Source organism: Prosthecobacter sp. (assembly GCF_020439865.1).
GTDB lineage: Bacteria > Verrucomicrobiota > Verrucomicrobiia > Verrucomicrobiales > Verrucomicrobiaceae > Prosthecobacter.
In genome coordinates this window covers 1-55,942 of sequence record NZ_JAGRPF010000028.1, presented here as the reverse complement: position 1 = coordinate 55,942, position 55,942 = coordinate 1, and the positions used below count along the sequence as shown (strand labels likewise).

At 60.2% G+C, this 55,942-nt stretch carries 56 protein-coding genes (1 of these 56 cut by a window edge); 27 read left to right on the top strand and 29 right to left on the bottom strand.

What is annotated here, in order from left to right; translation table 11 throughout:
* Positions 1-222, bottom strand: the start of a protein-coding gene (locus tag KDL09_RS02625; protein WP_294381012.1) for a folylpolyglutamate synthase/dihydrofolate synthase family protein. Its footprint begins 1,017 nt before the window's first position; the window shows 222 of its 1,239 coding nt (coding positions 1-222); it begins with the start codon at positions 220-222; its stop codon lies beyond the left edge, outside the window.
* Between the two features lie 71 nt (positions 223-293).
* On the opposite strand from KDL09_RS02625, the gene KDL09_RS02620 reads away from it, so the two are divergent.
* Positions 294-1,829 carry a glycosyltransferase family 39 protein gene (locus KDL09_RS02620; protein WP_294381010.1) on the top strand — a complete coding sequence of 512 codons (1,536 nt, stop codon included), beginning with the start codon at positions 294-296 and terminating at the stop codon, positions 1,827-1,829.
* Positions 1,826-2,458: a phosphatase PAP2 family protein gene (locus tag KDL09_RS02615; protein WP_294381009.1), complete on the top strand. Its 633-nt coding sequence runs from the start codon at positions 1,826-1,828 to the stop codon at positions 2,456-2,458. Before KDL09_RS02620 ends, KDL09_RS02615 begins: the two co-directional genes overlap by 4 nt.
* On the opposite strand, the gene KDL09_RS02610 is transcribed toward KDL09_RS02615, so the two are convergent.
* The 6 genes from KDL09_RS02610 to cdaA all read right to left on the bottom strand — a co-directional run bounded on the left by KDL09_RS02610 (position 2,431) and on the right by cdaA (position 6,559).
* Positions 2,431-2,676, bottom strand: coding sequence for a hypothetical protein (locus KDL09_RS02610; RefSeq protein WP_294381006.1), 246 nt, complete (start codon positions 2,674-2,676; stop codon positions 2,431-2,433). The two genes, KDL09_RS02615 and KDL09_RS02610, sit on opposite strands and share 28 nt — an antisense overlap.
* A gap of 108 nt (positions 2,677-2,784) precedes the next feature.
* A complete protein-coding gene (locus KDL09_RS02605; RefSeq protein WP_294381005.1) occupies positions 2,785-3,273 on the bottom strand; it encodes a hypothetical protein in 489 nt (162 codons plus the stop codon).
* A gap of 108 nt (positions 3,274-3,381) precedes the next feature.
* Positions 3,382-4,005, bottom strand: a complete 624-nt coding sequence (bioD, locus tag KDL09_RS02600) for a dethiobiotin synthase (protein ID WP_294381003.1) — start codon at positions 4,003-4,005, stop codon at positions 3,382-3,384.
* Complete coding sequence (glmM, locus tag KDL09_RS02595; RefSeq protein ID WP_294381001.1) at positions 4,005-5,366, bottom strand: phosphoglucosamine mutase; 1,362 nt, start codon at positions 5,364-5,366, stop codon at positions 4,005-4,007. The genes bioD and glmM overlap by 1 nt, the downstream gene beginning before the upstream one ends.
* 34 nt (positions 5,367-5,400) lie before the next feature.
* On the bottom strand, positions 5,401-5,718 hold the full coding sequence (locus KDL09_RS02590; protein ID WP_294380999.1) for a hypothetical protein: 318 nt from the start codon (positions 5,716-5,718) through the stop codon (positions 5,401-5,403).
* Positions 5,696-6,559 (bottom strand): diadenylate cyclase CdaA, encoded by an 864-nt coding sequence (gene cdaA, locus KDL09_RS02585; RefSeq protein WP_294380997.1) that lies wholly within the window; start codon positions 6,557-6,559, stop codon positions 5,696-5,698. Before cdaA ends, KDL09_RS02590 begins: the two co-directional genes overlap by 23 nt.
* A 47-nt stretch (positions 6,560-6,606) precedes the next feature.
* Between cdaA and priA the strand changes: the two genes are divergently transcribed.
* The 9 genes from priA (at position 6,607) to KDL09_RS02540 (ending at position 15,434) form a co-directional block, all read left to right on the top strand.
* Positions 6,607-8,940, top strand: coding sequence for a primosomal protein N' (gene priA, locus KDL09_RS02580; protein WP_294380995.1), 2,334 nt, complete (start codon positions 6,607-6,609; stop codon positions 8,938-8,940).
* A gap of 73 nt (positions 8,941-9,013) precedes the next feature.
* The gene (locus tag KDL09_RS02575; protein WP_294380994.1) at positions 9,014-9,508 is read left to right on the top strand and encodes a hypothetical protein; all 495 of its coding nucleotides are present in this window, start codon (positions 9,014-9,016) and stop codon (positions 9,506-9,508) included.
* An 11-nt stretch (positions 9,509-9,519) separates the two neighbouring features.
* The gene (locus KDL09_RS02570) at positions 9,520-10,056 is read left to right on the top strand and encodes an STAS domain-containing protein (RefSeq protein ID WP_294380991.1); all 537 of its coding nucleotides are present in this window, start codon (positions 9,520-9,522) and stop codon (positions 10,054-10,056) included.
* Between the two features lie 39 nt (positions 10,057-10,095).
* Positions 10,096-11,544 carry a GAF domain-containing SpoIIE family protein phosphatase gene (locus tag KDL09_RS02565; protein WP_294380989.1) on the top strand — a complete coding sequence of 483 codons (1,449 nt, stop codon included), beginning with the start codon at positions 10,096-10,098 and terminating at the stop codon, positions 11,542-11,544.
* A gap of 30 nt (positions 11,545-11,574) precedes the next feature.
* Complete coding sequence (grpE, locus tag KDL09_RS02560; protein WP_294380987.1) at positions 11,575-12,141, top strand: nucleotide exchange factor GrpE; 567 nt, start codon at positions 11,575-11,577, stop codon at positions 12,139-12,141.
* A gap of 19 nt (positions 12,142-12,160) precedes the next feature.
* Complete coding sequence (dnaJ, locus tag KDL09_RS02555; protein ID WP_294380986.1) at positions 12,161-13,312, top strand: molecular chaperone DnaJ; 1,152 nt, start codon at positions 12,161-12,163, stop codon at positions 13,310-13,312.
* A gap of 6 nt (positions 13,313-13,318) precedes the next feature.
* The gene (gene cyoE / locus KDL09_RS02550; RefSeq protein ID WP_294380984.1) at positions 13,319-14,221 is read left to right on the top strand and encodes a heme o synthase; all 903 of its coding nucleotides are present in this window, start codon (positions 13,319-13,321) and stop codon (positions 14,219-14,221) included.
* A gap of 13 nt (positions 14,222-14,234) precedes the next feature.
* Complete coding sequence (locus KDL09_RS02545; protein WP_294380982.1) at positions 14,235-14,945, top strand: SCO family protein; 711 nt, start codon at positions 14,235-14,237, stop codon at positions 14,943-14,945.
* 3 nt (positions 14,946-14,948) lie between these two features.
* On the top strand, positions 14,949-15,434 hold the full coding sequence (locus KDL09_RS02540; RefSeq protein ID WP_294380981.1) for a DUF420 domain-containing protein: 486 nt from the start codon (positions 14,949-14,951) through the stop codon (positions 15,432-15,434).
* Between the two features lie 6 nt (positions 15,435-15,440).
* Here the strand turns inward: KDL09_RS02540 and KDL09_RS02535 are convergent, their stop codons facing one another.
* The 7 genes from KDL09_RS02535 to KDL09_RS02505 all read right to left on the bottom strand — a co-directional run bounded on the left by KDL09_RS02535 (position 15,441) and on the right by KDL09_RS02505 (position 21,762).
* Positions 15,441-15,749: a DUF3820 family protein gene (locus tag KDL09_RS02535; protein ID WP_294380980.1), complete on the bottom strand. Its 309-nt coding sequence runs from the start codon at positions 15,747-15,749 to the stop codon at positions 15,441-15,443.
* Positions 15,750-15,756: 7 nt separating this feature from the next.
* Complete coding sequence (locus tag KDL09_RS02530; protein WP_294380978.1) at positions 15,757-16,800, bottom strand: 3-deoxy-7-phosphoheptulonate synthase; 1,044 nt, start codon at positions 16,798-16,800, stop codon at positions 15,757-15,759.
* 61 nt (positions 16,801-16,861) lie between these two features.
* Positions 16,862-18,214, bottom strand: a complete 1,353-nt coding sequence (locus tag KDL09_RS02525) for a dicarboxylate/amino acid:cation symporter (RefSeq protein ID WP_294380976.1) — start codon at positions 18,212-18,214, stop codon at positions 16,862-16,864.
* A 105-nt stretch (positions 18,215-18,319) separates the two neighbouring features.
* The gene (locus tag KDL09_RS02520) at positions 18,320-18,700 is read right to left on the bottom strand and encodes an Hsp20/alpha crystallin family protein (RefSeq protein ID WP_294380975.1); all 381 of its coding nucleotides are present in this window, start codon (positions 18,698-18,700) and stop codon (positions 18,320-18,322) included.
* A gap of 87 nt (positions 18,701-18,787) precedes the next feature.
* Positions 18,788-19,225, bottom strand: a complete 438-nt coding sequence (locus KDL09_RS02515; RefSeq protein WP_294380972.1) for an Hsp20/alpha crystallin family protein — start codon at positions 19,223-19,225, stop codon at positions 18,788-18,790.
* 213 nt (positions 19,226-19,438) lie between these two features.
* Entirely contained in the window at positions 19,439-20,218 is a 780-nt protein-coding gene (locus KDL09_RS02510) for a TerC family protein (RefSeq protein WP_294380970.1), read from the bottom strand.
* A 77-nt stretch (positions 20,219-20,295) separates the two neighbouring features.
* Complete coding sequence (locus tag KDL09_RS02505) at positions 20,296-21,762, bottom strand: PQQ-binding-like beta-propeller repeat protein (RefSeq protein ID WP_294380969.1); 1,467 nt, start codon at positions 21,760-21,762, stop codon at positions 20,296-20,298.
* Between the two features lie 95 nt (positions 21,763-21,857).
* Here KDL09_RS02505 and KDL09_RS02500 point away from each other — a divergent pair, with 95 nt between their 5' ends.
* Positions 21,858-22,823: an amidohydrolase family protein gene (locus tag KDL09_RS02500; protein ID WP_294380967.1), complete on the top strand. Its 966-nt coding sequence runs from the start codon at positions 21,858-21,860 to the stop codon at positions 22,821-22,823.
* Positions 22,824-22,825: 2 nt separating this feature from the next.
* Here the strand turns inward: KDL09_RS02500 and KDL09_RS02495 are convergent, their stop codons facing one another.
* The 3 genes from KDL09_RS02495 to KDL09_RS02485 are packed head-to-tail and all read right to left on the bottom strand — an operon-like array spanning position 22,826 to position 25,859.
* Positions 22,826-23,962 carry an ABC transporter permease gene (locus tag KDL09_RS02495; RefSeq protein WP_294380965.1) on the bottom strand — a complete coding sequence of 379 codons (1,137 nt, stop codon included), beginning with the start codon at positions 23,960-23,962 and terminating at the stop codon, positions 22,826-22,828.
* A complete protein-coding gene (locus KDL09_RS02490; RefSeq protein ID WP_294380963.1) occupies positions 23,959-24,882 on the bottom strand; it encodes an ABC transporter ATP-binding protein in 924 nt (307 codons plus the stop codon). The genes KDL09_RS02495 and KDL09_RS02490 overlap by 4 nt, the downstream gene beginning before the upstream one ends.
* Entirely contained in the window at positions 24,879-25,859 is a 981-nt protein-coding gene (locus KDL09_RS02485) for an HlyD family efflux transporter periplasmic adaptor subunit (RefSeq protein WP_294380961.1), read from the bottom strand. Before KDL09_RS02485 ends, KDL09_RS02490 begins: the two co-directional genes overlap by 4 nt.
* A gap of 317 nt (positions 25,860-26,176) precedes the next feature.
* Between KDL09_RS02485 and KDL09_RS02480 the strand changes: the two genes are divergently transcribed.
* The gene (locus KDL09_RS02480; protein WP_294380958.1) at positions 26,177-26,716 is read left to right on the top strand and encodes a hypothetical protein; all 540 of its coding nucleotides are present in this window, start codon (positions 26,177-26,179) and stop codon (positions 26,714-26,716) included.
* 12 nt (positions 26,717-26,728) lie between these two features.
* Here KDL09_RS02480 and KDL09_RS02475 read toward each other — a convergent pair whose 3' ends face one another.
* Positions 26,729-29,284: a discoidin domain-containing protein gene (locus tag KDL09_RS02475; protein WP_294380955.1), complete on the bottom strand. Its 2,556-nt coding sequence runs from the start codon at positions 29,282-29,284 to the stop codon at positions 26,729-26,731.
* A gap of 89 nt (positions 29,285-29,373) precedes the next feature.
* Between KDL09_RS02475 and KDL09_RS02470 the strand changes: the two genes are divergently transcribed.
* A complete protein-coding gene (locus KDL09_RS02470) occupies positions 29,374-30,114 on the top strand; it encodes a helix-turn-helix domain-containing protein (protein ID WP_294380952.1) in 741 nt (246 codons plus the stop codon).
* On the opposite strand, the gene KDL09_RS02465 is transcribed toward KDL09_RS02470, so the two are convergent.
* Entirely contained in the window at positions 30,105-30,701 is a 597-nt protein-coding gene (locus tag KDL09_RS02465; RefSeq protein ID WP_294380950.1) for a GNAT family N-acetyltransferase, read from the bottom strand. The two genes, KDL09_RS02470 and KDL09_RS02465, sit on opposite strands and share 10 nt — an antisense overlap.
* Before the next feature lie 135 nt (positions 30,702-30,836).
* Here KDL09_RS02465 and KDL09_RS02460 point away from each other — a divergent pair, with 135 nt between their 5' ends.
* The 4 genes from KDL09_RS02460 to KDL09_RS02445 all read left to right on the top strand — a co-directional run bounded on the left by KDL09_RS02460 (position 30,837) and on the right by KDL09_RS02445 (position 35,773).
* The gene (locus KDL09_RS02460) at positions 30,837-32,996 is read left to right on the top strand and encodes an ATP-dependent RecD-like DNA helicase (RefSeq protein ID WP_294380947.1); all 2,160 of its coding nucleotides are present in this window, start codon (positions 30,837-30,839) and stop codon (positions 32,994-32,996) included.
* Between the two features lie 52 nt (positions 32,997-33,048).
* The gene (locus KDL09_RS02455; protein WP_294380945.1) at positions 33,049-33,666 is read left to right on the top strand and encodes a hypothetical protein; all 618 of its coding nucleotides are present in this window, start codon (positions 33,049-33,051) and stop codon (positions 33,664-33,666) included.
* A gap of 67 nt (positions 33,667-33,733) precedes the next feature.
* A complete protein-coding gene (locus KDL09_RS02450) occupies positions 33,734-35,095 on the top strand; it encodes a Gfo/Idh/MocA family oxidoreductase (RefSeq protein WP_294380943.1) in 1,362 nt (453 codons plus the stop codon).
* Positions 35,096-35,224: 129 nt separating this feature from the next.
* Positions 35,225-35,773: a YqgE/AlgH family protein gene (locus tag KDL09_RS02445; protein ID WP_294380941.1), complete on the top strand. Its 549-nt coding sequence runs from the start codon at positions 35,225-35,227 to the stop codon at positions 35,771-35,773.
* Positions 35,774-35,827: 54 nt separating this feature from the next.
* Here the strand turns inward: KDL09_RS02445 and KDL09_RS02440 are convergent, their stop codons facing one another.
* Genes KDL09_RS02440 through KDL09_RS02430 form a run of 3 tightly spaced genes read right to left on the bottom strand, consistent with a single transcriptional unit; the run spans position 35,828 to position 39,275 of the window.
* The gene (locus KDL09_RS02440) at positions 35,828-38,350 is read right to left on the bottom strand and encodes a hypothetical protein (protein ID WP_294380938.1); all 2,523 of its coding nucleotides are present in this window, start codon (positions 38,348-38,350) and stop codon (positions 35,828-35,830) included.
* A complete protein-coding gene (locus KDL09_RS02435) occupies positions 38,347-38,919 on the bottom strand; it encodes a hypothetical protein (RefSeq protein WP_294380936.1) in 573 nt (190 codons plus the stop codon). Before KDL09_RS02435 ends, KDL09_RS02440 begins: the two co-directional genes overlap by 4 nt.
* Before the next feature lie 29 nt (positions 38,920-38,948).
* On the bottom strand, positions 38,949-39,275 hold the full coding sequence (locus KDL09_RS02430) for an FmdB family zinc ribbon protein (RefSeq protein WP_294380935.1): 327 nt from the start codon (positions 39,273-39,275) through the stop codon (positions 38,949-38,951).
* 160 nt (positions 39,276-39,435) lie between these two features.
* Between KDL09_RS02430 and KDL09_RS02425 the strand changes: the two genes are divergently transcribed.
* Complete coding sequence (locus KDL09_RS02425) at positions 39,436-40,296, top strand: AraC family transcriptional regulator (RefSeq protein ID WP_294380933.1); 861 nt, start codon at positions 39,436-39,438, stop codon at positions 40,294-40,296.
* 3 nt (positions 40,297-40,299) lie between these two features.
* On the opposite strand, the gene KDL09_RS02420 is transcribed toward KDL09_RS02425, so the two are convergent.
* Positions 40,300-40,668 (bottom strand): hypothetical protein, encoded by a 369-nt coding sequence (locus KDL09_RS02420; protein ID WP_294380931.1) that lies wholly within the window; start codon positions 40,666-40,668, stop codon positions 40,300-40,302.
* A gap of 96 nt (positions 40,669-40,764) precedes the next feature.
* Here KDL09_RS02420 and rlmN point away from each other — a divergent pair, with 96 nt between their 5' ends.
* Positions 40,765-41,892 (top strand): 23S rRNA (adenine(2503)-C(2))-methyltransferase RlmN, encoded by a 1,128-nt coding sequence (gene rlmN / locus KDL09_RS02415; protein ID WP_294380929.1) that lies wholly within the window; start codon positions 40,765-40,767, stop codon positions 41,890-41,892.
* 9 nt (positions 41,893-41,901) lie between these two features.
* Here the strand turns inward: rlmN and KDL09_RS02410 are convergent, their stop codons facing one another.
* Together KDL09_RS02410 and KDL09_RS02405 are read right to left on the bottom strand one after the other, a co-directional pair.
* Complete coding sequence (locus tag KDL09_RS02410; RefSeq protein WP_294380926.1) at positions 41,902-42,495, bottom strand: cyclic nucleotide-binding domain-containing protein; 594 nt, start codon at positions 42,493-42,495, stop codon at positions 41,902-41,904.
* Positions 42,496-42,556: 61 nt separating this feature from the next.
* On the bottom strand, positions 42,557-43,492 hold the full coding sequence (locus KDL09_RS02405; protein ID WP_294380924.1) for a hypothetical protein: 936 nt from the start codon (positions 43,490-43,492) through the stop codon (positions 42,557-42,559).
* 93 nt (positions 43,493-43,585) lie between these two features.
* Here KDL09_RS02405 and KDL09_RS02400 point away from each other — a divergent pair, with 93 nt between their 5' ends.
* The 5 genes from KDL09_RS02400 to KDL09_RS02380 are packed head-to-tail and all read left to right on the top strand — an operon-like array spanning position 43,586 to position 49,625.
* On the top strand, positions 43,586-44,941 hold the full coding sequence (locus tag KDL09_RS02400) for a sulfatase (protein WP_294380922.1): 1,356 nt from the start codon (positions 43,586-43,588) through the stop codon (positions 44,939-44,941).
* Positions 44,942-44,978: 37 nt separating this feature from the next.
* Positions 44,979-47,231, top strand: a complete 2,253-nt coding sequence (locus KDL09_RS02395; RefSeq protein WP_294380921.1) for an exo-beta-N-acetylmuramidase NamZ domain-containing protein — start codon at positions 44,979-44,981, stop codon at positions 47,229-47,231.
* A gap of 42 nt (positions 47,232-47,273) precedes the next feature.
* A complete protein-coding gene (locus KDL09_RS02390; protein ID WP_294380919.1) occupies positions 47,274-48,215 on the top strand; it encodes a substrate-binding domain-containing protein in 942 nt (313 codons plus the stop codon).
* A 14-nt stretch (positions 48,216-48,229) separates the two neighbouring features.
* Positions 48,230-48,760 (top strand): hypothetical protein, encoded by a 531-nt coding sequence (locus KDL09_RS02385; RefSeq protein WP_294380917.1) that lies wholly within the window; start codon positions 48,230-48,232, stop codon positions 48,758-48,760.
* 22 nt (positions 48,761-48,782) lie between these two features.
* Positions 48,783-49,625 (top strand): hypothetical protein, encoded by an 843-nt coding sequence (locus tag KDL09_RS02380; protein ID WP_294380916.1) that lies wholly within the window; start codon positions 48,783-48,785, stop codon positions 49,623-49,625.
* A gap of 9 nt (positions 49,626-49,634) precedes the next feature.
* On the opposite strand, the gene KDL09_RS02375 is transcribed toward KDL09_RS02380, so the two are convergent.
* Positions 49,635-50,252 carry a prepilin-type N-terminal cleavage/methylation domain-containing protein gene (locus KDL09_RS02375; protein WP_294380915.1) on the bottom strand — a complete coding sequence of 206 codons (618 nt, stop codon included), beginning with the start codon at positions 50,250-50,252 and terminating at the stop codon, positions 49,635-49,637.
* 102 nt (positions 50,253-50,354) lie between these two features.
* On the opposite strand from KDL09_RS02375, the gene KDL09_RS02370 reads away from it, so the two are divergent.
* A complete protein-coding gene (locus KDL09_RS02370) occupies positions 50,355-50,825 on the top strand; it encodes a hypothetical protein (RefSeq protein WP_294380914.1) in 471 nt (156 codons plus the stop codon).
* Between the two features lie 6 nt (positions 50,826-50,831).
* Here KDL09_RS02370 and KDL09_RS02365 read toward each other — a convergent pair whose 3' ends face one another.
* Positions 50,832-51,776, bottom strand: coding sequence for a stomatin-like protein (locus KDL09_RS02365; protein WP_294380913.1), 945 nt, complete (start codon positions 51,774-51,776; stop codon positions 50,832-50,834).
* 39 nt (positions 51,777-51,815) lie between these two features.
* Positions 51,816-52,259 carry an NfeD family protein gene (locus tag KDL09_RS02360; RefSeq protein WP_294380912.1) on the bottom strand — a complete coding sequence of 148 codons (444 nt, stop codon included), beginning with the start codon at positions 52,257-52,259 and terminating at the stop codon, positions 51,816-51,818.
* Between the two features lie 311 nt (positions 52,260-52,570).
* On the opposite strand from KDL09_RS02360, the gene KDL09_RS02355 reads away from it, so the two are divergent.
* Positions 52,571-53,662: a zinc ribbon domain-containing protein gene (locus KDL09_RS02355; RefSeq protein ID WP_294380911.1), complete on the top strand. Its 1,092-nt coding sequence runs from the start codon at positions 52,571-52,573 to the stop codon at positions 53,660-53,662.
* A gap of 31 nt (positions 53,663-53,693) precedes the next feature.
* Here KDL09_RS02355 and KDL09_RS02350 read toward each other — a convergent pair.
* Positions 53,694-55,942 (bottom strand): pyruvate carboxylase subunit B (locus tag KDL09_RS02350; RefSeq protein WP_294380910.1); only part of this gene is annotated, 2,249 nt, incomplete at its 5' end.

Genomic DNA, 55,942 nt, shown 5'->3' with positions numbered 1-55,942 from the left:
GATGCCGCCGGCCTTCAGAATGGAATGAATGAAGGCGCAGGTGGAACCTTTGCCGTTCGTTCCGGCGACATGGATGAACTTCTGGCCTGCGGCGGGCAGATTCAGCTCGCGAAGCAGGCGCTGGACGTTTTCCAGCCCCAGCTTGATGCCGAAAAACTGCGTGCCGTAGAGCCAGTCGATTTCGCGTTGCGCCGTGTCGTGTGTCATTCCCGTGAGGCCCATGGTGCCAGCGGGCGATCACGGTGCAACTCTCGGCTTTCGCGATGAAATCGGGCACGCTAACGTGCCACTACATGTCCGTGACTCCCGAACCTGACTCCGCACTCTGGCAAAAACGCTTCTGGCAGCTTCTGGCCGCCGTTTTCATCGCACGCATCGGCGTGATGCTTCTGTTTGTGAACGGGGCGGATCTGGCTGGTGACGAGGCTTATTACTGGGACTGGGGCCGCCGGCCGGACTGGTGCTACTTCAGCAAGCCGCCGATGATCGGCTGGATGATGGGCGTGATCGGTTGGCTCACTGGAAATGCGGAATGGGGCATCCGGTTTGCAGCCTTGCTGCTGGGCACGGTGACGCTGGTCATCATTCACCGCATCGCGCTCGTGCTGTTTGATGCCAAAACGGCCTTCCTCACTGCCTTGCTGGTGGTGTTGACCATTGCCACGGCGGGACTGAACCTGCTGCTGACCATCGACGCGCCACTGCTTGTCTGCTGGACGCTGGGGCTGCTGCTGTTCTGGTTCGCGGCACAAAAGCCGACCTGCAACGTGCGCTGGCTCGCGCTTGCGCTCGTGATCGGCATCGGCACGCTCAGCAAGCAGATGATGCTGGCGTTTCCGGCGCTGATGCTGCTCTTCGCGGCCGTTTCGCGGGAAGATCGTGCGCTCCTGCGCAATCCGCGGATGTGGGTCGCCATCGTGGCGGGCATGGCGTTCATCATTCCGGTGCTGCGGTGGAACCAGGAGCACGCATGGATCACGCTGGAGCACACGAAACATCACTTCGACACGAAAGAGCTCGGGGTTGGCAGATGGATCGGCCGCACGCTGGAAAACGTGGGCCTGCAGGCGCTGATCTACACGCCGGTGACGTTTGTGGCGCTGGTGGCGGCGATGCTCGCGGCGATCAAGCAGCGGAAGCAGGTCACACGTCCGGTTTTATTCCTGCTGCTGGCCTCGGCGCCGGCGCTGACCTGTTTTGCGGTGCTGGCACTGCGCCAGCGCATCAATCCGAACTGGCCGGCGGCATTCTTCGTGCCTGCGTTTGTGCTGGCGGCGGCGTGGATGCGCGGACTACTGCCAACAAAGGCGAATCCCGGCTGGCAGAAATGGTCGTTGCGAGTGGGCGGAGCGCTGGTGGTCATCTTGCATCTTTTGCTCGTCATCGTCTTCGCCACGGATTTGAAGGGGATCAACAAGCTGGCCAGCATCCGTGGCTGGCGTGAGGCGGGCGTCGAGGCGCAGAAATTTCTCGATCAAGTGCCTCGGCGTGGCAAGACCTTCGTCATGGCGCTGGGACATCGTTATCACGCGGCGCAGATGGCTTTCTACATGCCCTCGCATCCACGCGTGTATCGCTGGGAGCCGAGCGGAACGGTGCAGTCACAGTACGAGATCTGGCCGGGACCAGAGGAACGAATCGGCGATGATGCGCTCATTCTGCTGCCATCAGAAGAAGAAGAGATGACGCTCAGCCCGGAAGTTGCAGACGCGTTCGAAAAAGTGGAACGCCTTGAGAACATCCGCATTCCGCTGGGCCAGGAGACGCGCGAATTCGGCGTGTATTTGGGGCACAATCTGAAATCGTGGAAAGCGGTGGGCACGAAATGAACGCCTGGGATCTCAGTCTGCTGCATCAAATCAACACCGTGTGGTCGCATCCGGTGCTCGACTGGCTCATGCCGGCGCTGTCCGCCATTGAGGCCTGGCTTCCGCTCATCATCGCCGCCGTGCTGATCACCGCCTGGCGCGGGAGCAAACGCACGCGTGTCATGCTGCTCTGCCTCGGCGTGGCCATCGGACTTGGCGACGGCGTCATTTCCAACACCTTGAAGAAGACAATCGGCCGCGTTCGTCCCCGCGATGCGATGGAAGGTGTGATCGTGCGGGATCTCGGCATCGCTTCGCCTGCGTTCATACGACTGTTTGAAACGCCGGTGGTGAAGCCCTGCGAGCCGAACGGTGACACTCGCGGCAAATCCTTACCCTCCAGCCACACGGTCAATCTCTTCGCTGCAGCGACGGTCATCGCCAGTTTTTACCGACGTGCAGGAATGCTGATGTATCTGCTGGCCGCGGCGGTGGCCTACTCTCGCGTCTACTGTGGCGCCCACTGGCCCAGTGACATTCCGCCGTCTGTGGCGCTGGGTGTTTTGGTGGGTTTGGGCGTGGTGAGCCTGTCAAACCGCATGAGCCGAAGGCAGCCATCCGCTCATGGTACGGAGGAAAAGAAGGAATAGAAAACGCCGCCCTGAAGCAGGGCGCCCACGACGAACAGCGCTGCAAAGATTCCGAGCAAACGGTTGCGCTTTCCGCGCCAGTAAAATGCCAGTCCGGCGGGAATGCCGGCCGAGCTGCACAGCACCTGGCCGCCGAGCACGCCGAAGATCAACATCAGATGTTTGCCTTGGGGAGCCGCGCCTGAGTCGTTCGCCATCAGATCGACCATCAACGCCATCGCGCTCCAGGCGACGTGGGCGATGATCCAGACAATGATGAAAAGGATGCCGCAAACCACCAGCTAGGCGGAAAATCCCGCCTTCGAAGTGCGGCGGGAGCATCCTCGTCATTTGCCCTTGATGGAGTTCAGCACCTTGCTGACATCACCCCCGTGCTGCTCCAGGGCCACCAATGGGATGGCATTGAACAGCATGAAGAATGTCTCTCCGCCCTTGGGGGCAAACACGGCGCAGTTCACCGCCAACTTCACGCCTTCCGTGGTCACGTTGCCATTCAAGAAGGTCACCTTGAATCCGTTGAGTTCCCCGGTTTCGGGTTTCGTCCATTTGATGCCTTTGAGTTCCTCCTCCAGCCCTTCCTTGGCGTCATCGATGGCGGTGGCTATTTCACCTGCATCGAGGGCAATGAGTTCCATGTTCACCAGTTCATCGGGCGACGCGGCGGAAACCGACTCTTCGCCAATCTCCACATCCCAACCGTCTGGAAAAGAAATGGAGAAGATCGGCTTGTCGGCCGGATAGTTGATGACCTGGTCGGCGTGCACGATCGGCGTGAGAGACAAAATGGCGAGGCAGAGGAGCAGAGCGGTTTTCATGTGGGGGGAGAGTTTGCGATGTGGGAGATCTGGTCGATTTCTGTCCGGCCAAGTTCGGGTGACTGACGGGGTTTACGAGTTCTTTGTCAACTTCGGCTCTCGAGCCGATTACAGCGGCCACTCAACCTCCGTTTCGCCGTGCATGACTTCGGCGAGAACGGGCACGTCCAAAAAATGCTCCAACACCATGCGGTTGCTGATGCTGGCGGCGTCGCGTTCCTCTTGGACGTAGTTTAGGATGACACCGGCGCAGGTGAGACCGCGCGCCTGTATGTTACGCACGGTGAGTATGGTGTGATTGAGGCAGCCGAGCTTGTTGTTCACGACGACGATCACCGGCAGCGCGAGACGCTGCGCGAAGTCGGCCATGGTGGAGAATTCGTTCAACGGCACTTCCCATCCGCCCGCACCTTCAATGAGCACATGATCGTGCGTCTGCGCGAGTTCATAAAACTTGGCGATGACGTCGTTCAGTTCGAAGCGGCGGTTTTCCATCAAAGCGGCCGCGTAGGGTGCGGCTGGCACTTTGAACCACACCGGATTGACCTCCTCGACGGTCAATCCATGGCGGCTGGCGTTGGCGAGGTGGATGGCGTCGTCGCGCGAGCCGCAAACGAAGGGTTTGAAACCAGCCGCGCGTTTGCCTTCGCGCTTCAAAGCCTCAAGCAGCAGGCAGGTGACGTAGGTCTTCCCTGCGTCGGTGTCTGTGCCGGTGATGAAGTAGTGAGACATCAGCCGATTTGTGCCAGCACCGCGGAGGCAATTTTATCCGCCTGCGCTTCGAGGTATTCGACATCGCGGCCTTCGACGAGCAATCGGATGAGCGATTCGGTGCCAGAGTAGCGCAGAAGCACACGACCGTAGTCGCCGAGCTTCTTCTCGGTCTCCTTGATGATCTTCTGCGCTTCAACGAGCTGGTCAATCGGCGGCTTCGTCCGAACGCGGAGGTTGCGCGCGCACTGCGGGAATTTTTTCAAGCACTTGCGGAGCTGGCTGAGCGGTTCGCCGGTCTCCTTCATGATGCGGAGCACCTGCAGGCCGGCGATGAGGCCGTCGCCGGTGGTGGCCCAGTCACCGAAAATGATGTGGCCGCTCTGCTCGCCGCCTAGGTTCAATCCGCGGCTGCGCATTTCTTCGAGCACGTAACGATCACCGACGCCGGTGCGAATAACACGCCCACCGAGGCGGGAGACGAGGTCGTCGAGGCCGTAGTTGCTCATGATGGTGACCGCGAGCGTGTTCTGCTTGAGCGTGCCTTTGCGCAGCATGGACTCGGCGGCGATGGCCATCAGCTCGTCGCCGTCGAGTGCGATAGCCTCTTCATCGCAGAGTGCAATGCGGTCGGCGTCGCCGTCGTGCGCGATGCCTGCCTGCGCCTGCGATTGACGCACGATGCGCTCGATTTCCTCGGCGTGAGTGCAGCCGCACTCCTCGTTGATGTTGAAGCCATCCGGCTCGCTGTGAAAAACGGAAACATCCGCGCCGAGCTGCTCCAAAGCCAGAGCGCTGGTGTAGGAGGACGCTCCATGCGCATTGTCGAGAGCGACGCGCATGCCGTCGAGGCGCACGCCTTCCATCGAAGCGACTGCGTGGGCGATGTAACGCTCCGCGCCGTCTGCTAGCTGGGTAATGCGGCCGATGCCACGGCCCTCAGGACGCGGCGTGTCCTCCGAACCGAGCACGAATTTCTCAATCGCGATCTCGGTCTTGTCGTCAAGCTTGTGGCCGTCGCCGTGCACGAATTTGACGCCGTTGTCCTTAAACGGGTTGTGCGAGGCCGAAACAATGACGCCCATCTGCGCACCGAGCTGTGCGCTGAGCATGGCCACGGCCGGCGTGGGAAGCTGGCCGGCGAGAATGACATCGACACCGGCGGAATTGAGTCCGGCGGCGAGCGCGCACTCCAACATTTCACCCGAGGCACGGGTATCGCGGCCCAGGACTGCTTTCGGGCGCTCTCCGCCCTCCGGTTTCCCTCCGAGCACGACGGCAGCCGCCTGGGCGAGCCGCATGACGAACTCGGGAGTCATGGGATGACGATTGGCCACGGCACGAACGCCGTCGGTGCCGAAGAACTGGCGCTTTTCAGACATAGGACGGCGGTTCTAGCGCAGGACTTCCGGAGTGTCAAAGCCCGGTCCCGGTGGCACCACTGATCCCGACGCCGTCTCCGCTCTCAGGCACCGTGCCCGAGTCTGGCGGCGGCAGCACCGGTTCAAGTTGAGTGGGCACTTCGACAGGCGGCGGCAGCACCGGCGTGAGCTGTGGCGGCGCGGGCGAAGTCGAAGGCGACACCCTCACAGGAGGCGGCATCGAGTACGGCAGGGTCTGCCGTGCATCCTGCGCCTTGATCATGTACCAAAACAAGAACGCGAGCAGCAGGGAGATGATCTTCTCCCGCCAGTTTCGGGTGATGAGTTCTTTAAGCCGATGCCCCCAGTTCATGACCGCCCTCCGATTCGGGTTCCAACGCGGCATCCGAGCCTTCAATGAGAATTTCGTTGATCCGCTGGCGCAGCTTCGCGGGTTCCAGATCGTGCTCCAGCTTGCCCTGGAAGCAAAGTGAGAGCGCACCGGTCTCTTCCGAAACGACAAGCGCGATGGCGTCCGTCTCCTCAGAGATCCCCATGCCGGCACGATGACGCAGACCGATGGCGCGGTCCTGAATCTCACGCTGACTCACAGGAAACACACAACCGGCCGCGGAAATGCGTCCTTGGTCGATGATGGCGCCTCCATCGTGCAGCGAAGTTTTGGGCTGAAAAATGGTGGTGACTAGTTCATTGGAGATCACGGCGTCGAGTTCGACTCCGGATTCGGCATAGGGCTTGAGATCGATGCCACGCTTCAAAGCAAACAGAGCACCGCAGCGTCGCGACGAGAGCTGCTGCATCGCCTCCATCAGCATGTCGAGCGCTTCGGGGTCGGGGCGGTTGAAGGAAAAAATGCGGCTGCTGCCGAGCTCGGCCAGCACGCGGCGCAGCTCCGGCTGAAAGATGATGACCAGCGCGATGGCAAGGAAGACGGAAAAGCGCTGAAGGAGGCTGCTGATCACCGAAAGCTCCAACAACAAGGAGATCAGCGCGAGACTGAGAAGCAGCACCAGCAGGCCGGTCAGGATGCGCGCACCACGGGTGGCGCGGAAGAAAAGGTAACCATGATACGCCAGCGCGGCGAGGATCAGTATCTCCACGCCGTCGCGCCAGTGCTTTGTCAGAAAATCCCACATGCCGTTCGCTCCGTGCTGCTGCGTGGAAACAATGGCACGGGCAGGTTTGTTTCTCAAAAGAAGAATCGTTTTGGCGTGTGATTCACGGCGGCTAGGGTGACCGCATGCCGCCACCCAGCCGAAACGATGCTTCCAAACCGAAACAGAGGGATCTGTTCGGCGTGCTGGCGGCGGCACCGGAACTTCCGCCGGAAACAACACGCGTCGCACGCGTGCAGCTCGAAGGCGCTGCGACGACAGAGCTGGACTATGCCATTCCCGAACTGCTCGCGGAAGAGATCGTCGTCGGATCGCGCGTGACCGTGCCGCTGCAGAACCGGCACATGCATGCGGTGGTGCTGGAGTTGCTGAACGATTCGCCACATCGCGGCAGACTCAAGGAGATCATTTCCATCGTGGCCAAGCGGCCCATGTTCACGCCGGGGCTGATCAAACTCGCACGCTGGATCGCCGAATACTATGTGGTGCCGGTCCACACGGTGCTGCGCACGATGCTGCCGCAGGCGGTGCGGGACAAACCGGGCAGCTTTGTGATGGACAGCCATCTCAAACTATTGCGTGAACCGTCGCCGGAAGAATCCGAGAAGCTGCTCCACAAAGCGCCGATGCAGGCGCGGGTAATCGACATCCTGCGCAGTTGCGGGGGCCAGGCGACTCTGAGCCAGATCCGCCGAGACGTCCCGCGAGCAGCGACCATTCTCAAGCCGCTGCTCAAGGCGGGCTGGATCACGCGCAGCGAAGTGCGTGTGGAGCGCGATCCGTTTCACGACGAAGAATTTCTGCCGAGCCAGGCGCTGACGTTCACCAGCGAACAGCAGGCGGCCTACGACCGGGTCGCCGCTGCAATTGACTCTGAAGAGCCCTCGAAGCCGATCCTCCTGCACGGCATCACCGGCAGCGGAAAAACGGAGGTGTACCTTCAGTCCATCGCACGTGTGCTCGAGCGCGGAGACACGGCGCTGGTGCTGGTGCCCGAAATCGCGCTGACACCACAGACGATCGAGCGTTTCAAGGCACGCTTCTCCGATCGCAGCGGACGCATCGCGGTGCTGCACAGCCACCTGAGCGATGGCGAACGCCACGATGAGTGGTTCAAGATTCACGAAGGACGCGCCGATATCGTGATCGGTGCACGCAGCGCCATTTTCGCGCCGCTGGAAAAGCTGGGCATCATCATTGTGGATGAGGAACACGAACCTTCGTTCAAGCAGGACGAAACGCCGCGCTATCATGCGCGGGACGTCGCCGTGGTGCGTGGCAGCATCGAAAAGTGTGTCGTCCTGCTCGGCAGCGCGACACCGAGCCTCGAATCCTTCGAGAACGCGACCAGCGGGAAGTACGAACTCTTGAAGCTGATGCAGCGCACGGACGGCCGCACGCTGCCGCTGATCCGGGTCGTGGACATGCGGATGGAGCGGCGCAAAGGCACCGGAGTGAGCGTGGCGAACGCCGGAATCCTCTCTGAGAAGCTGCGTGCGGCGATCACCTCACGTCTGGAGAAGAAGGAGCAGACGATCCTGTTTTTGAACCGGCGCGGATTCAATACCTCGCTGACCTGCCTGTCCTGTGGTGAAACCGTGCAGTGCCAGGATTGCAGCATCCCCATGACCCTGCACAAGCACGAGAACCGGCTCGTCTGCCACGTCTGCGGATCCCGGCGGATGCCACCCTCGAAATGCCCTTCCTGCCACGAGCCGGGGCTCAAGTTTGCAGGATTTGGCACCGAGCGCGTCGAAACCGCAGTTCGGGAAGTGTTTCCGCAGGCGCGAATCGCGCGTGTGGACACGGACACGATCCAGCGAAAAAACCAACTTCGCGATCTGCTGCGGGACTTCCGGGCCCAGAAGATTGATCTCATCATTGGCACACAGATGATCGCCAAGGGCCTCGATTTCCCCAATGTAACACTCGTGGGCGTCCTGAATGCCGATCTGGCGCTGAACCTGCCTGACTTCCGGGCCGCCGAACGCACGCTGCAGCTTCTGGTACAAGTGGCGGGCCGGGCCGGACGCGGGGAGGTGAAAGGAGAGGTCGTGGTTCAAACCTACGCGCCTCACAGCCCTGCGGTGCAGTTTTCCCGCCACAACGACTTCGAAGGCTTCGCCGAGCAGGAACTGGAACAGCGACGCGCTTTCCACTACCCGCCTTACACACACGTCGTGCTCCTGGCGAGCCGCGGAAAGCACGAAAACATGGCGGAATTCGCTCTGCAGACCCTGCACCGGCGGTTGCTGGAAGGTTTGCCGGATGACGTGATCATGGGAGAGCCCGCCCCCTGCGCAATGGCGAAGGCGCACGGGCAGTTCCGCTACCAGCTCCTGCTGCGGGCGCTCAAGATCCGTCCGCTGTGCCGCCACATCCAGCAGGTGGTCCAGGCCACCAAGCTGCCGGCGGATGTGATCGTGACGTGGGATGTCGATCCTGTCTCACTTTTGTGAATTTCAGAAGAGTTGATGAAGAATCAAAGGGGGACGTTGACATCAAGCGTCCTGATTCAATATTCCACACTCCATGACGACCGAGACACGCACCTCCTGCTTCCGCTTCGGATGCCTTGCCATCCTGATGTTTTGCCTCTCGTCGTGTTCCAGTGCGGTGAATGGCCCCGGAGGCCGTATCGCCAAGGTGAAATATTATCACCTGATGCCAAACCACGTGCCCCGGAGCGTGGATCCGACCATTTTGTTTGAGCGCCAGCATCACCTCTTCGGCGGGGTGACCAAGAATGAAATCATCGACCGCTTCGGCCACTACTACACGATCTTCTGGAAGGCCGACGACCGCACCGGCCCGGTCACCGTGAGATTCGAATATCTGCAGACACATTCCGGACTGACCAAGCGCGTGCAGGAGCAGGTCGTCGACGACATTCATCGTCACAACGTTTCCAAATTCCAGGTGACCGGCCAGGAGTATCAGAAGAGCGGCCGGGTGATCGCGTGGCGCGTGAGCGTCCTGCGCGGCAAGGAAGAGCTGGTCAGCCAGCAGTCCGCGCTCTGGAACTAATCCCGCACTGCATGACTCCCCCCACTCATATTCTTGTCGGCACCATCGGAAGAGTGTTCTGGATGCGGGTTGACGGACGAGGCACTTTTCAAAACAGTCTCCAGGCCAAGAAGGCCCTGCAGCGGGTGATCACGAAGGGCGTGAAGAATCTGGTCGTGGATCTTGAACGCTGTCCCATGATGGATTCCACTTTTCTGGGCATGTTGACCGGCGCCGCCCTGACCCTGCGCGAGTCGGGAGGCGGATCCCTGAGCGTCTTGAACGCCAACCAGCGCAACCTGCAGCTGCTCACCAGCCTCGGCCTGGATCACATCCTTGAACTGGATCGCGAAGGCAAACTGTGGGCCGACGAACGTGCCGCGGCCTGCAACGCACTGCAAAACTGCGGGGAGACGAACGCCGAATGCAAGGAAGTACAGACTCAGCATGTGCTCTCTGCACATCAGGCCCTGGCCGAAGTCAGCGCCGCCAATGAAAGCCGCTTTCATGACGTGATCGAGTTTTTGGAAAAAGAGCTGGAGGCTGGCACGGCTGCTGTTTCCAGCTGAGGCGCCCGCCCGGATAAGCCGGGACCGCCGTTTCAACCCATGACCACCGCTCTTCTCGTCCTGATCGTAGTGCTGCTGACGGCGGGACTCGCGATGCTGGCAAAAATCGCACGGCAGCAAAAGCATGCCATTGCGGCGCTGCGTGCCCAGGAGGAGGCCATCGTGGCCGAGGAACGGCGCATGTTTCACTACTTGCACGACCTCGGTGAGGCCATCTGGCGCGACGACCAGCAGGCGTCCATGTACCGGTTGATAGTCGAGGGAGCGATTCGCGTGACCCAGAGCACCGGCGGCGCCCTCTACCTCTACGATGAAGCCACGCAGCAGCTCGTGCCGCGACACTACTCCGACTTTTGCGCCCCGCTCATCAGCGTGCCTGAGCGAGTGCAGCAGCAGATGCAGGACAACTCCGCCACCCTGCTGAGCACTCTGCGCATGCATGCTGAAAGCGTTCAGCAGGGCCTGCTGGGCGGCATCTTCATGCAGCAGAAGACGGAGTTGCTGACCGATCTCGGCGCCGATCCCCGCTTGGGCGATCAGCTGGTTCCCACTCAGCACAACGTAACGGCCATGATCGGTCCGCTCAGTTTCGGTGTGCGCAGGCTCGGTGTTCTGGCCGTCACCTCACCCAAAGACGGCCGCAGCTACAACGCCAACGACTTTGAGGTCTTCAATTCGCTCATTGAGCAGTCCGCCTTCGCGCTGGCCAATGCCATGTCACATCAGGAGGCGGCGAAACACCGCATGGACCAGCAGGAGTTGCACAACGCCAGCGAGATCCAAAAGGTGCTGCTGCCAGAGCACGATCCCGAAGTGCCGGGGTTTGTTATCGCAGGGAAAAACATTCCCGCACGAACGCTCAGCGGGGATTACTTCGACTACTTTGACCTGCCAGACGGTCGTTTCGGAGCCGTAATCGCAGACGTGTCCGGCAAGGGCCTCGGTGCCGCCATGATCACCGTCATGTGCCGCACCCTGATGCGTGCCAAGGCTCCCACCGGAGCCTCTCCCAGCGCCGTGCTGGCGGCGGTGAACCGGAACATCGCCCCTGACATCCGTGAGGACATGTTCATCACCATGTCCTATGTCGTGGTGGACGCAGACGGCTCCCGGCTCACCCTTTCGCGGGCAGGGCACAACGCCGCCCTGCTTTGGCGCAAGGCGACCGGCAAGGTCGAACTGATCCACCCGCCTGGGCTCGGTGTCGGCATCGACAAAGGCGCGGTGTTTGAACGAGTGACCAGTGACGAGAGTTTCGAGATGGAACCCGGGGACTGCCTGCTGCTCTACACCGACGGCGTGAACGAGGCCATGAATCCCAAAGGGGAGGAATTTGGTGAGGAGCGCGTCCAAGAGGAACTGGCCAGGCACGCTCCGAACGGCCCCAAAGCAGTGATCGGCGGCATCATCGCCGATCTGGAGCACTTTTTGAAGGGGCGGCGGTCCCATGACGACATCACCTTGATTGCCATGCAGAAGACGGCATAGTCGCGGCCCCCCAAAAACCCGCGAAAACCTATGACCGAGCCGAGTCCCGAGACGACCCAGCAAGCACCTCTCGAAGAAGTCCCCAACCCAGCCGCCCCCGAAACCGTGGAGGAGGCGCCGCCGCTTGATCCCGTTGCGCAGCTGACCCAGGAAATGGAACGCTGGAAGGACATGGCCTACCGCAGCCAGGCGGAACTGGACAATTTCCGCAAACGCTCCGCCCGTGAGGCCCAGGAAACCCGCGCCTACGCCAACGGTGATCTGCTGCGCGCCCTCTTCCCCATTCTCGACAATTTCGACATGGGCCTCGAAGCCGCACGTGCCGAATCGGAGAAGTCGATGATTTTCATGGGCATGAGCATGGTGAACCGCCAGCTCCAGGATTTCCTGCGTGACAGCGGTGTTCAGGAAGTCGAAGCGATGGGCAAGACCTTCGACCCCAACCTTCACGAGGCGGTGGCCCAAGAAGCCAGCGCCGAAGTTCCAGAGGGCACGATCATCCGCGTGACACGCCGCGGCTACAAACTCAAGGACCGCCTCCTGCGCGCCGCCAGCGTCATCGTTTCCAGCGGACCCGCCGCGCCGGCAGAAGCGTAAAACCTCTTTCCCCGACTTTATGGCCGACAAACGCGATTATTACGAAGTCCTGGGCGTCTCACGTGACGTCTCGGCCGAGGATTTGAAAAAAGCCTACCGCAAGCTCGCGGTGAAATATCATCCGGACAAGAACCCGGACGACAAGACCGCCGAAGGCAAATTCAAGGAGGTCGGTGAAGCCTACGACGTCCTCAGCGACGACCAAAAGCGCGCCGCCTACGATCGCTACGGTCACGCCGCTTTCGCCGGTGGCATGGGTGGCCCGTCCGCAGGCGGTGGTGGATTCCACGATCCCTTCGACATCTTCCGCGAAGTGTTCAGCGGCGGTGGTGGCGGCATCTTCGAACAATTCTTCGGCGGCGGTGGTGGCGGCGGTGGTCGTCGTCGCGACGGTCCTCAGCGCGGCAGCGATCTGCGCTACGGCATGGAGATCTCGCTTGAAGAGGCGGCCCATGGCTGCGAGCGCGAGATCGAGTACGAACGGAGTGCCTCGTGCAAAACCTGCTCCGGCTCCGGCTCTGCCAGCGGCGGCGGCAAAAAAACCTGCCGAACCTGTGGCGGTGTCGGTCAGGTCATCAGTTCCCGCGGCTTTTTCCAGATCCAGCAGACCTGCCCCGACTGCAGCGGCACCGGCGAGACGGTCAGCGATCCCTGCCGCCATTGTCACGGCACCGGACGTTCCAAGGAACGCACCAAGGTGCGCGTCAAAGTTCCTGCCGGCATCGAAGATGGCTCCCGTCTCCGCTCCAGCGGCAATGGCGACCTCGGTGTGAAGAACGGCCCTCCAGGCGATCTCTACATCGTCGTTCAGGTCAAAGCGCATGAGATCTTCGAACGTGAGGGCAACGACCTGCACTGCGATATGCCGCTCTCCTTTGCCACCGCGGCGCTCGGCGGTGAAATCACCGTTCCCACCATGGAGGCCAAGGCCACCGTCAAAGTGCCCTCCGGAACGCAGAACGGCACCACCTTCCGCCTGCGCGGCAAGGGCATGAAGATTCTCGGCGAGGATCGTTTCGGCGACCTCTACGTCCATGTCCAGATCGCCGTGCCGACCAAGCTCAGCGCCGAACAGCGCGAGAAGCTCGATGAATTTGCGCAGTCCCTCGGTGAACAAACCTCTCCGATGGAAGAGAGCTTCTTTGAGAAGGCGAAGAAGTTTTTCCGCTAGCCCGCCATGACCGCCCGCGACTTGATGACCCTGACGAAGTTTCGTCTCAGCGTGCTTGTCATCGTCACCACGTTTGTGGGTTTCTGGCTGCGGGCGCCCAAAGGCTTCGATTTCTGGCTGCTCTTCCACACGATCATCGGCAGCACGCTCGCCGCGTTTGGTGCCGCGGTGTTCAACCAGCTCATGGAGATCGAGCCCGACTCGCGCATGCAGCGCACGGCGGATCGTCCCCTGCCCTCCGGACGCGTGAGTCCCTCGGCGGCGTTCGGCATCGGCTGGCTGCTCAGCGCCTGGGCGCTCATCCACCTCACCATTCGTGTGAACATGGAAGCAGCTGCCCTCACGGCGCTCACGCTGGCAGTGTATCTCTTCATCTACACACCGCTGAAACGTCAGAGCGCCACCAACACGCTCGTCGGCGCTGTTTCCGGAGCTCTGCCGCCGCTCATTGGATGGGCGGGTGCCGCTGGACCGCTGCCAGCGGGTGCCGCGACGCATTTCCGCTGGGAACTCATGATTGAACCCGGTGCGATTTACCTCTTTCTGCTGCTCTTCCTCTGGCAGCTGCCGCACTTCCTCGCCATCAACTGGATGTATCGCGACGAGTATCGCAAAGGCGGCTTCGTCATGCTCGCCAACGACGACGAGCAGGGCGCGCGCACCTCGCAGCATGCTCTCGCGTACTCGATCAGCACCGTGCTGCTGATGTTCTACCCGGTTTACGCCGGTGTCGCCTATGCATGGTGGTTCCTGCCCCCCGCGCTGCTGCTCAGCGGTTGGCTCTGCATGCTCGCGTTGCGGTTCAACCGCCAGCCCGAGCGTCCGGCGGCGCGCAAACTCTTCTTCTGCACGCTGATGTATCTCCCGGCCATCCTGATCGTATCCATCCTCGCCTGGAAACGCGCGTAAACCCGCCACCGCCATGAACGAATCCCCTGCCAACACCAAGCTCAGCCCCTGGACCATCTGGGTGCCGATCATCATCGCCACACTCGGCATCGTCGTCTTTTACAACTACCTCATCTATCGCTCGCGCATCGACAATGACGTTGGCCGTCCTGCCATCCTCGGTCGTCTTGAAAAGGACCTCGAACTCACCGAGCGCAACGGCAAGACGGTGCACATGTCGGATCTCAAGGGCAAGGTGCTCGTCATCTCCTGGGTCTTCACCCGTTGTCCGCGCGGCTGCGCCGCCGTGATCGCGAAGCTGATGAAACTGCACCAGGAATTCGGCAACGAGCCCAACCTGCAGTTCGTCAGCTTCACTCTCGACGCCGACGACACGCCCGAGATGATGAAAAAATTTGCCAGCAGTCTCGGCATCAAGGACGACGACAACTGGTGGTTCGTGAACGGTGAAAAAGAGGCAGTGCGGAAGTTCATGACCAGCCAGGTGCAGTTCCGCCCCGTGCAGGACATGCCTGAGGCCGACCGTCTCTCGCCGGATGACAAATACATCCACGATCTCCGTGTCGCCGTCATCGATCATCTCGGGCACGTCCGCGGCCTGGAGGACATTTTGAACACCGATCCCGAATTCGCGAAGTTCTGGGACGAAAAGCTGCGCAAGGACCTGCGCTACCTGCTCAACGAACAGAAAAAGAACCCCTACAAACCCCTCGAAACGAAATAGTCCATGGACGTCACCGAACTCCCGAAGCTCTACACGATTTTCAACGGCTGCGCGCTGTTTCACATCACCCTCGGCCTGGTTCTCATCAAAGCCGCAGGCCGTCAGGCGGCTTCCGGCGATTCACAAAAGCTCCTGATCGCCGCAGGCCTGCGCAAAGGCCACATCGTCAGCATGATCATCGCGCTGCTGTTTTCGACCGCGTTCCTCGGCTGCTATCTCTACTATCACTACCATGCCGGCCACGTGAAATTTGCCGGCACCGGCATGACGCGTCCGATCTATTTCACGATCCTCTTCACCCACATCCCGCTGGCGGTACTGAGCCTGCCGATGATCATCATGACGGTCGTTCCCGCGCTGCGTCAGCGTTTCGACAAGCACCGTCGCATGGCGAAGTGGACCGTTCCCGTCTGGCTCTACGTCTCCGTCACCGGCATCATCGTGTACCTGATGTGCTACGTGTGGTACGGACCGCCTATCCGCGCCTAGACTCGATCACTCCTCGAACGTCCACGTCTTCCGCTTTGGCGGCTTAAGGTCCGTTCGCCCGTTTCGTTTCCGAAACACATCAAACACGAGGTCGGAACCGTCCGCCTTCATCTGGTGCACCATCCGCAGCAGCTCGCCGAGCCGGCCCTTCGGAAATCCCGCCTTGTTCGCGAACCAGCCGAGATACTCCGCCGGGATGTCGTAAATCGGCACGCCCTTCGGCGGGAAATGCTGCGGCCCGTATTTACCAAACGGCATGAACGTGCTCCCGATCTCCTCCAGATCGTGTCGCATGCGTTCGGCGAGGTCGTCCATGATCCCGTCATTTTAACGACGCATGCGCCTCGCGCAGCAGCTTATCCGTCGTGTCCCAATCGATGCAGGCATCCGTGATCGACTGGCCGCGGACGAGTTGATCGAGCGGCTGCGGAAACTTCTGGCTGCCGCCGACGAGATTGCTCTCCAGCATCGCCCCGATGATCGCCTTCTGGCCGGCGGCACGCTGGCGCACGATCTCGCGGAAAACATCCGGCATGCGGCGATGATCCTTGGCGCAGTTGCCGTGGCTGGCGTCGATCATGATCGCAGGCTTCAACTTGGCGGCTTCGAGGCCGTCGATGGTTTCCATGACGTTGTCCGCGCCGTAGTTTGGGCCATTGTCGCCGCCGCGCAGAATGATGTGGCAGTCGGGATTGCCGCTGGTGGTCACCGCGGAGGCCACGCCGTCCTCACTGACACCAAGGAAAGTCTGTGGCTGCATGGCGGCCTTGATGGCGTTGATGGCTGGCGTGATGTGCCCAAACGTGCCGTTCTTGAATCCGAGCGGCATGGACAAACCCGAAGCCATCTGACGATGCGTCTGTGATTCCGTCGTGCGCGCACCGATCGCGCTCCACGAGATCAAATCGGCAATATACTGCGGTGTGATGGGATCGAGCAGTTCCGTGGCCGTTGGCAGGCCGAGATCGAGCACGTCGCGCAGGATCTTCCGCGCGAGTCGCAAACCGGCCGGAATGTCGCAGCTTCCGTCGAGATGCGGGTCCATGATCAAGCCCTTCCATCCGACCGTGGTGCGTGGCTTTTCGAAATAGACGCGCATCACGATGCAGAGGCGGTCGTTCAGTTCCTTCGCCAGCACCGTGAGCTTTCGCGCATACTCCAAACCGGCCTCGGGATCATGAATCGAGCACGGCCCCAGAACGACGAGGAAGCGCGGATCGCTGCCAAAGATGATTTCACGAATTTCGCGCCGAGATTCGGCCATAAAAGCGGTCTGCGCCTCGGTGGGTGCGATTTCAGCCACCAAATCACGCGGAGCTGGCAGGGCGATGTTGGAGGCGATGTGGAGATTGGCAGTCTGGCTCATGGGGGCGTGCACATAGCATCACCCGGCCGTTCGCTCATCCAAAAATCACCTCGGGACGCGATCACGCAATCGACTCGGCTTCCAGAGACTCGCCCTCCGACTTCGCAATGACCACCGCTCCGACCGTGTCACCGAAGACGTTCACGGTGGTGCGGGCCATGTCGAGCGGACGATCGATGGTGAGGATGAGGCCGAGCGAGGCTTTGATCATGTCCTCGGAGAAGCCGGCATTTTGCATGATGATGATGATCGCGACCAGACTGGCGGCCGGAATCCCGGCCACGCCGATGCTGGAGACAAGCGCGAGCAGCACGACGATGAACTGCTGCGCGAGCGACAGGTCGAGTCCCATGACCTGCGCGGCGAACACGACGACGACGCATTCATACAGAGCGGTCCCGTTCATGTTCACCGTCGCGCCGAGGGGAATGACGAAGCTGCTGACGCGCTCGGATACCTTCGCCTGATCCTGAATGCAGCGCATCGTCACCGGAATGGTCGCGGTGGAAGAGGCGGTGGAGAAGGACATGAGCAGCGCCTCGCTCATGTTGCGGAAGTGCTTCATCGGCGACACGCCGGAGAATTTCAGCACAATCGGCATGACTAGCAGCGTGTGCAGCAGCAGCGCTCCAACGACCGTGAGCACATAGGGCACCAAATTCTGCAGCACGCCGAGTCCCACCTCCGCGATGGCGGGGATGACGAGGCAGAAGACCGCCAGCGGCGTGACTTTCATCACCCAGGTGGTGATGAGCGTCATCACATCCGCGAGCTGCGCAAAGACCTCTCGCAGCGTCTCCGGGGAACCGCCGGGCACGAGCACCATCGCCACGGCAAAGAGAATGCTGAAGACGATGATTGCCAGCAGATCGCCTTTCGCACATGCCTCAATCACGTTCGTTGGAATCATGCGCTTCAGGATGTCGAGGAGCGAACTGGCGCCGCCTTCCGCCTTCTTCATCACATCGCCCACCTCGCTGGCGCTCTTGCTGTTCAGCGCGGAATCCATCGCCGCACGCAGTGTCGAGTTCGGTTTGCCTTCGCTGATACCGGGCTTGATCGTGTTCACCATGAACAGGCCGACGCAGACGGCGGCGAAACTGCCAAGCACGTAATAGACGCAGGTCTTCAATCCCATGCGCGCAAAGCCGTCCAGCGAACGCAATCCTGCGATGCCGCTGATGATGCTGGCGACGACGAGCGGCACGATGACCATCTTCAGCGCCCGCAGGAACAGATCCGAAACGAAGCGGCAAAAGGTCAGAATGGAGGCGACCCAGCCCGGCACATCGCCTTCCGCCGGATGCGCGAACTGCTGGAGGATGACTCCGGCTCCGATGCCGCCGATCAGGGCGATGACGATCGGCCAGTGCTGATGACCGTGGTGCGACTTGGCATGTTCATGCTGGGACATGAGCCGAGCTTATGCCGCGAAAGCCGCATGACGGCAACAAGAGAAGCCCGCGTCGCCTGTTTTGGCGATGCGGGCTCCGGGGGATTGGATTGATGCGCGACCCGATTATTGAATCGCAATCTGACGCGGCTTGGCGACTTCTTTGAGCGGGAGTCGGATCGAGAGCACGCCGTCCTCGAGCTTCGCACTCATTTTGTCCTCATCGACCGGCGTGTTGAGGCGCAGGCGGAGGATGTAGCTCAGCGGCGAGAGTTCGCGGTGGAGCGCCTTCATGCCTTCCGGCACGGTGGCGTTGCGTTCGCCCCGGACGGTCAGGATGCCGTCTTCGAGGTCGAGCTTCACGCCGCTTTTTGGCACGCCGGGCATCTCGACGCGCACTTCATACGCGTCGGTGCTGCCGTTGACGTTGTAGAGCGGCTTGCGCAGCGACTCGGTGACACCGGAAGTGGCGGGAGCGCTGGTGGAGGGGGAGCAGGTGGCATTCATGGTGTTGTGAGATAGAGTGGTACAGTTTTGGAATGGTGGAGTGATGGGCGGGAGCAGAACTGCAGCGCTCCATCACTCCAGGATGGTTTAGTTCAGGGTGATGGTGCGTGGCTTGCGGTGTTCGGCCTTCGGCAGCGTCACGGTGAGGATGCCATCTTCGAGTTTCGCAGCGATGGCCTCGGTGTTGACGCCATCGGGCACGGACACGGAGCGGGTGAGGCTGTAGGAGCTTTCGTTGTCGCCGTCCTTCTCGCGTTTCTCGGCGGAGACGGTAAGCATGCCGTTTTGCAGCTCGATCTTGACGTCTTCCTTCTTCACGCCGGGCACTTCAAAGCTGGCGAAGTAGTTGTCCTTGTCCTCATGGACATCGACCGCGAGCTTGTCGCTGGTGACGCCGGGGAACACCTCGCCGAGATTGCCAAAGTAGTGACTCAGCGATGGCAGTCCGGCAAACGGATGGCGGAACCACTCGTCGAAGTCGGAGACACGGCTGAGGCTGTTAGGATTGGAGCGAATGAGTTTCATGGTCTGATTGGGTTGGTTTGAGTTTTGGGTTGGAATGAAGTTCCGCTTCTCTGCCTCTGCATCAGCCGTGCCAGTGCATTCCGGACGCCCTTGAAGTCCTTGATTTACAAGGGATTCAGCCTAATCACGACCTCGCAGCCCCCCGGTCATGAGGGGTCGTTTGTGCCACAAAACTGGCACAGACTGTCACTTCGATGTGACAATTCTTCCGAATCAAGCCTGCGCCATGGCAGCCTTCTTCTTGGCCTTCAGATTCAGCATCTCCACCGCCATCGAGAAGCCCATGGCAAAGTAGATGTAGCCCTTCGGAATCTCGAAATGGAAGCCCTCGCCAATCAAGGCGGTGCCGATGAGGATGAGGAAGCTCAGCGCGAGCATCTTCACCGTGGGATGACGCGCCACAAATTCGCCGACAGCCCTCGCGAAGACCATCATGAAGCCCACGGAGATCAGCACTGCGCACACCATGATCGAGATGTGTTTCACCATGCCGACGGCGGTGATCACGGAGTCGAGCGAGAACACGATGTCGAGCAGCGCGATCTGCACCATCACGGCGCCAAACGCTGCGCCTGCTCCCACCCGGCTGCGCACCTGACCTTCGGGATCACCCTCAAGCTTCTCGTGGATCTCGTGCGTGCTTTTGTAGATCAGAAACAGACCGCCCAAAATGAGGACGAGATCCTTTCCGGTGACCTTGTGATCCAGCAACTCAAACAACGGCGTAGTAAGCGACATCACCCACGTGATCGACAGCAACAGCAGGATTCGGGTCACCATCGCCAGCGCCAACCCCACGAAGCGGCCGCGCTGACGCTGCTCCTCCGGCAGCTTGTCCACCAGGATGGAAATGAATACGATGTTGTCGATGCCGAGGACGATCTCGAGCACGCACAGTGTCAACATCGCGATCCAAGCCTCCGGAGACGAGACCCAGGAGAAATCAAACACATTCAGGTTGGCGGTGACGGCGGCAGTGGCGTTGGCAAGCATGATGCGCGGACGCTAGCGGGATCACGGGGCTTGGCAAACCCCGGCCCGTTCCATTTGCGGGCGCAGATTGCAGGCCGCTACTGCTGCAACGCCCAGAGCTGCTTCATCGTCGCCAGATACACCACGCCGTTTGCGGCGGTGACGGTGGCGCTGATGGGCGTTTTGAGTTCGAGATTGCACAGCACCTTTTTCTCCCGGCCTTCGGCCAACACGCAGAAGTTTCCTTTGCGTGTGCCGAGGTAGATCTTGCCGTCAGCCACCATCGGGGAGGCCCAGAAGGTGCCGTTCATCTCGTGCGTCCACACACCCTTGCCGGTGCTTTCTTCGACGCAATGCACGACACCGTCCGCGTCGGTCGCATACACGAGTCCATCGTGCACGGCGGCTGTCGTCAGGGTGTGCTTGCCGAGCGGATGACTCCACAATTCCTGCCCGTCGCGCGGATCGACGCATTTGAGCCAGCACTCGTTCTTGCCCCAAAACACGTCGCCACCGCCGGCGACGAAGAGTTTGCCATCAACGATGACCGGCATGCCATAGATGTTGCTGGGGCCTTCCTGCCGGTTCTGCGTGTAGAAGTGTACTTTCGTCTTCGGCGCCGTGGGATCGAGGTCGTATTGCCAGCGCTTCGTCAGCGTCACCACGGCATCGGTTGGCGACGCGTTCTCCAGCGTTTCAAAGGCGTAGGTGATGCCGTTGCCGCCACAGAAGAAGATCGTCGGCCTGCCATCGACCTCCGCGAAGCTCGGCGACGACCACGTCGCGTGGAAGATGTTGGGTGAAATGTGTTCGTCGTCGCGGGCGAGATACTTCCCGGTGTTTTTGTCCACCACGATCAGACTCGGCGCGTCCGGTTTGCGGATGAAACGGTGCGTGTTGTCCACTCCGGTGCCGGTGTTCACATACAAATGATCGCCGCGAATGAGGATCGAACTGTGCGCGTTGTCATGGCACCAGATTCCGCAGGCCTCTTTCATGTCGAGCATCCACACGATGTCCGCGTCCAGCGGTCCGGGCGTCATCGCCGGCTCGCCGCGCAGCGCCATGTGTTTGCCCTCGTCTTGATACGGACCGTCGTTGCCGTTCGCCAGACCGTGAACGTCCAGGCATACGACTTCACCGCGATTCGTCACCAGGTAGGCGCGATCGCCTTCGACGGTGGCCTCGGAGGACATGCCCGTCTCCGGCCAGTCGAAGTACTTGTCGTCCTCCAGCTTCGGCACCACGAGCTGCCACAGCAGATGCCCGTCTTGTTCATCCAGACACATGAACACACCGCGGTCACCGGCATGCCTCGGATCACGCGGGTTCGTATTGTTCGTGCCGATGAAAATGCGCCCGCCTGCCACCATTGGCGTCGAGTGCGTCTGCGTGCCGAGGTCCACCACCCACTTCACATGCTGCTTCGTCTCGGGATCAAAACTGTCCGGCAGCTGCTTCTCGTCGGACACGAGATTCCTCGTCCACGCCTGCCCCCACTGCGGTTGATCGGCGGCAAAGGTGGCAAGCGGCAGCAGGAGGAGGGCGATTCGGACGGGTGACATCCGACATCAAACGCACCAGCGCGCGATCTTTGCGCGGAAGCTCTGCAAACGGGGTGACAATCCCTGCGCTCAGGATTCGTACAGCTTCCACCACCATGAATCGCCGCCAGTTTCTCCAGACCACCTCCGCCGCCGCTCTCACCTCGTGCTCCACACTGAGCGCGCCCGATTCGCTGATCATCGACACGCATCAGCACCTCTGGGACAGCCACGTGATGAATCCGCCGTGGCTCAAAGGTGCGCCGGAGGTGTTGCGCCATGATTACGTCACCGCCGACTACTTGAAGGCCACCGCCGGCCTCAACGTGAAGGCCATTTACATGGAGGTCGATGTGGCCCCGGGCGATCACATCAAGGAAGCCGATGGCATCGTCGCGCAATGCCGCGCGAAGAACACACCGACCATCGCCGCGACGATCGGCGGACGGCCTGCATCGGCGGATTTCGAAAGCTATGTGAAGCGCTACGCGGGGAACGGCATCGTCAAAGGCCTGCGCCAGGTGCTGCATGGCGATTCCACCCCCGCAGGCTTCTGCTTGGGCAACGATTTCGTGCGCGGCATTCAGACGCTCGGCAAACACGGCCTCAATTTCGAGCTCACGATGCGTCCGATGGAACTGGAGGACGGCGCGAAGCTCATCAAGCAGTGCCCGGACACGCCCTTCGTGCTCGACCACTGCGGCAACGGTGATCCCAAGGCCTTCAATTCAAAACTCGGCCCCGGCTTGAAGCGCACCTGCACCATCGACGGCTGGAAACGCGGTATCGATGCCGTCGCCGCCGCGCGCGCCGATGTCATGTGCAAGATCAGCGGCATCGTCGCCTTCGTGCCGCCGGGGAAATGGCATGCGGAAAACCTCGCGCCGGTCGTGAATCACTGCCTCGACGCCTTCGGTCCCGATCGTGTCTTCTTTGGCGGCGACTGGCCCGTCTGCCTCCTCGGCAGCCCCGTGCGCGGCTGGGTCGATGCGTTGAAACAGATCGTCTCCTCACGACCCGCCAGCGAGCAACGCAAACTGTGGTCTTCGAATGCGATCCGGTTTTACAAGCTGAGGGTCTAGCATCAGTCCAGCGTCCGCCGGTAGCGCAGCACGCCGATGATCAGGGCGACGATGGCGAACATCGAGATGTGCCAGAGTTCCAACGAGATGTCGGTGAAGGTGTTTCCCTTCAGCAGCACGCCGCGCACGATACGCAGGAAATGGGTGAGCGGCAGTACTTCGCCGATGTTTTGCGCCCACTGCGGCATGCCACGGAAGGGAAACATGAATCCGGAGAGCAGCAGCGAGGGCAGGAAAAAAAAGAACGAACCCTGCACCGCCTGAAGCTGGTTCGTGGAGACGGTCGAGAAGGTGATGCCGACGGCGAGATTCGCGGCGATGAAGACAAACGCGGCGGCGAAGAGCAGGCCCAGATTGCCGACCATCGGCACGTGAAACAGGAAGTGCGCGGCGACGAGAATGAGCACGACCTGAATGTAGCCGACGAGCATGTAGGGAATGATTTTCCCGAGCAGCACTTCGAACGGGCGCGTGGGCATCGAGAGCAGGTTTTCCATCGTGCCGCGCTCGCGTTCGCGCGTGATGGCGAGCGCGGTGATCATGACCATCGTCATCGTGAGCACCACGCCCATGAGACCGGGTACGATGTTGTACTGCGTGATGGCTTCAGGATTGTAGAGCGCATGCACGCGGAGATCGACGGGCACGTCGGTCTGGGCGAGGTAGGCGAGCGGTCCTTTGAGGTCGTTCTGCAACGCGGAGTTTATCAGCGTGCGCACGGTGCCGATGGCGTTGCTCGTCGCGGCGGGATCGGTGGCGTCTGCTTCAACGAGGAGCGCGGGTTTGTCGCCGCGCAGGAGGTCGCGCGAGAAATCCTGCGGGATGGTGATGACGAACTGAACCTCGCCGTGCTCCAGCACCTCACGCGCCTCGTCTTCGCTGTGCAGCTGCTTCACGAACTTGTAGTAGCTGCTGTTGCGGATAGCGCCGAGCAGCGTACGCGCCTGCGGGCCGTTGTCGTTCATCAGCACGGCGGCCGGCAGGTCTTTCGGATCCGAATTGATCGCATAGCCGAAGAGCAAAAGCTGCAGCATCGGAATGCCGACCATCATGCCGAAGGTCACGCGGTCACGACGCATCTGGATGAACTCCTTGGTGATGATCGCGAGGAAGCGGGTGATGGAGAATCGATGGCTCATGCGGCGAAGTTGTCCTTCGATTGATCCATCAGGTGAATGAACACGTCCTCGAGGCAGGCACGGATCAGCGTCCATTCGTAATCGCTGCGGAAAGGCGCGATGGCCTGCTCCAGCGCGGTCGCATCGCCGCCGCTGACATGCAGCGACGTGCCAAACGCAACGGCCTGATGCACGCCCGGGCACTGGCGCAGTTTTTCAGCGAGGTTCAGCAGATCGGTGCCACGCACCGCCCATGTCGTGAGCTTCGCGCCGTCGATCACCTCCGCGACGGTGCCGTGCGTGAGCAGGTTACCGTAGGCGAGATAGGCCAGCCGGTGGCAGCGCTCCGCTTCATCCATGTAATGCGTCGTGATGAGAAACGTGAGCCCTTTGGCGGCCAACCGGTGAATCTGCTCCCAAAAATCGCGTCGCGCCTTCGGATCGACGCCTGCGGTGGGTTCGTCGAGCAACAGCAGTTTTGGCGAATGAATCAAACACGCCGCGAGTGCGAGGCGTTGCTTCCAGCCGCCCGACAATTGTCCCGCGAGCTGCCGTTCGCGCCCCGCAAGGCCAAGCTGCTCGATGGACGCGTCCACGGCCGCGCGCCGATGCTTCACGCCATACATGCGTGCGACGAAGTCGAGGTTTTCGCGGATGCTCAGGTCTTCGTAGAAGCTGAAGCGCTGTGTCATGTATCCGACCTGCGTTTTGATCGCCTCGCTCTCCTTGATCACGTCAAAGCCGAGACAGGTGCCGCTGCCGGCGTCCGCGTTCAGCAGGCCGCACAGCATGCGGATGAAGGTGGTCTTGCCGCTGCCATTCGGGCCGAGGAACCCGTAGATCTCACCGGAGCGGACCTGAAGATCGATGCCGTTCACGACCGTGCGCGTCCCGAAGCGCTTCGTCATGCCTTTCACGTCGATCGCGAGGTCGCCGTTCATGGCTCATGCGGAAATTCGACGTCCACCGGCTGTCCGGGATGCAGCTTCACCGCATCCGCGTCTTCAAAACGCAGTTCGATCATGAACACGAGCTTGCTGCGGTTCTCCTGGCTGTAGATCACCGGCGGCGTGTACTCCGCGTGCGGCGAGATGAAGCTCACCTTGCCCGTGATCGGCTCCGCAAGACCATCGACATGCACCTTGGCCGCATCGCCGGGATGCAACGTCACCAGTTTCGTCTCGGACACAAACGCGCGCACCTTCATGTTCGCAGGCGGCAGCAGCGAGACTACGGGACGCCCGGCGGCGACGAATTCGCCCTCACGATACAGCGTGTCATACACCGAACCCGCAGCTGGCGACTTCTGCTGCTTCTGCGAGAGATCCCACTCCGCCTTCGCCAGCGCCTCGGTCCGCGCTTTGACTTCAAATTCCAGTGCGCTGACCGCATCGCTGCGCAGTCCAAGCTCCGCGGTCTTGATGTCGGCCTCCAGTTGAGCCACGCGTTCCTTGTCCTGCGTGAACAGGCTGCGCGCCTTGTCGATGCTCTCCACGGCAACGGCTCCTGTCTTGCGCAGCGCCTCCTGCCTCACCTGTTCCGACAACGAAAACGACATCGCTTCCTGCGCCTGCTTCAATTGCGCGTTGAGCGACTCCATCTCAGTGGGCCGCCGACCTTTCCTAGCATCTTCCAGCGTGGCCTTCGCCTGCGCCAGCCGGTGGGTTGCCTCATCACGTGCCGCGGTTTCGGCCACGCTTTCGAGCGCGAACAACGCATCCCCTTTGTCCACCTTCTGTCCTCGCTGCACCGACAGCTTCGTCAGCTTGCCGGGCAGAGGAGACGAGACATAAACAAACTCGCCCTCGGCATAGCCTTGCAGCAGATGACTGGGAGCGCGCTTGCATCCGGTTGCGCCTGCGAGCAACAGGACGGCGCCGAGGAAGTGAACCAACTGCTTCATGAATCGCGGAGACACGGGAGCAGTTATCGCGGTTCGTCCGCGGATGCAAGGCATCGTCAACGTTGTTCCGACGGCGCTCCACCGCACCCCCAAGAGGGAGCAATTGGCTCTTAGCAGCCTGCCTGGTTCATGCTAAAACTCGATGAATGAAATGCGCGTTATGTCATTCCCTGAATCCGTTGCGGAACTCGCACATCATTCCCGAGTTTCAGTACAAGCCAATCTACGACCCTAAACATAGGCTGCTCACCATTTCGTCCAATCCACATAAACGCGACAGATACGTCCAAAAGGGACTTCGTGAAGAGCTGCTATGTGACGCGTGCGAAATCTTGTTTTCAGGTTGGGAAGATTATTCTTTCCGGGTTCTCTTTGGCGACACTGCGAAGCTGCATTCAAAGACAGAAAAGACCATCCACCTCAAAGGAATCGACTACCCCAAGTTCAAACTCTTCCTCTTCTCATTGTTGTGGCGCATGAGCGTCGCAAAAGGAGATTTCTGGAAAGAAGTAAATCTGGGGCCGCTTGAAGCTCGTCTTAGAGAGTGCTTGTTAACATCAGACCCACTCACATCAGATGAATTTCCGTGTCTGCTGTGCCCGGTTTTGATTGATGGACATTATGATTCAGGATGGTTGATGCCGCCGGACAAGATCCGAGTAAATGGCTGCACCGTTTACCGAATCATTATCAATGGCATTCTGTTTAGCTTTTTCGCGTCTTCACAAGCTGATCAGCTCAAGTTGGGCAGTTACTCCATCAACGAAAAAGGAGAGATGAAGCTTATCGTCGAAGAAGCCCGGCAAATCCCATATGTGAGCCAGATTCTCCTTGCGCTGGGGAAAGCCATTCACCAGCGCAAAGATTCATAGCGTTGCATTGTCTCATTTCTTCACCGCCCCCAGCACATCCAGCTCGTGAATCGACCAGAAGAGTCCCTTCACGCTTCCGGTGTCGGTGATGCGGATGAACTTTGCTTTCACCTGCTTGGGAAACATGAATTCGGTGACGCTCGTGTCGCTTTTACCTTCGAGGACGGGTTTTTCCCACTCGCTGCCGTTCATGGACACTTCGATCTTCCAGCCGCGCGGCCAGTCGCCACGGGAGCTGCCAGTGTCGAGGACGAGGCCGGCTATGTCGGCGGCCTGCGGCAGTTCGATCTGCACCCACATGCCGGGCTTCTGAGGCGTGTGCGTGTCCCAGCGAGTTTCGAGATTGCCGTCAACAGCCCGGGCGAGTTCCTTGTCGTTGTGGCTGGAGGTGAGCTTCCATTCCTTGCGGTTCTCCAGTGGCTGCGGGCCGAAGCTGCGGAGCTCGGGCTCGGTCCACGGCGTGGTGCGCGAGGCGAGTTCCTTGCGCAGTTTGGCGACTTCGTTTTTGTCGATGAAGCGGCCGCTGTTGCCAAAACTCTTGCGCACGTAGCTGGCAATGTCGGCGAGCCATTCGTCCGTGTTGTTCGCCATCGGGATCATCTGCGCCTGATACGTCTTGCCATTCACCGGTCCGGAGAGGCCGTGGAGCAGCACGCGCAGGATGAAGTCGCTCTTCACGGCAGTTTTCGAGCCTGCAAGCGCAGGCGCGAGCGTCATGCCGGTCGGCAGACCGTCGATGGCGGTGCCTTTGCCGTCGAGTCCGTGGCAGGTGAAGCACAGCTCCTGATAGATGGCCTGGCCGCGGCGCATCTGATCCTTCTGTGCGTTGCTGAACTCGCGCGGGAAATTGATCTGGCTGTTGAGCATCTGCCCGGCCATTTCTTTGACACCTTTCGACGGCGTGCTGAGCGCGGCGAAGTTGATGAGCTTCGCGTAATCCTTCCACTTCATCTGCTTCGCCGTGAGCAGCGCCTGGATGATGACGCTGGGATCGCTGTCCTTCGTCAAAGCGGTGACGTCGGCCACGAGCGACTCATCCGTGAGCGATTCGCTGGCGCGGATGCCAGCTTTGCGCAGCACGGGCGAGGCGTCCTTCAACGCAATGCGCACGTGTTCGCTGGTGAGAGCGCCGAGTCCTTCGAGCGTCCACAACGCGTGAATGCGGGCGAGCGCGCTGTCATTTTTCTGAAGCATCGCGACGAGCGCGGGCACGACGCTTTGATCCTGCTTCAAGACGAGCAGCTTCTGCGCGGTGTCACGATACCAACCGTTCGGATGCGCGAGTGTTTCGACAAGCTGAGCGGGCGTGGCTTCGAGCAGCTTCGGTGCAGGCACAGGCTTGGTCGTGTCATGCACGAGACGCCACACGCGGCCGCAGTTGATGATCTTCTCCATGCCGTACTGCAGGATCACCTTGCGCAGGTAGCTTCCTTCGCGCGTCCAGTTTCCCTCCTGGATGATGCCGCGATACATGTCGCAGATGAAGAGCGTGCCGTCGGGCGCGGTCTTCATGTCCACGGGCCGGAAGCACGCGTCCGTGCTGCGCAGAAACTCGCTCTGCGGATACGGATTGTGCAGAATGGTGATGCCATCGGCGACCTCGATCTTCGTCTGGCGCACGAGGCGGCCCACGGGCTCGCCAAAGAACAGACCGCCCTTCAACTCGGCCGGCAGTTGATCGCCGCGATAGATCTCGCCACCACAGGTCGCGGTGAAATGATTCAGCGTGTTGTCATCACGCGACTTGCCGGGGCCGCCCTGGTAGTCGCGCAAACCCATCGCCGGCCACACGACTTCAAAGCCGGGCTCGAACTGCGCACGCGCGAACGACTGGCCGTAAAGGATGTGGTTTTGGAAATTGAGCGGGCCTTTCTCGCCACCAGCGTTCACGACCCAGAACTTGCCCTCGTCATCCTGCGTGGCGCCCCACTGGCCGCCATTGCCCGGAATGTCCTGCTTGATGAGCTGGCCGTCCTTCCAGCGGAGGCGGTAGTTGTTCACGGCGGTGTAGATCCAGTTGTCGAGCGCCCACGTCATGCCGCTCGGCTGATGCTCCAGATTGCCGCCGCGCGGTCCGCCCTGATACACAGGTTTCTTCTCATCGCTCACGCCATCGCCATTCGTGTCCTTGTAGAGATAGATGTCATTTGTGTCGGTCTCGCCGATGAGCACGCCGTCCGCCAGCGGCAGCAGCAGGCGCGGGAGCTTCAGTTTGTCGGCAAAGACGCGATGCATGTCGTATTTGCCATCGCCCTTGCTCGACCAATGCACTGAAACGCGGCTCGTGCTCACGAGTTCGTTCGAGCCGTCGATGTCGCGCATGTAGCTGCTCATCTCCGCGACGTAGAGCCGCCCGTTGCCATCGAAGGCCATGCAAACCGGCTCCGTGATGTCCGGCTCCGAAAGGATGAGCTCCATGTGGTAGCCCGGCGGCAGCAGAAAGGTCTTCGCCTCCTCCGCAGCCGTCAGCGGCTTTACGGGAGGCATGGGCGGAAAATCTTGGGCGTCGTCGGCCAGCAGGCAGCGAACACTGACAGCGGTGACGAGGAAGAGGGTGCGGAGATGCATGGCAGGCGGGGTTTGGAACGCTTTAATCATACTTTCGTCGAGCATCGTACGTTTGGTGACAGGCTGCCATTCTTTGTTAAAATCCGGCCATGCCGACGCCACGCCTTCAGGCTGAGTTTTTCGCCCGGATCGCCGATCCTCAGGGCGTACGCGCCGTTTTTGAGCACCTCCCCGGCGTGTTCTTCTTTATGAAGGATGACCTGGGGCGGCATGTCGCGGCCAACAGTGCCACATTTGAGCGCTTCGGCATCAAGAGCGAGCGCGAGCTCGTCGGTGCGATGGACGAGAAGTTCTTTCCTCCTGAGATCGCCAAGGCCTACCGCGAAGACGACCAGAAGGTCATCCGCAGCGGCAAACCGCTGATCAACCGTCTCGAAGTCTGGTATGACGAGCAGCGAAACCTGAACTGGTTCCTCTGCACGAAGCTGCCGGTGCGCGACAAACGCGGCAAGGTCATCGGCGTGATGGGCATCACCCGCCGCGACGAAGACCGCATGCGCCACCATGACGTGCGTGAAGTCACCGCAGCTGTGCAATACGCCCGCGAGCATTGCCGCGAAGTCATCACCGCCGCCGAACTCGCCCGCGCAGCCGGTGTGTCCGAACGTCACCTCCATCGCAAGCTCCGCAGTGCGCTCGGCCTCAGCCCCTACGAGCTGCTCCTGCGCACCCGCATTCAATCCGCCGCCGAAGCACTGGCCCGAACCTCGACGCCCATCATCGAAATCGCCCTCGATCACGGCTTCTGCGATCAAAGCGCCTTCACCCAGCAGTTTCGCAAGCGCACCAGCATGACGCCGAAGGAATTTCGCAAGCGGCATCAGGGTTGAGCATCCGGAGGCGGCGACCGCAGAAACGCGAGCCATCGCTGCAGCCGGTTGGCCGCAGACGTATCAGGCAGCGCGGCTTCATCGAGCACGAGTGTCATCTCCCGTCCATGCGGATGCTGCACGGATGCCGCACCGAGGCTGGTCCACCAGGTGAGCATGACCTCGTTCGACTCCAAAATATTCGCCACAAACCGAAGGATACCCGACGCCCGTGCATGCTCCCACAAGGCGGCAAGCAAAAGAGTGCCCGCACCCTGGCCCTGAAACTCATCCGCAACGGTGAAGGACACCTCGGCCAGATCGGCTTCCTCGCCGGATCGCCAGAATGAGCCGCCACCCACCCCGGGAACCTCATCGTTGTTTTCGATTACGATGATCCAGCTCACATGCTGACCCTGATCTTCCGCACAGAGCCGGTCGATGAAGGTCGGATTGACCCCGTGAAAGCGCGTCCAGAACCTGAAGTACGTGGATTCAGGCGAGAGCCGCTTGAAGGCGTCAATGATCCGCGTCCGGTCGTCCGGAAGCAGCGGACGCAGGATGACGGGAAGCCGATCGCCGAGTTTCAACCGATAGTGGGGCAGCATGTCAGTTTTTCTCCAAGAAGAGGCCAAATCAGAACGGGATCAACCGTCAGTCGGTCACGGTTGCATCAGGCATGCCAGAAAGAGCGAACGGCAATCGAGTTTGTGAGGAGGCGCATCCTTGTCTAGCCTGCCCCCATGCCTGCGCCGCGAAGAACCAACCAGCCCGAAGTCCTGCGCGGACTCGTGGATCGCGTGGTGTTTCACAATGAGGACAACGGCTACTGCATTCTCAAGGTGGTGCCGGCGGGCAAACAGGATGTCGTGAGCCTGATCGGGAAGGCGCCGCGGGTCGTGGCGGGAGAGGAGTTCGAGGCACGCGGCGTGTGGGAGCCAAATCGCGACTTCGGGCCGCAGTTCAAGGCGGATGAACTTAAACTGCGGCGGCCGGATTCACTCGGCGGCATCGAGCGCTATCTCGGCAGCGGGCTGATCGAAGGCATCGGGCCGAAGTACGCGAAGCGCATCGTCGAAAAGTTCGGGCCGAAGGTCTTCGACATCATCGAGAACGAATCGAAGAAGCTCGAAGACGTCGAGGGCGTGGGCAAGAAACGTCGCCTCGAGATCCGCGAGTCGTGGATGAAGCAGAAGTCCATTCACGGCATCATGCTGTTTCTTCACAAGCACGGCATCAGCTCGTCGCGGGCACTGCGCATCTACAAGACGTATGGCGAGGAGGCGCAGGCGGTGTTGAAGGAGAATCCGTATCGGCTGGCGCAGGACATTCGCGGCATCGGCTTCAAAACGGCGGATGACATCGCCTATCAACTCGGTGTGGCCGAGGACGCACCGGAACGCATCAAGGCGGGAATTCTACACGTGCTCGAAACGGCGGCGCAAGGCGGCCACTGTTGCTTCCCTGAAGTCAAAGTGGTCGAAAAGGCGGCCGAACTGCTCGGCGTGGAGACGTTGATCGCTCCGCAGATCGAAGCGCTCATCGGGGGCGATCAGGTCGAACGTCACGGCGAGTTCTTGTATCTGCCTCACCTGCGCAAAGCCGAGCAAAGCATCGCCGCGAGTGTGAAATCGCTCTCGACATTGCCAGCAGCGTATCCGCCCATCGATGAAGACGCGGCGCTGGCGTGGGTGATGAAGAAAGCAGGCAAGGAACTGGCCGAAAGCCAGCAGCGGGCCGTTCGCGAGGCCTTGCGGCAGCGCCTGCTCATCATCACCGGTGGTCCTGGTGTGGGGAAGACGACGATCCTGCGCAGCATCCTGCTCATTCTGCAAAGCAAGCAGGTGAAACTCGTGCTCGCCGCGCCTACCGGCCGCGCGGCGAAGCGTTTGAGCGAAAGCACTGGGCTCGAAGCGAAGACGCTGCACCGATTGCTCGAATACCAAGGCGAAAGCGGCTGGGGACGACATCGCGGCAAGCCGCTCGTTGGAGATCTCTTTGTCGTCGATGAGGCTTCAATGATCGACGCGCCGCTGATGGCGCAGTTCCTCTCCGCATTGCCGCAGGGTGCGCATTTACTCATCGTTGGCGATGCCGATCAGCTTCCGTCCGTCGGTCCCGGCATGGTGCTGCATGATCTGATCGCCAGCGGCACCGTGGCCTGCGTGAAGCTCACGGAAATCTTCCGGCAGGCCGCGAGCAGTCGCATCATCACCAGTGCGCATGCGATCAATCGTGGGCAGGTGCCGGATTTGAAGCCGACGCGTGGCAGCGACTTCTTTTTCCTCGAGGCGGGCGAGCCGGACGAGATTCGCGATTTGATCGTTCAACTCGCGCACACACGACTTCCGGCCAAATACGGCTTCGATCCCATCGCGGACACTCAGGTGCTCACGCCGATGAATCGCAACCTGCTCGGCACCGCGTCGCTCAACCACTCGCTGCAGCTTGCTCTGAATCCGCCGAATGAGGTGAAGTTCGAGATTGAACGCTTCAACACGACCTTTCGCGTCGGCGACAAGGTCATCCAGACGCACAACAACTACGACAAGGAAGTCTTCAACGGCGACATCGGTCACATCGTCGCGATCGATGCCGACCCCGTGAAGATTCACGTCCGCTATGATGCCGAGCGTCTCGTCGAATACGAACCCGGCGAACTCGACGAACTGCAGCCCGCTTATGCGCTGACGATTCACAAAAGCCAGGGCAGCGAATTTCCCTGCGTCATCATTCCGGTCAGCACGCAGCATTACGTCTTGCTGGAACGCAGCCTGATCTACACCGCCATCACGCGCGCGAAGAAGTTGTGTGTGCTGGTCGGTGACGAACGGGCGTTGTCGCTGGCCGTAAGCAAACAGGAGAGCCGGAAGCGATTGACGAGGCTGGGTGGAATGCTGTGAGCCGTCTTGATGGAGGTTGCGTGTTTTGCCGCGTTCATGGTAGCCTGCTCGCATGAGACACTTGCTAATAGCCTCCTTCCTGCTGTTGCCCGTTTGCCTGAACGCTCAAGTGATTGAAGTCTCTCCTCCGAGACAACCGCACACCATTGATGCCACTGTCGGTTACGAGATGACGTCGAAGGAGGAGACGTTTCATGCCAAGAAGCCTGACATGGGTGGAGACAATGGCTTCGGAGCGAAGAAGGCGGGCACCTTGCTTGGCTTTAAGGGCAAACTTGTGAGCTGGTTTGGAATCGTGCGTGAAATCCCGGAAGGCGGCAAGGGAACCTTCCTGATCGAGAACAAGTACTACGACGGACTCAACGACGCGCACATGCAGCTCGCTTCGCTTTATGGCGCGGGGGACTTCCGTGTTGAGGCGGTCGATTCCAAAAAACAGATCAAGCACCATTGTCTCGTGCGCGTGATTGGTGATGTGACGGGCGAGAAGGAAGGTGCGCCGGTCGTCAAAGCTCAATACATTCGTGTCTGGAATCTCGGTGACTTCGCCTTCATGGACTACGGCGTGGATGCCAGCAATGAGCGCTGGGTGAGGCTGCGTCAGAAAGTGAATCTTGTGTATTCACCGTCACCGGATGCCGCTTATTACGAAAAGCTTCTGGGCAAATGATGTCCGCCCGAATAAAGGGCGTTCGATGACACGTAGGTTTGACTCTTCCCATTCAACCCACGTTATCATGCCCAACTCACGTCGCTCCTTTCTGAAGAACTCCACGCTCGCCTCGGCCGCCGTCGCTTTCCCGGCGCTGGTGCGTGGTCAAAACCTCAATAGCAAGCTGCAAGTAGCCTGCGTGGGCGTGAATGGCATGGGCTACAGCGACCTGCACAATGTGGGATCGCACGCGGCGGTGAAGTTCGTCGGCTTCTGCGACGTGGACGCGAACCGTTTCGACAAGGCGGACAAGGAGTTCCCCGGTGTGAAACATTTCTCAGACTACCGCGAGATGTTCAACACGCTGGGCGACGGCGTTGACGCCGTGACCGTGGGCATTCCCGATCACATGCACGCTCCGGTCGCTGTAGCGGCGATGCAGCGTGGCAAGCATGTCTATTGCCAGAAGCCGCTCGCACACACGGTGTGGGAAGCGCGGCAGATGCGCCTGTGGGCGGAGAAGAAGAATCTCACCACGCAGATGGGCAATCAGATTCACTCGTCGATCGAATACCGTCTCGGCACGCGGCTGATCAAGGAAGGTGCGATCGGGAAGGTAAAGGAAGTGTACTCCTGGGTCGGTGTCACCGGCAACGAGCGTACGCGCATGTTCAATCCGCCGCCTTCCTCTCCGGTGCCGTCGAATTTGAACTGGGACCTTTGGATCGGCGCCGCGCCGATGCGTGAGTATGCGCACGCGTATCATCCTTTCATCTGGCGCGACTGGCAGGACTTCGGCGGCGGCGGACTCGGCGACTTCGGCTGCCATATCATGGATCCAGTGTTCACTGCGCTCGATTTGACCGCTCCGATCAGCGTCGTGGCCAAGAACAGCGGCATCAACAATCAAATCTGGCCGACGCACGAGACGATCCACTACGTCTTCCCCGGCACGCAATACACGGCGGGCAAGACGATGAAGCTCACCTGGATGGACGGCGGTCTGAAGCCGAGCCACAAGCTGGCGCAGATGCCGGGCGACATCGATCTGCCCAACAGCGGCAGCATTTTCATCGGCGAAGGCGGCACGATGGTGCTCGCACATGTAGCGGGGCCGCGGTTGTATCCGCTCGACAAATTCACGGGCTTCAAATATCCGAAGGAAGAAGGCCGCAGCCACTGGCACACCTGGGTGGACGCCTGTCTCGAAGGCAAGAAGACCAGCGACGGCTTCCACTATGCAGGCCCGCTGGCCGAGACGGTGCAACTTGGCAACGTGGCCACGCGCCTCGCGATTCCGAAGATCGACCCGGTCACGGGACGCATGGAGGAGGCGAACAAGGTGCTGGAATGGGACGCCGCCAACCTGCGCTTCACCAACGCGCCGGAAGCCGACAAGCTGCTGACAAAGACCTATCGCAAGGGCTTCGAAGTCGAGGCTGCGTAAAACAACCAGGTTGGGCAATTTCAAAAAAACTGCGCGCCGAACGGGTAAGTTCGGCGCGTATTTTTTTCGATGCGCAATTGATCGGCTGGCGTAGTTATTGCGTCAGACACTGGTATGAATTCGGAACACATGAACGAATCGTCCCCCTCTCTCAGCGGCAGCCTCCTGCTTGCGTCACCAGCCATGCGCGACTCGAACTTTGCGCGATCGGTGGTTTTCATGGCAGCGCACAATGCGAAGGACGGAGCCTTTGGATACATCCTGAACCGCCCGCTGGAGCAATGCGTGGCCGATCTCCTTCCTGACCAGGATCTGGGAGCGCTCGGTGAAGTGCCGGTCTTCATGGGCGGCCCGGTTTCCACCGACAAGCTGGCCTTTGCCGCACTACACTGGAACAAGCGCCGCCGCACGCTGCGCTGCCAGACTCATTTGTCCGTGGCTGATGCGCTGCACGCCCTCAGCCTCGGTCACGACGTGCGCGGCTTCGTCGGTTATTCCGGCTGGAGCGGAGGTCAGCTCGAAAACGAGCTCGAACTGCGTTCCTGGATCACCACCAACGCACGACCGCTCGTGCTCACGGTGGACACCCCAACCAAGATGTGGGGCGCCATTCTCAAAGACATGGGGCCGGTGTATCAGGTGATGGCCGGAATGCCCGAGGACGTGAGCTTGAACTGATCGGAATAGGTTCTTCTCGAAGATTCCCGCTTCGTTCCATTTGGCTGGAGCGCCTTACTTCGAGAATTCCTTGTCGATGGCGTCGAGGTACTTCGAGATCGGATCGTCACGCGCTGGGAGTTCCTTCTCGATGGTCTGCGGCAGATTGAGGAAGTCGTCGAACTTGCCGGAGAGACGGTCCGTTTCACTGGCTTCGAACCAGTCGAGGTAGTCACGAACGGCGATGGATTTCTGATAAGCGACGAGAGCAAACGCATGCAGGGTGGCGAGGCGCTTGTCCATGTCCTTGGTCTTTCCCGCCTGAAGGTCATTCACGGCGGCAAGGTAGCCGGTGACCACCGGACGGAACAGAATGCTGACTCGAAGTTCCAACGCGCGAAGCGATGCGACATTGTAATTGAGGATACCGACACGATCCGGGTGCTTGAGGATGTGCTGATATTCCTCCAGGGGCAGAACCACCGGCACCTTGTCGGATTTGACGGCCGCCGCAGTTGCAGCGTCGCCTGCCGCAGGCTTGATCATGCCGGCCGGCACCGGTTTGGCATTCGGATTCGTGGTGTGCGGTGCGTTGGAGGAAGATGAGGAGGTTTTGGAGGCCGGTTTGGCGTTGGGATTGGTCGTGCGAGGTTTGGCCGGCTCCTTAGCTTTGGTTTCAGGCTTTGAAGCCGCCTTCTTGGGTTCTTCTTTTTTCTCAGATTCCGCAGGTTTCTCGTCCTTGTCCTTGGACTTGCCTTTGAAGAAGTCCAACAGCGGCGTTTTGGTGGGACGCGCTGCTTCTGGGGACAGCCAAAGCCAGGCATCGGCGAGCGAAGGCGAAAGCAGACGTGCCACGTCCAGCGTGTTGGCGGAAGGTGCGGTGGAAGCCTGCTCTTCCCCGTCTGCCTTGTCGTCCTTTTTTGCCTCGGCGGGTTTTTTGTCACCCCGGAACCAGTTGAGCGGATTGAGCTTGGAGGGCTTTTTCTCGTCTTCTTTGACCTCCGGTTCCTCCTTCACCGCAGTCTTGGGCTTCTCGATCTCAGCAGCTTTGGCTTTTTCGGACTCCTTCTTTTCCTCGTCGCCGCCACCGAAGAGACGGGCCATGAATCCGGGCTTTTTCTCCTCCTCCGTTTTGTCGCCCTCTTCATCCTTCCCTTTGGCCGCAGCCATCTCCTCATCGGACTCTTTCTCTTTGACATCGGGATCACCCAAAAAGAGCAGACGACGGAGAATGCTGCGCCTGGGCTTGCCATCTTTTTCCTCCGGAGGCTCTTCCGCGATCGCTGCCGCCTCTTTCGTCTTGGGCTTCGAAGGTTCGTTCGTAGTCGACGTCTGTGCCGAAGGCGGGCTGTCCGCGATGACCGGCAGCGGCGCGGGAAGGACGAAGGGGCGCGGCTTCACATTCTTTGGCACCTCGGCGAGCGGCGCCTCATAATGAATGGTAATGGCCTCTTCGATGGCCTTCAGGCTTTCGGCAGGCGTGTATGGCTCGGCGATACCCGGCTTGGACAAAGTCGCGAGCTGAAGCGACCACCATTTGTTCAGGCTCGAGGCTGAGGCGGCGAAGTTCGGGAACGCCGCGCTGAGCAATTCTCGCTCAGAACGCGGATCACTGGCGAGGGCATTGAGGAACTTGTTGAAACGTGCCGCACCATCCGGCTGATCAACGAGAGCAAGCACGAGAGCACAACAGGACGTTTCGTAGATGGTGCGGGAGAGCCCGTCCATCTCGACCGGAGATGCCGCGATGATTTCCTCGATGCCATAAATTTTGCCGCTGCGGAAGATGGTGGCAAACATGGCGCTCGGGCGGGCGCTGGCCTTGTACTCCATCGCATGCAGCACGCCGGTCATCACCCAGTCCGGCAGCAGCAGACGCCCTTCTGGCATGGAGATCTTCTGGTGATTGCGCAGGATGCGTTCGGCGAGGAGCGCACGCACGATTTCCTTGCGCAAATCTTCGGCATTGAGGCCGGCCCGCTCATTGACCGTCACCTGAAGATGAAAGCCTCCGTGGGTGAGCTCGCTGATCGCGGTGGAAACCGGCGGACCGGTTGATTTGGACGCCTCTTCCCCCGTGTTGAGCAATACGACGACGGGGAGAACCCACGGTTCTTTATCATTGAGCACCTTGCGCAGCTCAGCCGAGACCTCCTCACAACGTGAGGACATGGCACTGCGGGTCTCGAACACCTTTCCATGCACAATGAACTGTCTGCTGGTGCTGGTGGAACTCGTAACGGGTATTTTGTCCGAGGGTGCCGACACATGCGGCGCTTCGACGGTGGAGGGCTTCTGGGTGACGGCCTCAAGCGCCTGCATTTTGCTGGCGGAATTGTCAGGTGCAGGAGTTGCCGCAGGTGCGGGTGCAGGAACTGGCGCAGCTGGTGCCGATGGCTTAACGGATCCCCCACCCTGCAACTGACCTGGCAACGGCGGAGGAGCAAATGTCTTCGGCACCTCAATGGCGGCCGCGGCTTCCTTTTGTTCCTTCGTCAGTTTTGGCACCGGCGGCGCAGGTGTCTGGGCACCAGCTCCGAGCGCAGTGCAAAAGACGACGAGCACGCCCATCCGGGCGAATGGAAAACGACGGTTCATGTGGGAGGGAAACGAGGATCGAGCACGAGCTTGTCCTTGGCGATAGTGATCTTCGTCATCTGAAACAGCGCCTTGATTTCAGGGTCGAGAGCCTCCGCCACCGAAGTCAGCGCCGGATAGATCGGACGCATCATGCCGCGCGGCATCTGGAGATGACCGTAGGCACCGCGCAACAGCTCGACATGAAAATGGTCCGCATCACGACTGATCGCGAGATCGACACTGGCGGTGCGGACATGCCCTTTGAGGTTCCAGATGAGAAAGAGCCGGGCGCTGTCCGGTTCCAAGTCAACCCGTGCGCCCTCGAAAGTCACCCAGCCGCCAAACATGTTCGCGACCTTGCCTGAGAGCACCGTTTTGAGATGACGGTTGATTTCAGCCTCGCTGATTTCCATCGCCGCAGCACGCTTGATCGCTGTCTGACGCAGCATGTCGAGCATGTCATCGTTTTTGACGGCACCCGCCTGCGGTGGAACAGGAAGATCTGCGGGCCGGTGCGCCACCCAGGCCGCTCCGGCGAGCGCACTGACCAGCAACAGCCGCAACGTCTGGAGCAGGTGGCGAATCACGATGGCAGGGGTGGATGATGATGGCGGGATCAGGCCGCCGTTCCGGTCTTGGCAGGTGTGCTCCCGGTCCCCGACGCCGACGAAGAACTGCTGGTGGCAGGGGGAGGCGTCGAAGGCGTGGACGCAGAAGCGCTTTCAGAGTCCTTCTTCGCCGCCGCCTTGTAGGAGTCGCTGCGGTAGTCTGTGATGTAAAAGCCGTTGCCTTTGAAGATGAAGCCTGCTCCCGCGCCGATCTTACGTTTCACCGGACCCGGGCAGCCTTCCTGCGGACATTCAGTGAGATGCGGATCCTTCATGGACTGTTTGGCCTCGAATTTGTGACCGCACGTCTGGCATTCGTAATCGTAGGTGGGCATGATAAATGGAAAACAGGCTGCGAGGGGGAGAGCTGAATTGCGCAGCGGGGAATGATTATGCCTTGTAGCGCCCCCTGCTGCAAAAGGATTTTCCCCCGCGTCACCCGCTTTGGGAAATCCAGACTCGACAGCGGGCCGGCGTGGAATGTATTATCCGTTCATGTCCTCGCTGTTCCAGGAAACCGTCTTCCTGAAGAATCTTTATGCCACACCCGCAGACTGGCAGCGTGATTTGTTTTATTCCGTGGTCCGGGCAGGACATCTTCGGGCTGGGTTCGAACATCGCATCGAACGCGAGACCTATCCCGGCCACGAGCTGATCCTCTGCCTGAGGGGTGGCGGCTGGGTGCAGGTGGCCGGCAAACGGCACGCAGTCGGACCGGGTGCACTGGTATGGGTCAACTGCCATCACCCGCATCTATACGGTGCTGCCAAAACGGATCCTTGGGAACTGTACTGGATGCGCATCGAAGGCCGTTCGCTCGACCGTATTGCCGAACTGCTTCAGGCACGCTCCCAGCCCGTGCTCGAAGGCATCAACGAGCAGGCTGTCTCGCAGGAATTTGAGCGCGCGTTCCACTACATGAGCGGTACGCGTCCCAGCGATGCCGCACTCGCCAGCGCAGCCGTCGCCGCCATCATCGGCCTCGCGTTCCATGTTCGTCTCTCGGAGCCTGGACTGGTTCAGCCCGAGCTGCCCTCCGCGGTCTCGAAGGCGCTTGAGCGCATGCGGCTCTACTTCCATCTGCCCATGCGCGTCGTCGAACTCGCCCAGCTCAGCGGCATGAGCGAAAGTCATTTCAGCCGTCAGTTCAAAGCCGCCATCGGCACCAGTCCGATCGACTGGCTGCGCCGCGAACGCATCAATCAGGCGAAGCGCCGGCTCATCGAATCCGACGATCCCGTGAAGGAGATCGCCCGTCAGGTCGGCTATCACGATCAGTTTTTCTTCTCCAAAGACTTCAAGAAGATGACCAAGCTCACGCCCACGCAGTTCCGCGATCAGGAAAAGCAGCCGTGACGATCAGCCCGGCAATTCGGGCCGGCGCATGCGCTGTTCCAGCCACGTATGGGTGCGGCGAAAAATGAAATCGAGCAGCAGCGCCAGCAATGCGCCCGCCACCGCACCCGCGATGCCACCGTAAACGGCGATCAGCCAGCTTTCGTCCACCTTGTCGAGAAGTGTGCGCCCGAGCCACGCGGTCACCGCGCCTGCCGGAATGCCGGCAAGCACACCGAATTGCAGCAAAAAGGCACGCACAGCGGTTGCCGGTCGCTTTGTCAGAAAACCCAGTGCCACGGAACTCGACAGCATGCCAAGCATCACCAAGGCCGCAGCGATGGCGCATGCAAACAGGCCCACGGCGATGCCAACTCCAATCAGCACAAGCATGACCAGCAGAAAGATAAGGCCTGGAACTCCCATGGGCTGAGCATCAAACTCAAATCTCGAATTTCAAATCGTCATTTCATCGCCACTGTCGTCCTGATGAGCACCACGAACGCACCCCAGGGACTCCTCGGCATGAAGCCGGAGGAGATCGCCGCCGTGTTCGCGGAGCTCGGCCAGCCGGCGTTCCGGGCCCGGCAGCTTGTGGAGTGGGTCTTTGCCAAGCGCGCCGCGAGTTTCGATGATATGACGAACCTGCCAAAGGCGACGCGCGAGGCGCTCGCCACGCGATTCGTCACACGCACCATGCAGATCGCCAAGGTGACCGGTTCGGCGGATACAACACGCAAATTCCTGCTCAAGCTGCACGACGGCCGTTATGTCGAAACCGTGCTCATCCCTGCCAACCCGGCCCTTTACGGTGGGAAAAGCGATCGCCGCACGCTTTGCGTCTCCAGCCAGGTCGGATGCGCCTACGACTGCAAATTCTGCGCGAGCGGCCTCGCCGGATTCACGCGCAACCTCACCGCGGGCGAGATCGTCGAGCAGATCGTTCAGGTCGAGGCACATGCGGGCGAACGCGTGGACAATCTGGTTTTCATGGGCATGGGCGAACCGCTGGCGAACTACTCGAACGTCACCAAGGCCATCGAAATCCTGAACGCGGACTGGGGCATCGGCATCGGCGCTCGTCACATGACGGTCAGCACGAGCGGACTCGCACCGCAGATCAAGAAGCTCGCCGATTTTCCGCTGCAAATCCGCCTCGCCATCTCGCTGCATGGAGCCACCGACGAAGTGCGCGAGAAGATCATGCCGGTGAACCGCAAACACAACATCGCCGAGCTGTTCGAGGCGCTCGAATACTGGAATGCGCATCGGAAGCAGTTCCTCACTTTCGAGTTCATCCTCATCGAGAACATCAACGACAGCCTCGATCAGGCTCGTGTGCTCGCCAAACGCGCGCGCAGCGTGAACGCCAAGGTCAATCTCATCCCCTACAACACCGTCGAAGGGCTGCCGTGGGTGCGCCCGAGCGAAGCGCAGCAGGACGCCTTTCTTGATGTGCTCACCAAAGCCGGTGTCACCGCCACGCTGCGCCGGGAGAAGGGCCACGACATCTCCGCAGCATGCGGCCAGCTTCGATTGAAGCAGGAAACAGAACTCGGCATCATCGAATCGCCGATTCCGGCGAAACGAATCACGATCGGCGTCGGAGCCGGATGATCCCGCTGGCTACCTCACGCGCACGGGTGTCCGCGGCGCTGGCGCGGCACGCTTGACCGGACGTTTGAGCTTCACCGAATCAACTCGCGCGGCCTGGGCATGCGCCAAGGCCTCCTGGGCCAGACGAAGCTCCCTTTCCACATCGGCGAGACGCTTTGAGGTTGCCTCGAGCTTTCGAACAACGAGGCGGGCCACGAATTCGTAGAGCGCTGCGTGGAAATCAGGATCTTCTTCACGCGGATGAATGTCCTGGAGGAACTTTTGATCGACCGCGAGGCAAACCGCCTTCGTCGAGGCGATCACAGAGGCCAGACGCTTGTCGTGGTTGACGAGCGCCAGCTCGCCAAAAACTTCCCCAATTCGGGTGATGGAGGCAACTTTCTTGCTGCCGACCCGCACCTCCAGCTCACCGCTGAGCAGGACGTAGATGCGGGAGTCGATGCTTCCCTCCTTGATGATGTGATCTCCCGGCTCGCACTGAAGCAGGCTGCTGGAGTTCAACACATCATCAAGCTGGTCATCGCTGAAACTGGCGAGAGCCGGAACCGCGCGCAGAGGCGACGGGCTGTGCTTCTCGTCATGGATGTACGCAAACTCTTTCATGGAATTCGCGTCGATTGTGGCAGGGGAACGGCTCCCGCGACAAGACAATTCTTGGGAATTCTTAGGGCTTGGGTTTCGCCTGAACCGCTGCGTCGAACGCGGGCCAAAACTGGGCCGGTGAGACAAGATCCTTGCCGCTCTCGTCAAAACGTGTGCCGATTTCCTGAAGGGGGAGCGATTTGGCCACGTCGATGCCCGCCGTGATGTTCGCCGGGGTGAAAACGAGGCGCGTCAGATGCATCCCTTTCAGCGGTGTCAGATCCGTCACCGGGGTTTCTGCGATGTGCACGCGCTGCAGGTTCGTGCCGCTGAGCGGCGACAGGTCCTTCACTTTCGTCCGATGCAGCGTCACGCTGACCAGCGGCACCGTTTTAAGGGCGCGGATGTCTTCGACAGGGCAGTCCGTGAGCCAGAGCATCTCGATCGGACATTTGGCGATGCCGGAGATATCGCCGATCGGGCAGCCGACGGCGTTCAATTCCACCAGCGGCATGCCTTCGAGCGCGCTCAGGTTTTCCACCGGGGTGCGGCTCAGGTAGAGCTTCTCCAGCGGCATGCCGCGGATGGGCGACAAGTCCTTCACCTTAGTGTCTTCGAGGTAGAGTTCGATGAGCTTCTTCCCCTGCATCGGCCGCAGGTCGGTGATCGGTGTTTCGCTCAAATCGAGCGCCAGCGGCTCGATGTGCTGCAGGAACTTCACGTTGTCGATCTTCGCGCCGCGCAGGCTGAGGGCGATCACGTTGCCGCCTTCGATGTTGAACTGCGCGTTCCCCTCGTAGCCCGGATTGTGATACTTGATCTCCGTGTGCATCATCTCCTGCGTCCAGTAGACCTTCTTTGGCTCGGGTTTGGCAGGGGCCTCGGCGGCAGGCTTTGTCTCGGCGACCTTCGGCTTTTCTTCCGCCACGGCCTTCGCAGGAGGAGCCGCGTCGGCTTTCTTCGGTTCGTCACCGCATTGGGTCAAAAGGAGTGGGAGCAGGAGAAGGGAACGCTTCATACCAGGGGCATGACGGAGGATGGGGGGAGTTGCAAGCTTGAAGTGAAACATGGGGAAATTGCGTTCGTTTGGGGCTGCCAGTTCATCTTCCTCATGCGCCTCTTTCTTTCGCTTCTTTTTGCCCTGCTCATCTCGGCCCCTGCCTTTGCTGCCAAGCCCAACGTGCTGCTCATCATAGCCGACGATCTCGGCTACAACGACGTCGGATTTCAGGGCTGCAAGGAGATCCCCACGCCGCATCTCGACAAACTGGCCGCGCGCAGCCTGCGCTTCACCAACGGCTACGTTTCGCACCCGTTTTGCAGTCCGACTCGCGCCGGCACAATGACGGGTCGGTATCAGCATCGCTTCGGGCACGAAAACAATCCCGCGTGGCTGCCGGAGGACACGATCGCCGGACTGCCGGTGACGGAAACGACCTTCCCGCAGCTCATGAAGCAGGCGGGCTACACGACCGGCGCCGTCGGCAAATGGCATCTCGGTGCGCACCCGCAGTTTCACCCGAACAGGCGCGGCTTCGACGAATACCTCGGCATCCTCGGCGGCGGGCACCAGTATTTCCCGGGCGACAAGGGCGGCGTGGAGTACACGATTCCGCTGAACCGCAACGGCAAGGACGAAGCTCAGACGAAGTATCTCACCGAGCAGTTTGGCGATGAAGCGTCCGCCTTCATCGGTCGGCATGCGGGCGAACAGAAGCCGTGGATGCTGTATCTGGCCTTCAACGCACCTCACACGCCGCTGCAGGCGCCGCAGAAATGGCTCGATCAGTTCTCCCAGATCCCCGACAAGAGCCGTCAGATCTATGCGGCCATGGTCGCGTCGATGGACGAAGCCGTCGGCGGTGTGCTGGCGAAGCTCGACGAGACGAAGCAGAGCGAGAACACGCTGATCTTTTTCGTCAGTGACAACGGCGGTCCGAATCTCGCGGCGAAGAGCGGTTCCAACTTCACCGACAACGCCCCTCTGCGCGGAGCGAAGGGTATGGTGTATGAAGGCGGCATGCGCGTGCCTTTCCTGGTGAGCTGGCCCGCGAAGATCAAACCGGGCATCTACGAACAGCCCGTGATCGCACTCGATTTCCTGCCCACCTCGCTCGCCGCGGCGGATGAGGCTGGTTTGACACCGAAAAACCTCGATGGTGTGAACCTGCTGCCCTTCCTCTCCGGTGAAAACACCAGCGCGCCGCATGACACGCTCTTCTGGCGCACCAACGGACCCGGCGGCAACAACGCCGTGCGTCGCGGCAACTGGAAGCTCGTCCGCCTCGGCAAAGCGGAGCCGGAACTCTACGATCTCGCTGCTGACATCGGCGAAACCAAGAACCTCGCCGCTGAGAAGCCCGAGATCGTGAAGGAACTCGTCGGCGCCATCGCCGAATGGGAGAAAGGCACCATCCCTCCCATCTTCCAGAGTCCCAAGCAGGGACCGAAGAAGAAAAAGAAATAGGCTGCATGGGCGCGTTTCTGGCAGGATGACGTCCGCCATGCCGCGCCTGCTATTGCTTTTCCTTTTCAGCGCCCTCGCTCAAGCCGAAGACTTCGGACCAGCACGCGAAGTGGTTCGCAAGGCTGTCGCAAAAGGCAACCCGCCGGGTGCGGTGCTTCTCATCGAGAGCGGTGAAAAGAAGACAACACTCGTTGAAGGCCAGCGTGCGCTCGTTCCTGCCAAGGAAGCGATGACGGAGGACACGGTCTTCGACGCGGCGTCGCTAACGAAAGTGGTGGCGACGCTGCCGAGCATCTTGATCTTGATGGAGCAGGGGAAGATCGAACTGGAGGCCGAAGCGCGACGCTATCTTCCCGAAATGCGACCCGGCATCACGATCCGGCATCTTCTGACACACACGTCAGGTTTGAAACCCGGCATTCCGAAGGAACCGGCGTGGAGCGGCTACGACACCGGCATCAAGCTTGCCATCGCATTGGAACCGGATGGTCCGCCTGATCGCTTCTTTCGGTACTCCGACATCAACTTCATCCTCCTCGGCGAAATCGTGCGGCGCGTCAGCGGCGTGAAGCTCGATCAATTCGCCGCGAAGCACGTCTTTGAGCCGCTGAAGATGGATTCAACGCGCTTTCTGCCACCGGAGGACTGGAAGCCGCGCATCGCACCGACGGAAAAAGACGACAAGGGTGTCATGCTGCGCGGCGTGGTGCATGATCCGAACTCGCGCAAAATGGGTGGCGTCACCGGACACGCGGGCTTGTTCACGACGGCAGATGATCTGGCAAAGTACTCACGCATGATCCTCAACAACGGCGCAGGCGTGCTCAAACCCGAGACCGTGCAGCTCATGACCACGCCGCACACGATTGCGACGGTGTTTGAACGACGAGGGCTCGGCTGGGACATCGACTCGACTTTCAGCCGGCCACGTGGAAAAACGTTTCCCATCGGATCCTTCGGCCACACCGGCTTCACCGGCACGAGTTTGTGGATCGAGCCGCAGACGAAGACGTTTGTCATTTTCATGAGCTCGCGCCTGCATCCAAACGGGAAGGGCAGCGTGCGTGAACTCTATGAGGAAATCGGCACGGCTGCGGCCAAGGGGATGACGTTTGCCGCGGCAAGCGTTCCTCCGTGGCCGCGTGCGGAAACGGAAGTGCCGACCGTGCTGAACGGCATTGATGTGCTCGTGCGGCGGAAGTTTGCCGAATTGAAGGGATTGCGCGTCGGATTGATCACGAATCAGACCGGCATCGACGCCCAACGACGAAGCACGATCGATTTGCTGGCGAACGCGCCCGAGGTAAAGTTGAAAAAACTCTTCAGTCCCGAACACGGCATTCGTGGTGAACTCGATCAGGAGAAGATCGACAACTCAAAGGACAAGAAGACCGGTCTGCCGGTGTTGAGCCTCTACGGCGAGCAGCGTGCGCCGACGACGGAGCAGATGGCGGATCTCGACGCGCTGGTGTTCGACATTCAGGATATCGGCTGCCGCTTCTACACCTACATCTCAACGCTGCGCGTTTGCATGGAAGCGGCGGCGAAGGCGAAGAAGACGCTCTATGTGCTGGACCGCGTGAATCCCATCGGCGGCATCGCGGTGGAAGGCCCCGCGGTGCCGGACAAGGAGGCGTTCACGGCCACGCATGCGATTCCGCTGCGCCACGGCATGACGGCGGGTGAACTGGCCGCGATGATGAACGCGGAGCGCAGCATCGGCTGCGATTTGAAAATCATTCCCGTCGAAGGATGGCGGCGCGAGATGCTGTTCGACCAAACCGGCCTGCCGTGGATCAATCCGTCGCCCAACATGCGCTCGCTCAATGCGGCGCTGCTCTATCCCGGCATCGGCCTGCTCGAATTCAGCGTCAGCGTCGGTCGCGGTACCGACACACCGTTTGAAATCCTCGGCGCGCCGTATGTAAACGATCTGCGGTTGTCGTATGAACTGAACAAGCTTGGCCTGCCCGGCGTGCAGTTCACGCCCGTGCGATTCACACCGACGACGAGCATTTTCAAAAACGAAACTTGTGGCGGCGTGCGCATCACAATCACGGATCGTGCGGCTTTGAAGCCGGTGACGACGGGCATTGCCATCGTTTGCACGCTTCAGCATCTGCATCCGAAATCGTTCGCGCTCGAAAAAGTGAACACGCTGCTCAATCGCGACAAGAGCGTGAAGATGATTCGTGCCGGGGAATCGTGGAAGAAGGTGGTCGAGGCGTGGGCCGATGAGGCCGCTGCGTTCGAGATTCGCAGGAGAGGCTTTTTGCGTTACTCGAATTGAGGGCTTGCGCCCACCACTCGCCTTTGTGCTAGCATGTCGGCAATGAAATCACGCCTTTTCCTCCTCGCATGCATCACCCTGCTCGCCGCCTGTGACAAACCGGCGGCTGCGACCAAGGGAACGATCGGCGTGTCGTTGCTGACGTTGCAGAATCCGTTCTTCAAAGTGATCGGCGACAACATCACAGCGGAGGCGGCCAAGCATGGTTATGACACGCTGGTGGTGAGCGCAGACAACGATGTGGCGCGGCAGAGCAACCAGGTGAAGGACTTCATCGTGAAAAAGGCCGCGGCCATCGTGCTGAGCCCGGCGGATTCGAAGGCGATCGTGCCGGTCATCCAGGAGGCGAACACTGCAGGCATTCCGGTCTTCACCGTCGATGTACCGTGCAACGAGCCGGACGTGAAGATCGTGACGCAGGTGGCTACGGACAATTTCGGCGGCGGCAAGGAAGCCGGCAACGCAATGATCGAAGCGCTCAAGGGACAAGGCGGGAAGATCGGCGTGCTCGATTTGAAAGCGGTCGAGTCATGCATACTGCGCGTGAAAGGATTCAAGGAGGTGCTCGACGCACACAACGCCACGGCGGCGCAGAAACTCGAGATCGTGAGCGAGCTCGACGGCGGCGGCGCAAAGGACAAAGGCTATAAGGCCGCCGAGGACATGCTGCAGGCGCATCCTGACATGGTGGGCATCTTTGCGATCAATGATCCCTCCGCCCTCGGTGCACGTGGTGCGCTCGAAAAGGCGGGCAAGGTCGACAAGGTGGTGATCATCGGTTTCGACGGACAGCCCGAAGGCAAACAGGCGATCAAGGACGGCAAGATCTACGCCGATCCGGTTCAGTTTCCTGACAAGATGGGCGTGGAGGTCGTACGCGCATTTGTACGCCACTCGAAAGGCGAAGACCTGCCGCCGCAGATGCTCATCCCGACGAGTCTGTATCGCAAAGCCGATGGCGAAGCGGATGCATCGCTGAAATAATCCTGCCCCATCTTATGAGAACTCTTTCCCTCCTCAGCCTCTGCCTCTTTGGCGCCGTCCTCGCCGCTGCGGCGGACATGAAACCAGCATCTGAGTTCACCACGACGGATCCGAAGAAGGTCAAAATCTTGGAAGACTCCGCTCTCGAGAAGAATCCGGAAATCGACCACTTCAAACACCTGTGCCCCGGCCTTGGTGGCTATCAGGTCATCCATGAAGGCGGTGATTTGCGCAGTTGGATCAATCTGATCTTTAACGGCAAAAAAACCGACCTGATGGGCGACTCGCTCGCCGCCTGCCCAGGTCAGTTTCCTGCGAAGGCGAACAACGTGGTGCAGTGGCGTGGATATCGCAAAGGTGACGCGTTTGCACCTTACGCGATCATTTACCGCATGGTGTCGAGTGCCGACGACGCGAAGCAGACACCGATCGAAACACTGATCATCATCAAGCTCGACGGCAGCAAGTCGCACGTCGTGGGTCACGTCTCCGCGAAAGAAGGAAACGAAAAGGCGGAGGCACTGGCGGACAAACTGTGCCGTTGAAGTTATGAATTCTGTTTCATTCATGCCCTGGTCCAGACGCAGACTCATTGTCGCAGGCCTTGCCGCGTTGGCCTCTCGCGCACAGGCGGCCGAAGAGAGCCCGCCGCAGGTGCGCATCCTGTTTCTGGGGAACAGCTACATGGCCACCAACGGCCTGCCGGCCATGGTCGGAGAGCTGCTGCAATCTTCCAAGCTGCTGGCACCGCACATCGCCAGCTACCTGCTGGGCAGTTACAAGCTCGAGCAGCATGCGACAGATCCGAATGTGCTGAAGCTGCTGAAGGACGGAGCGGACGACGGCAAGCCATGGGACGTCCTCGTTGTGCAGGAGCAGAGCATCATCTCCTCCCTCGCCGGAATCGACAGGGACGCGCAGCAGTACATGAGCGGCGGACTGTCCAAGCTGGTGGCGCTCGCCCGCGAAGTGAACCCCAAGGTGCTGGTCGTCGATTTCCAAGTGTGGGCACGGCATGAGAGCCTGTGGGCAAAGAATTCGCCTGAAGCACTTTCCACCGGCGCGAGTCCGGACGTGGCGCATGCGCGCATCCGTCAGGCGAATGCGAATGCGGTGAAAGCGGCGTTGGAGAAGAATGCCGGTGCGAACATTCTGGTAAGCCCTGTGGGGGATTTTTGGCGACTGGTGCATGACATGTATCCCGCGCTGCCGCTTTACGCGGAGGACGGCACGCATCCAGACATGCTCGGCACGCTGCTGAGCGCGCTGGTCCTCGCAGGATCCATCGGAGGGCGCGACGTGATCGAGCTATCCAACTGGGTGCCGCCAGACTGCCCCGTCATCCAGTTTGAGCGCGTGAAGAAGATGCTGCTGGATCATCCTGAGGTGTTCAAAAACGCCGGGAAGTAGCGGCGGTCTTCACCTCGAACGCCACGAGACGATGTCGTCCGCAGTGCCCGGCAGCTGATCTTTGCCGCTGCTGTAGATGGCCACCCGGCTCGCGAGGTGTGAAGCGCGGTTTTGCGAGATCTTCGGATCGGAGTTCGCAACATCAGGGTTGGTCACCTGGTTGTCACCATTCGTGTCGAACAGGATGTGATAAGGCTGGCCCCACAAGTCCGTCAGCTTGTAGGGACGAGCGGCACCTGCGAGACCGTAGCGATCATTCTTGGCCACCGGAAAACTGGAGAAGGGGATGTGCTTGGGGTTGAGGTCACGCACTCCGCTTCCGCTGGGAGGAATGCCCAGAAGAGCATCCACGAGCGGGGTGCTGCCGTCCGTGAGAAGTTCGGGCGCATCCTGATCACCTGAAGCGGAATTGGAGGCGATGGGGAAGCGGTTGTATTCGAGGTGGTAGGCGTCGATGTCGCTTTTCAAATCGAGGACCACCGCCATGACTTTTAGCCGGTTGGCATCATCCAGAGACCGGATGATCTGAATAGCCGCCAGACTGGCCAGCAGCGCGATGATGGTGATCACAACGAGTAGTTCGAGCAGGGTAAACGCTCGCAAAGTAAACTGCCGGTGCGTTTTCATGATGGGATTTTACCTGAAATCGCCTCCGCGAGTCAATGCGCGCCTCCATTTTCCTCTTGATCCCCTTCCCTCCGCGTCGCACCGGACAGGCTCCCTCCCTGCGTGAACAAGCAAGACGTCCTCGATCAAATCCTCTCCGTGCTGAGCACCGAACTCGCATCGCTGACGCGTGCGGCGCAGGGTGCCTTCGCTGCGGCGACCGACCCGGACAGCAAGGCGGAAAACAAGTATGACACACGCACGCTGGAAGCCTCCTACGTGGCCCGTGGTCAGGCGCAGCGTGTGGCGGAACTGCAGCAGGCCGTGCAGGCGTTTGGCGCATTGTCTGGAAGCGCTCTGGAGCCGGGCGCGGCGATCACGCTGGGAGCGCTGGTGAATCTGGAGACGCCGGAGGAACGGGCGCACTACTTCCTTGGTCCGTTTGCCGGAGGAACCGAGATTGTGCACGAGGGCAAGGAGATCGTCGTCATCACACCGGCATCCGCGCTCGGTCAGAAACTGATGGGCCGGCGTGAAGGCGAGACGATTGCACTGCGACCTGGCGTTTCAGCAAACGTGGCCGCAGTGCGCTGAGATTTTCTAGCTCTGAGCCACGGCAGCGGGGCGGGTGCGATCGAGCAGGTTGCCGATGCTGGCCACCATGCCGCCGATGTCGCTGAGGTTGGACGGGATGATCATCGTGTTCGTGCTCTTGGCGAGGTTGCCAAACTCACCCACATACTGCTCGGCCACGCGCAGATTCACCGCCTCACGGCCGCCGGGTGTGTTGATGGCCATTGCGATCTGCGCGATGCCCTGCGCCGTGGCCTGGGCGAGAAGTTCGATCTCGCGGGCCTTGCCTTCCGCCTCGTTGATCTGACGGATCTTGATGGCTTCGGACTGCTTGATCGCCTCCTGCTTGTGACCTTCCGCCACATTGATGCGTGCCTCGCGGTCGCCTTCGGACATGGCCACTTGCGCGCGGCGCTCGCGTTCGGCACGCATCTGTTTTTCCAGCGCGTCCTTCACGGACTGCGGCGGATTGATGTTGCTGATCTCGTAGCGCATCACCTTGACGCCCCAGGGCTCGCAGGCCTTGTCGAGTGCATCGACGATGTTCGCGTTGATGCTGTCGCGCTCTTCGAAAGTGCGGTCGAGGTCCATCTTGCCGATCTCGGAACGCAGCGTCGTCTGCGCGAGCTGGGAGGCGGCCATGAAGTAGTTCGTCACGCCGTAAGTGGCGCGAGCGGGATCGAGCACCTGCAGGAAGAGCACGCCGTCGATCTCAATGGCGATGTTGTCCCGCGTGATGCACATCTGTGACGGCACATCGATGACCTGCTCCTTGAGCGAGTGCTTGGCCACGACGCGATCTAAAAACGGGAAGAGGATGTGGAACCCCGCATCCAAAGCGCGGGAGAACTTGCCAAGTCGTTCGACGACAAAAGCGTTGCGCTGAGGCACCACGCGGGCGCCTTGAAGAATGGCGACGACAACAATGGCGGCAGCGCCAATGCCGATGAGAGTACCGAAATCGAGAGTCATAGGATTCGAGAGGTTGAGGGTTGGTGTGAATGAAAAGAATTAACGAGGCCTGACGGTGAGCAGCAGGCCGTCACGTGAGACGATCACGGCCATGTCGCCGGGATTGAGCGTGATGGTGGAGCGTGCATTCCAGTTCGCGCCTTTGAACTCCACCTTGCCTGCGCGGTCCTCCGTGATGGCGGTGACCACACGCACTTCCTTGTCGGCAAACTCTTCATCGGTCTCACGCGCGTTGCCGCTCTTCGACAAGCCCATGAACCAGTCCTTGAAGAGATTGCGCAGACCGAGGAGGAAGACCAGCGAGGCCACGGCAAAGACCGTCATCTGTCCGCCAAGCGCTGGCGTCCAGCCCAGCCAGGTCGTCAGCGAAGCCGCCCAGGCGCCCATGCCGATGAAGACGATGATCACGCCCGGTGCGGCAAACTCGAGAAGCACCAGAACAAGGCCTGCGAGAAACCAGAGAACATAGGGTTCAGTAATCATGACGCCCCGACTGTCCCCCGCGCGCCCCTCGGCGCGATTATACTTTTGGCGGGAGTTTACAGCCCACGTGATGCGGGTCGTGCGAAACACCAGTCCTCGTCATGACTTGATCTGAAAGCAATCAACCACGGTCCTAGGCGGCTCCTCGGAGAGCACTCGCTATCGCTAGGCACTCTTGGACTGCAAGACGCATGCCCTTTGGGCTTTGAGCTGAGGTGAAATCATTTGAGGTTACTTGGCTCGCCTGTTTTTGTTCCCTGTTTTCTCATGGGGTAACCTTGCGCGCACTTCCCAAATTGGTAGCGTTCCTCATGGCTCTGAAAAAATGTCATGAATGTGGTCACCAAGTTAGCACCTCTGCATCGGCCTGCCCCTCGTGTGGTGCAAAGGTGAAAAAAGGCATGGGATGCGGCACACTGATCTTAGCTCTTTTCGTGAGTTTGATTGGAATGGGCATCCTTCTGGGTGCCCTTAGTGTGTGGAGTGCTTCATCCAGGCGCTCAGCGGATCTTGATGCAGAAGTTGCTGCTCAAAAGGCCTTTGAAGATTCAAGGCGTCAGTTTGAGAGCTCGATTTCAGAAAAATTTCAACTTTTGGTCGAGAAGAAGAACACTAATGACATTCAAGGCGCACTGAAGATACTCAAAGAGTTCGAGACATTCAGGAGAACGAATTACGAGGGTTTCGATACATTGAAAACCCAGATTCTAACGGCTAGCGCGTTGGAACGTTTGAAGACAACTTCTTCTACTGAGGCCAAAGTCATTCATGGAATCTACGTTGAACTCTGCAGCCTGAATCCAGGAAACTCACAATACTCTCTGCAAGCTTCAAAATATGCCGAGGCCGTGAAGCAAGCCGAAATCGCTCGAATTGCGCAAGAAAGCGAAGCTAGAGCAAAAGCTCAAAGAGAAAGAGAGAGAAAAATCAAGGAAAGCACAGCGTCGTTGGTAGCTCGTAAAGATGAAGTTAAAGGGGTGACTTGGTATACTCACAAGGACTCCCCAGGGTCCGACGCGAGCAAAGCTGTTTTTGCATACATCGGGCAAAAAGGAGACGCCCTTTGGCTCAGGATGAAAATAACTTACACCGCTGATGATTGGCTCTTTATCAAGAGCTTCACCTTCAACATCGACGGCACCAATCATTCGTTGCCGATCTCATTTTTTCGGGATCGAAAGAGCGATCACTCCGGAGGAAAGATATGGGAGTGGGTTGATCTGCTGGTTGATGCCGAAACCTTTGCGCTACTCAACAAAGTATCCAGATCCACACGCACAATTCTCCGATACGAAGGACAGCAGTATTATTCAGATCGCGACGTCTCGAGTTCTGAGAAACTGACCATGCAGCAAATCTTGACTGCGTATGGCGCGCTTGGTGGGCAACCACCAAGCAAATAACCAGACCACCATTGGGCTATATGTATCGGCTTCACTTCACCAGCCGCACCAGCAGATCCTTGCTCTCGACGCTTTCGCTGATCTTGACGGCGATTTCGCTGACGGTGCCGGCGATCGGGGAGGCGACGGCGGCGAACATCTTCATGGCTTCGAGGGTGAGGAGGGTTTCGCCTTCCTTCACCTTCTGACCGACGCTTACGGCGATGCTCGCGACCATGCCGGGCATGGGGGCGCCGACCTGGGTCGGATCGGCGGGATCGGCCTTGGTCTTGGTGACGGCGTTCTTTGCCAGAGCCTTGTTGGTGACGGTGGTGTGACGCGGGTAGCCGTTGAGTTCGAAGATGGCGGTCTGCTGACCGTTGGCGTCGGGCTCGGTCATGTTGAGGAGGCGGACGAAGAGCGTCTTGCCCTCTTCAAGCTGGACGTTGATCTCCTCCTTGTCGCGCAGGCCGTAGTAGTAGGCGGAGGTCGGCAGCACGGAGACGTCGCCGTGGGCCTTGCGGAAGTCGGCGAACTTCAGGAAGACATCGGGATACATGAGGTAGCTCCACACATCGTCCTCGGTGGGGTCCTTCTTCAATTTGCCCTTCAGCTCGGCGCGGACGTCGGCGAGGTTGATCTTCGCGGCGTGGGTGCCGGGACGGCCTTTGATGCGCTTGCCATCCTTGCCGACGATGGCGTCGGCGAGCTTGTTCCACTTCTTGCGTGAGTCGGCAGCCTTCTTGGCTTCCATGCCGTAGAAAGGTTCGCCGAGCCAGCCTTCGAACATGCTGGTGACGTCCTTGCTCCACTTGGTGCCGGTAAGATTAAAGACATCGCTCGGCTTCACACCGCGCGCGACACACTCGATGGCCAAATCGCCGACGACCTTGCTCGATGGCGTGACTTTGACGATGTCGCCGCAGAGCTGGTTCACTTCCGCATAAGCGTGGGCGATCTCCGGCCAGCGCGGGCCGAGACCCATGCCGATGGCCTGCTCCTTGAGATTGGTGTACTGGCCGCCGGGCATCTCGTGGAGATAAACTTCGGCGGTGCCGTAGGGCTCGGCGGTGTCGAAGGGCTTATAAAAGGCACGGACAGAGGCCCAGTAGTCGCTGAACTCCTGCAAGGCCTCGGGATCGAGGCCGGTATCTCGCGGCGTGTGCTGCATGGCGGCGACGAGCGAGTTCAAATTCGGCTGCGAAGTACCGCCGGAGAGCGAAGAGATGGCCGCATCGACGACATCGACGCCCGCAATGGCGGCTTCGAGATAGCTCGAGGCATTCAGTCCGCTGGTGTCATGCGTGTGGAAGTGGATCGGCAGGCCGACTTCATCCTTGAGCGCCTTCACGAGCTTCTTCGCGGCAAAGGGGCGGACGAGTCCGGCCATGTCTTTGATGCAAAGCATGTGCGCGCCCATCTTTTCGAGTTCCTTGGCGAGGCGGACGTAGTATTTAAGGTCATACTTGTCGCGCTTCGGGTCGAGGATGTCGCCAGTGTAGCAAAGCGTGCCTTCGCAGATGCTCGTGGTGTCCTCGCGCACGGCCTGCATGGCGGCGGTGAGATTCGGCAGATAGTTCAGCGAGTCAAAGATGCGGAAGATGTCCATGCCATTCTGCGCGGCATGTTTGATGAAGCCTTTGACGACATTGTCCGGGTAGTTCGTGTAGCCGACGGCGTTCGAGCCGCGGAAGAGCATTTGCAGGAGGATGTTCGGCACCTTCGCGCGGATCTGGCGCAGGCGCTCCCACGGATCCTCGCGCAGGAAGCGCATGGACACGTCAAAGGTCGCGCCGCCCCACATTTCGAGCGAGAAGAGGTTCGGCGTGCGACGCGCCACGGCGTCGGCCACGGCGAGCATGTCGAACGAGCGCATGCGCGTGGCGAGCAGCGACTGGTGCGCATCACGCATCGTCGTGTCGGTCAAAAGCAGACGCTTCTGCTTTGCGACCCACTCCTTGCAGAACTTCGCCGGCCCCATCTCGGTGAGCAGGTCTTTCGTGCCCTTCGCAGGCGCGACGCGGTGATCGTATTTCGGAATCGGCGGCGCGGAAAAGGCCTTGTCCGGCTTGTGACCCTTCGCGAAGGGGTTCCCGTTCACAATCGTGTCCGCGAGGTAGCTGAGCAACTTTGTGGCGCGGTCCTTGCGCGCGACGAACTTCAGCAAATCCGGGTTGTTGTCGATGAAGCGCGTCGTGGCCTGGCCGGACTTGAAGTCGGCGTGGTGCACCACGTTCATCAGGAACGGGATGTTCGTCTTCACACCTCGGATGCGGAACTCGCGCAGGCCGCGGTCCATGC

Bases quoted from the DNA above. Each gene is read 5' to 3' on its own strand.
- KDL09_RS02620 (WP_294381010.1), top strand. From the start codon at position 294: ATGTCCGTGACTCCCGAACCTGACTCCGCACTCTGGCAAAAACGCTTC.
- KDL09_RS02615 (WP_294381009.1), top strand. From the start codon at position 1,826: ATGAACGCCTGGGATCTCAGTCTGCTGCATCAAATCAACACCGTGTGG.
- KDL09_RS02610 (WP_294381006.1), bottom strand. From the start codon at position 2,676: ATGGCGTTGATGGTCGATCTGATGGCGAACGACTCAGGCGCGGCTCCC.
- KDL09_RS02605 (WP_294381005.1), bottom strand. From the start codon at position 3,273: ATGAAAACCGCTCTGCTCCTCTGCCTCGCCATTTTGTCTCTCACGCCG.
- bioD (WP_294381003.1), bottom strand. From the start codon at position 4,005: ATGTCTCACTACTTCATCACCGGCACAGACACCGACGCAGGGAAGACC.
- glmM (WP_294381001.1), bottom strand. From the start codon at position 5,366: ATGTCTGAAAAGCGCCAGTTCTTCGGCACCGACGGCGTTCGTGCCGTG.
- KDL09_RS02590 (WP_294380999.1), bottom strand. From the start codon at position 5,718: ATGAACTGGGGGCATCGGCTTAAAGAACTCATCACCCGAAACTGGCGG.
- priA (WP_294380995.1), top strand. From the start codon at position 6,607: ATGCCGCCACCCAGCCGAAACGATGCTTCCAAACCGAAACAGAGGGAT.
- KDL09_RS02575 (WP_294380994.1), top strand. From the start codon at position 9,014: ATGACGACCGAGACACGCACCTCCTGCTTCCGCTTCGGATGCCTTGCC.
- KDL09_RS02570 (WP_294380991.1), top strand. From the start codon at position 9,520: ATGACTCCCCCCACTCATATTCTTGTCGGCACCATCGGAAGAGTGTTC.
- KDL09_RS02565 (WP_294380989.1), top strand. From the start codon at position 10,096: ATGACCACCGCTCTTCTCGTCCTGATCGTAGTGCTGCTGACGGCGGGA.
- grpE (WP_294380987.1), top strand. From the start codon at position 11,575: ATGACCGAGCCGAGTCCCGAGACGACCCAGCAAGCACCTCTCGAAGAA.
- dnaJ (WP_294380986.1), top strand. From the start codon at position 12,161: ATGGCCGACAAACGCGATTATTACGAAGTCCTGGGCGTCTCACGTGAC.
- cyoE (WP_294380984.1), top strand. From the start codon at position 13,319: ATGACCGCCCGCGACTTGATGACCCTGACGAAGTTTCGTCTCAGCGTG.
- KDL09_RS02545 (WP_294380982.1), top strand. From the start codon at position 14,235: ATGAACGAATCCCCTGCCAACACCAAGCTCAGCCCCTGGACCATCTGG.
- KDL09_RS02540 (WP_294380981.1), top strand. From the start codon at position 14,949: ATGGACGTCACCGAACTCCCGAAGCTCTACACGATTTTCAACGGCTGC.
- KDL09_RS02535 (WP_294380980.1), bottom strand. From the start codon at position 15,749: ATGGACGACCTCGCCGAACGCATGCGACACGATCTGGAGGAGATCGGG.
- KDL09_RS02530 (WP_294380978.1), bottom strand. From the start codon at position 16,800: ATGAGCCAGACTGCCAATCTCCACATCGCCTCCAACATCGCCCTGCCA.
- KDL09_RS02525 (WP_294380976.1), bottom strand. From the start codon at position 18,214: ATGTCCCAGCATGAACATGCCAAGTCGCACCACGGTCATCAGCACTGG.
- KDL09_RS02520 (WP_294380975.1), bottom strand. From the start codon at position 18,700: ATGAATGCCACCTGCTCCCCCTCCACCAGCGCTCCCGCCACTTCCGGT.
- KDL09_RS02515 (WP_294380972.1), bottom strand. From the start codon at position 19,225: ATGAAACTCATTCGCTCCAATCCTAACAGCCTCAGCCGTGTCTCCGAC.
- KDL09_RS02510 (WP_294380970.1), bottom strand. From the start codon at position 20,218: ATGCTTGCCAACGCCACTGCCGCCGTCACCGCCAACCTGAATGTGTTT.
- KDL09_RS02505 (WP_294380969.1), bottom strand. From the start codon at position 21,762: ATGTCACCCGTCCGAATCGCCCTCCTCCTGCTGCCGCTTGCCACCTTT.
- KDL09_RS02500 (WP_294380967.1), top strand. From the start codon at position 21,858: ATGAATCGCCGCCAGTTTCTCCAGACCACCTCCGCCGCCGCTCTCACC.
- KDL09_RS02495 (WP_294380965.1), bottom strand. From the start codon at position 23,962: ATGAGCCATCGATTCTCCATCACCCGCTTCCTCGCGATCATCACCAAG.
- KDL09_RS02490 (WP_294380963.1), bottom strand. From the start codon at position 24,882: ATGAACGGCGACCTCGCGATCGACGTGAAAGGCATGACGAAGCGCTTC.
- KDL09_RS02475 (WP_294380955.1), bottom strand. From the start codon at position 29,284: ATGCATCTCCGCACCCTCTTCCTCGTCACCGCTGTCAGTGTTCGCTGC.
- KDL09_RS02470 (WP_294380952.1), top strand. From the start codon at position 29,374: ATGCCGACGCCACGCCTTCAGGCTGAGTTTTTCGCCCGGATCGCCGAT.
- KDL09_RS02465 (WP_294380950.1), bottom strand. From the start codon at position 30,701: ATGCTGCCCCACTATCGGTTGAAACTCGGCGATCGGCTTCCCGTCATC.
- KDL09_RS02460 (WP_294380947.1), top strand. From the start codon at position 30,837: ATGCCTGCGCCGCGAAGAACCAACCAGCCCGAAGTCCTGCGCGGACTC.
- KDL09_RS02455 (WP_294380945.1), top strand. From the start codon at position 33,049: ATGAGACACTTGCTAATAGCCTCCTTCCTGCTGTTGCCCGTTTGCCTG.
- KDL09_RS02450 (WP_294380943.1), top strand. From the start codon at position 33,734: ATGCCCAACTCACGTCGCTCCTTTCTGAAGAACTCCACGCTCGCCTCG.
- KDL09_RS02445 (WP_294380941.1), top strand. From the start codon at position 35,225: ATGAACGAATCGTCCCCCTCTCTCAGCGGCAGCCTCCTGCTTGCGTCA.
- KDL09_RS02440 (WP_294380938.1), bottom strand. From the start codon at position 38,350: ATGAACCGTCGTTTTCCATTCGCCCGGATGGGCGTGCTCGTCGTCTTT.
- KDL09_RS02430 (WP_294380935.1), bottom strand. From the start codon at position 39,275: ATGCCCACCTACGATTACGAATGCCAGACGTGCGGTCACAAATTCGAG.
- KDL09_RS02425 (WP_294380933.1), top strand. From the start codon at position 39,436: ATGTCCTCGCTGTTCCAGGAAACCGTCTTCCTGAAGAATCTTTATGCC.
- KDL09_RS02420 (WP_294380931.1), bottom strand. From the start codon at position 40,668: ATGCTTGTGCTGATTGGAGTTGGCATCGCCGTGGGCCTGTTTGCATGC.
- rlmN (WP_294380929.1), top strand. From the start codon at position 40,765: ATGAGCACCACGAACGCACCCCAGGGACTCCTCGGCATGAAGCCGGAG.
- KDL09_RS02410 (WP_294380926.1), bottom strand. From the start codon at position 42,495: ATGAAAGAGTTTGCGTACATCCATGACGAGAAGCACAGCCCGTCGCCT.
- KDL09_RS02405 (WP_294380924.1), bottom strand. From the start codon at position 43,492: ATGAAGCGTTCCCTTCTCCTGCTCCCACTCCTTTTGACCCAATGCGGT.
- KDL09_RS02400 (WP_294380922.1), top strand. From the start codon at position 43,586: ATGCGCCTCTTTCTTTCGCTTCTTTTTGCCCTGCTCATCTCGGCCCCT.
- KDL09_RS02395 (WP_294380921.1), top strand. From the start codon at position 44,979: ATGCCGCGCCTGCTATTGCTTTTCCTTTTCAGCGCCCTCGCTCAAGCC.
- KDL09_RS02390 (WP_294380919.1), top strand. From the start codon at position 47,274: ATGAAATCACGCCTTTTCCTCCTCGCATGCATCACCCTGCTCGCCGCC.
- KDL09_RS02385 (WP_294380917.1), top strand. From the start codon at position 48,230: ATGAGAACTCTTTCCCTCCTCAGCCTCTGCCTCTTTGGCGCCGTCCTC.
- KDL09_RS02380 (WP_294380916.1), top strand. From the start codon at position 48,783: ATGCCCTGGTCCAGACGCAGACTCATTGTCGCAGGCCTTGCCGCGTTG.
- KDL09_RS02375 (WP_294380915.1), bottom strand. From the start codon at position 50,252: ATGAAAACGCACCGGCAGTTTACTTTGCGAGCGTTTACCCTGCTCGAA.
- KDL09_RS02365 (WP_294380913.1), bottom strand. From the start codon at position 51,776: ATGACTCTCGATTTCGGTACTCTCATCGGCATTGGCGCTGCCGCCATT.
- KDL09_RS02360 (WP_294380912.1), bottom strand. From the start codon at position 52,259: ATGATTACTGAACCCTATGTTCTCTGGTTTCTCGCAGGCCTTGTTCTG.
- KDL09_RS02355 (WP_294380911.1), top strand. From the start codon at position 52,571: ATGGCTCTGAAAAAATGTCATGAATGTGGTCACCAAGTTAGCACCTCT.